The following is a 44,452-nucleotide window of genomic DNA, read 5'->3' on the forward strand; positions in this document are numbered from 1 at the left end:
ACGTCGTGCCCGAAATCGGCAAAGCACGCCCCTGATACGAGCCCGACATAGCCTGACCCTACCATCGCAATTTTCATTTTGGAAAACCCTTCGTGTTCAGCGCTTAGCGGGCGGCCTGTGGCGCTGTCACGTCAGCATCATTCTTGCGCAGCAATTCGTCAAAATACGCGATCGTCTTGGTGAGCCCCGCCCGCAACTGCGTCTTGGGCTCCCATCCCAGCTTCTCGCGAGCCAGCGAAATATCTGGCTGACGCTGGCGCGGATCATCCTGTGGCAGCGGCTTATTGACGAGTTGCGACTTCGAGCCGGTCAATTCCAGCACCTCCTCGGCGAGCTCCTTGATCGTAAACTCATTGGGATTGCCGAGATTGACCGGGCCGGGGAAGTCGCTCCCCGTGTCCATCATGCGCAGGAAACCCTCGACGAGGTCGTCGACGTAGCAGAAGGAACGGCTCTGCTGACCGTCGCCGTAAATCGTAATGGGCTGCCCCTGCAGAGCCTGAATGATAAAATTCGACACCACGCGTCCGTCGTTGGGATGCATGCGCGGACCATAGGTGTTGAAGATCCGCACGACCTTGATGTCGAGATTGTGCTGGCGATGATAGTCAAAGAACAAGGTCTCCGCGCAGCGCTTGCCCTCATCGTAGCAGGCGCGTGGGCCAATCGTGTTGACGTTGCCCCAATAGCTCTCCGGCTGTGGGTGGACCGAGGGATCGCCATAGATCTCCGAGGTTGATGCCTGCATGATCCGCGCCTTCACGCGCTTAGCGAGGCCGAGCATGTTGATCGCCCCGATGACGCTGACCTTTGTCGTCTGAACAGGATCAAACTGGTAGTGGATAGGGCTCGCCGGGCAGGCGAGATTGTAGATCTGGTCCACCTCCACGTAGAGCGGGAAGCAGATATCTTGCCGCATGAACTCGAAGCGCGGATGCCCGGCAAGGTGGTCGAGATTGCTCTTGTCGCCGGTGAACAGATTGTCGACGCACAGCACTTCATCACCGCGATCAAGCAGGCGGTCGATCAGGTGTGAGCCTAGGAAGCCGGCTCCGCCGGTGACAAGGATCCTCTGGCGCCTGAATTCACTGTTGTAAGGCAAGATTTTACCCTTTCGGCTTATGGATGTGGCTTGGGCTTGGCGGCCTGCGCCCGAGATTATTACGAGCATTCTCTGGCCGTGTTGCAATAGGCGAAGCCGGGTTGCCGGCCACGATCGTGTAGTCTGTCACGCACTTCGTGACCGTCGATCTGGCCCCGATCACGGCCGACGCGCCAATGGTAATGCCCGGAGCAATAAACGCCTCGGCGGCGACCCAGGCATTGGCTCCGACATTGATGGGGGCAACCATCAAGGCGAAGTCGTCGGCCAGATGGTCGTGCGTCGCGGTGCACAGATGGCTTCCCTGACTGATGACGGCGTCCTCTCCAATCATGATTGGCGCAACATTATAGAGATTGACGCCTGGCCCGACTGTAGCGGCCGTCCCGATTTGCAAGTTCCAGGGGGCCCAGATCCGAACGGAGGGATAGACAGCCGCCAAGGGTGCGATCTGAGCCCCGAACAGACGAAGGATTAAGCGGCGCCAGGCATGCAGCGGAACCGGAGTTGGCAGGAAGGCAATCAGCCATACCGCTTGCCACAAGCCTCGCTTAAGCTTGTCTGCAAGCGAGGGAGGCGCGCGCCTGACAGGGCGAAGGGACTTGGGTCGAGGATGCTCAGACTTGTGCAAGCACGTCCTCGTAGATCTCAAGTGTTCGCCGGCAACATGTGTCCCAAGAAAAGGCCTCACTCGCGAGCCTCTGGGCGTTGTGTGACATTGTCGTTCGCCTTTCATCGTCCGTTAGGAGCGTTGTTATCGCACCCGCCAATTTCTGGATTAAGTCATCGTCGGTGACGGCGATGCCCGCCTCCGCATTTTCGATCTCGCGCCAGATATTCACACTCTTTGTCAGGATAACCGGAACGCCGGCCTGCAACGCCTCGGCGACAGCAATGCCAAAATTCTCCTGACGGGACGGGAGCAGAAACAGATCCGCAGCCGCAAGCGCACTGAACTTGGCCTCGCCCGACAAGTGGCCGAGAAATCGCACCTTGTCACCAAGTGACAGCCGGTGAGCACGCTGCTTTATCTGTTCGACGAAACTTTCCTCACCGGTCCCGGCGAAAATGAGTGTGGCCTCAGGGAAATCCGACTGGATGGCAGAAATGACATCTGGGAGGATTTCGGGACGCTTTTTCGGGTGGAGCCGTCCCATGAAAAGCAGTAGCGGCCGCCCCCTCAAATCCCGATGCTTGTCAAAGAAACGATCGCGCAGAACTTGCCGGTTGTTAGGCAAGCGGTCGGCACCCAAAGGGACAACGACGGCATTGGAGATCAATCCAAACGTATTCTCCGCTAAGAGCTTCTCTTCATAGGTCGTGAACATGATCCTCGCCGCGGCATTGATCGTTCTGCGTTCCACGCTCTCCAAATACAGGCGTTTCTTGAGCCTGCGCTGGCTGAAAGAGTAAGGGTCGAGCATCCCGTGGGGAGCTAAGATGTACGGTATGCCAGAATTCCTGGCGAGCGCCGCGCTGCGGCTTACTAGCGGGCTCCAGAGCGTGTGGCAGTGTAAGAGATCCGCGTCGTGGACAGCTTCCTTCAGTCTCTGCGCCTCTTGGCCGACAAGAGCCGAGAGCTGCGACGGCATGACCGTGGCGCCGCTCTCGAGGAGGGCCTGCTTCTCACCGCCTGACAGAAGATCGCAACTGGTGACAATGTCTGCTTGCCAGCCCGCCGCTCTCGCACCCTCGACCAACCTTTGAACGACAACGGGAGGGCCGCCCGCAGCCTCTCCAAGGTAGGGCACGACATGGAGGACATGGCGGCTCATTTGCCCGCAGCACTGGCGACAACGCTGCGATACACTGCGCGTGTTTTGCTCGCCATTGCCTCCAAGGAGAAGCCCTCACGAGCGTCATCACGGGCCGTCTCGCCCATCCGTTTGCGAAGCTCGGGGTCTTCCACGAGGCGTTGGAGGCGCTCGGCAAACTGGCCAGCGGTCTTGCACAAAAACCCGCTTCCCCCGTCCCTTATGGCCTCGCCCAAACCGTCTGCCTCCGACGTAACGACAGGGAGCCCCGCATGCATGGCCTCCAATACGGCAAACGGCAAACCCTCGAACAATGACGGGAGAAAGAATATGTCGAAGCCCGCCAACCTCTGGTCGGCGTCCTGCCTCCAGCCGTCGATATGAAGGGGAACCTCCGCCGCTCGCGCCGCGTCTGTAATTGCACTTCGCAGTGTGCCGTCACCGATCCACACGCATTTGACTCTTCCGCCTGAAGAAAGGCCTGCGACGGCTTCGACAAATCCGACGGGGTTCTTCTGCGCCTCGATCCGGCCAACCGAGCCGATCACGATTTCGCTTTCGCCCACGCCCCACTCCTCTCGGACCCTTTGGCGCACCTCTTCGAGTCCAGCCCTCTGGGACACGCTCGTACCATTGTGGACCGCCTGAAAATTGCTGCCCTCGAACGGGAAACGGTCGGCCAACTGATCGCGGGATTGGTCAGACACGGCGATATGAGTTCCTCGCGCCAGCCTGATCACCTGGGCGCACGCACGATCTCTCATGGACCCGCCCCGCGCGCCGAGTTCGGCGGCGGAGCGGCCAACGTGAATTGTTGAGACCCACGGAAGGCCGCTGCGTTTCGACGCCAACAAAAGATCACAGCCGTCTTCGGCCACCTGCTGATTGACATGAACAACGTCAGGCCGAAGGTCTTGCAGTAGCCGGGTCACACGGTTCTGCTGAGGGCGATCCGAGATGGCGCCAAGCAAGCGGGTGGGGCGCTCGTACGTCGAGACGAAGGGAAAGCGCACCACGCTGGCGTCTGAGGCGAGTGCCTTGGCCAGCTCGTCCATCCCTTCGGAGTCAGGGATGAGAGCCTGAACCTCGCAGCCCTGCTCCCTTAGCCCCTTGGCCAAAAGAGACAGGTATATCTCGCCCCCGCCGCGCGATCCCGAACCCGACGATACCAAGGCGACCCTCATGACGCGGGGCTGGCAGCCAACACGCTCTGTGCCGCCTCAAGCCAGCGGCGGGCGCCCTCCTCGAGCCCCCAGGATTTTGCCAGCTCGCGCGAATTCGCCGCCATCTTAAAGCGGACATCGTGATCGCTGCCGATGCGCAAAAGTGCATCGGCCAGGGCGCTGATATCTTCGACAGGCGTGACCATCCCATTATGGCCATCTCGGACAAGGTCACGCCCGGCGCCGACAGTATCGCTGACGATGATCGGCAGCCCAGCGCCCAACGCTTCATTGATGACCACGCCCCAGCCATCGTGACGACTGGGCAGGCAGAATACATCCGCTTGGGAGAATTCGTCGGGCAGTTCGCAAGGCTCCTTGTGGCCTACAAAATCCACGCGATCCTTAACGTGAGGAGAAACTAGGGCGCGGTAACGCTCCCGCTCGGGTCCCGAACCTAGAATTCGGAGCCGAAGCTTGGGATTGCGATCTGCTACAGCATTGAAAGCTGCCAGCAAGACATCAACGCCCTTGCGATCGATTAGCTGCCCGCTGAAGAGAATGACGATATCACCTCTTAGATTGGGCGAGCGCGCTGATCGGGCTCCCTCGAATCGACTGAGATCGCAGAAATACGGAATGTTGAAAACGGGCTTGCCCGGAAACAGCCCTCGGTATGCTTCGGCCGCGACCGTACCGATTGCGGCGATACCGGCGGCCGAGTGGATGGGGTCCTGCAGCCGGCTCCGCAGCCAGGAGCCGATCGCACCCCGACGGGAGAAGCCCGGAACCTCGCCCCAGAACATGAAGGGCCTGCGTGTGGCCGCGAGATACCGCATCGCAAGCTGTGCCGTGAGCGCCGAGTAGTCGCTGACCACGACAAGATCCGCGTGCGATGCCTTGATCTCGGAGATCACTGAGTGGTTCCAGTGCGCCGAAGCCCCCAAGCGGTGCAAGGTACTCCCTGGCATCACGGCCTCCGATGAGGACAGGCTCGGATCGTGCCAATCCCGATCCTTTGACATAGCCGTGAAGTAGCGGACCTCTGCGCGGATATCAGGGTGTTTGTTGACAGCCGCAAGCAACTCCCGCTGGTAGGGCGCGGGCATCACCGTCAAGAAAAGCAGCTTCATCAGAACGAGCTTCCGTTAAGACCCTAAATAGCCCGTGCGCGAAGAAATATCATACATCCAAGATTGCGGCATGGCTGCCCCAGAGTAACTGGCGCAACGAAACCATCTTGTCTTTTGGGCGACTCTGCCGATGGCCTTGTCTGGAGGCCCACATTCAATCGCGAGCCGCCACCGAATGCCTTCGCTTCGAAAGTAAGGGCAACAATACGAGCAGCGCCAGGACCGGGAGCAATGCGGGCGCAACAGAAAGGAAGCTCCGCATACACAGGCCGGCAGGAAACAGCCCAGTGAGATAGATCATGATCTTGAGCTGCTTGTCGGCGCCGGCCCCATACCGGTTCCAAGCGCCGGCCACGCTGCCGAGGAAGAGTGAACCCAAACACACGGCGAGAAGCCCCCCCGCCATCCAGAACTCGCCGACGAAGGTCGCCGAAAGTGTCATGTAGTCCCCAACGCCAAGAGCCTTCTCGATCCCGACCGACAATCCCTCCGGCTTGCTTGGCCATATTGCGCGCGGGATCGGCCGGATGATCATGTTGTAGGGAATTTCGAGGCCGAGGTAGGCCTGGCGACCCGGAAACACCTCGGTGAGCGCAGCGACATTGATCAGGTTCATATCGACAAACACGGGCTGGCCCGTCGTAAAGTCGATGAGGTTCGCCCCGGTGCCTGTGCGTGTCCCGAGCATGGTCGCCATCGCGCCAAACGCGGTTATCGCGCAAGCCCCCCCGATGAGCAGCAGCTTCAGACTTCCCATCCGCTTGGCGTAGAGGAAGTAACCGGCGAGGAAGGTGATAAAGTAGAGCAGGAAGACGTTGCGTGTGCCCGACGCATAGCCGTCAAACAGCACGAAGGCGCCGATCAGGAGGGCCATCACGACCTGGCCGGCTCTGAAGCGGTCACGCTGGGCGAGCATCAGGCCGCACAGGGCGGGAATGGCCGCCTTAAGCAGGCTCAGCTCGGCGAGCAGCGCGCTGGGCCCACCCAGCCGCCCACGTGTCCACGGCTGGGTGAAGCGCGGCCTCAGCATCTGCTCGACCATCTCGATCGGATTGAAGCCAACCGATAGCAGCATGTAGAGATAGCCGAGCGCCGTGCAGAGCAACAGCAGTTGGAAGGTGATCTTGGTCGAGAAGCCGAGATCACGCGGATTGGGCAGGCTGCGCCGGATCGGCACGAGGTGCCGTCCCACCGCAATGCCCGCAAATCCAGCAAAGGCCGCTACGAGAGCCGTCTGCGCGCTCGCGACGGTAATGCTCGTCATGGGTGGCTGCTCGAACAGGAACTCGAAGAAGGTAAGGCCGAAGAGTGCGATCAGCATGAACAAGTCGACCCGGATCAGGTGGACCAGCTTACCCTTGCAGTCGATCAGGAAGGAAAACGCAAGGCTTCCAAGGAGCCCCACCGCCGCGGTCGAGAAGATCGCATTGACGCTGTTCTCGCCGCTCGCCAGCGCGTAGGTCGCAAACATACCAAGCAGCAGGACGATGGTCGCCGGCCCGGTCGCCGGGCGGCGCGCCGGCCGGGCAGGCACCAGCGCCTTGCTGGATAGATAGGGTGCAGCCGTACTCGCCATTACGGGAACAGATCCTCTAGCTGCCGGCCGATCGCGTCAAGCCCGAAGCGCTGCGCTTCGACTGCGGCGCCACTTTGCAGGCGCAGCACACGCACCGGATCCGCCGCCAGTTCGCGAAGCAGCGCCGCCAACTCACGCGGCTCGAGCGAAGCAAGAGTGTGCCCGTCGACGCCCTCGCGGACCACATCGCCGCAGAATGTGCTGGCGATCACCGGCAGGCCGGCGGCAAGAGCCTCCAGCTGGGTCAAGCCGAAGCCATCCGAGTGGGTCGGAAAGAGAAAGATGTCTGCACTCTCATAGAAGGCAAGGGCCTCGCTCCGTGCGACAGGGCCGTGGAAGGTGATGCGCGGATCATTAGTAATGGCCTCGGGCAACTCGACCTGCAGGGGGCCAACGATGGCGAGACTAAGGGGCACGCCCGGAAGCAGGCGCAGGGCCTCGAAGATCACCCCGATGCCCTTGCGCAAAGTCACCTGGCCCAGAAAGAGCAAACGCAGCGGCCGCTCGGGTGTGAAGGCGGCAGGCAAGTGCCTGCGCGGCGCCTCGCTCTTCCCTTCGTGGGCGAGGGGAATGATCGCGATCTTCTCCCATGCAACGCCCCCAGCGATCAGCGCCTCACGAGACCAAGCCGAATTGACGACGATCCTGTCGGCCAGTTCGATCTCGCGGCGCCAGAGGCTCCAGTATTCTTCAGGGATTGGCTCATGTGCATGGTCCTGGCCGGCACGCTTGTAGAGATCGGCGACCAGGCGCGCCTCGAATGGGCCCGGATCGATCTGCCCCAAGACCGTCCGCCAGCCGCGACGCTTAGCCTCTGCGAACACATCTCCCGCCGCGTAACTGTAAGAGAAGACCGTATAAGTGCCGCCGTGGAACGCGCGCAATTTGCACGCCGCTGTCCTCCCAAACCAGGCATTGCGCGCCATGACTTGATCCCAGCCGCTCCGCCCTGTCAGACGATCCTTCATGCTCCGCACGGCCGAGGTGAATGAGGGTGCATGAATTGGCGCGCCGTCTAGCTCCGGATGCCAGCGCTCCCGCATACGCAGGGGCAATAAGGCTGAGCCTAAAGAGTTGGGCGCGGCCCACGCGTCGGTGATCACACCGTTGAGCCTCCCGCGGCGGCGGAGGGCGCGCGCAATGGCGTAATTCTCTCGCGCGCCGATCTGACAGACAATCCAGCCGGAGCCTGGAGCAACATTATCCCCCGCCAATGGCCAACTCGTTCGCTTCGTGCCTGAGACGGCGCACCTTCCTCATGGTCGCGGCGCTCACTGGCTTACGGTAAGCCCGGTACCGCCAGATCTTGCCCGGGATGGCCGCCAAGCCGGCAAGGACGCCTGAGGTCCTGCCGTTTCTGATCGACCAGATAATCCGGTTCGCCACTTGGAGGATACCCAGGGGCCAATAGATAACGGGGTATCGCAGATAAGCGAGAAGGGCGAGATTGGAGATGTGGGCTGACGTAATCGTCGGGGTCGCCTGGTGAGAACGGCTCGTCGCGTGGCGAACGCGAAGGTCATGGTCATGAATGATATCCCAGCCGGCATCGATGATCTGAAGGGCCAAGTCGGCCTCCTCGACTCCGTACGCCGGCTGAATGGGCACATATCCTGCTGTGTTTAATAGGGCGCGCTTGCGGTAGACGCTTCCGCAGCCCACGAAGTCAGCAACCGGATGCACTTGGGGTCGACGCTCGGCTAAGGCCTCCCCGTCATGGATAATGTTCATCGCGATAACGCCAGCTGTGGGATGACGTTTGACCGCCTCGTCGACGGCAGAAAAAAAGTCACTATCGATCGGGAAGGAGTCATCATCCAAGCTGACGATCACCTCGTTGCGAGCCGCATGCAAAAGGCGGTTACGCGACCCACCCGGTCCCAAAATCTCGGAGCTCTCGAGAATGCGGACGTCGCTTGAGAGAGATTTCAATGCATCAACAGATAACTGGTCACCGCCATCCACGTGAACAATCACTTCTGCGGGCGGAGTATCGCAAGCTGCCAATGCTTTGAGCGTATCAAGCAGTTCCGGCACGCGCTTATATGTTGGGATGACGACAGAGATACTCAACGAACTTGACTTGAACTAAGCCTACGCGCCGGCACTCCAGCGAAGCGCTCACCTTCGCCGACATCTCTTGTGACAACGCTTCCCGCTCCAACTACTGCGTCCCGGCCAATTCGGACGCCCCTGAGGATTGTCACATTGGCCCCGACCCAGACATTGTCGCCAATGCTCGTCGGCGCTTCTACAAGTGGCAGCAAGCTTAAAGGTTCTCCAGGTTGGGTACTATGATCGTGGTCGGTGATATAGCAGCTCGGGCCAATCATGACGTCCGCGCCAATCGAGACACAAAGGCTGGCATCAATCATTGTCCATCGATTGATGTATGTTCTCGAACCGATGCAAATTCTGGGCTGGGTCGTACGGCTTCCGGTAGCGAGCAAAACGACGTCGCGATCCAGCGCCACGCCATCACCAAGCTCGATGTCCCAAGGGTTTCGGGGCCATTGAATGCTTTCGATGCGGCAACCTCGGCCAATCTGAGCGCCAGCGAGCCGCATGGCGGTAATGCGCAGTCGTGAGCCAAACGATGCCGGCGCTCGCAAAGCAAAATTTACGAGGCGATCAGCAAAGCTCATCAGTTCGGCATCATTTTTCTTTTAGCGGCGAGCAACGGAGCGGCAGCAAGGTATGCCCCGCGCCCGAAGCGAAGGTTCCATGCGAACGTCTCGCAATAGAGGTGCCATGCATCAGTAATCATCCCCGATCTCATCGCGCCAATGACGGCAGACCGCACGTGCCTAGCAATGATACTTCTGCGAGCGGCTTTCCGTGAAGACCCCCCCGGATATCGTCCTGCCTTTTCCTTACTCACCAGGCGCGCAAGGCCCCTTAGGGTCTTTCCCAGATCGGTCATTTCGCTGCCAACAACCAGCCTGTGGCCAACCGTGACTGGCTCCTGGACTTGAACAAAACCCTTTTGCGTCCCCAATGTCAGAGCAAAATCATGGTCCTCGGCATTCAGGCGATCTTCTTCGAAGCCGCACACCTGTTGAAAGGCAGTTCGCTCCACAATCATCATCCCGGCACCACAGAAATGGCCCTCGGCGTGACTGGAGAGGAAGTCGGGATACGACGCTCCGGACGGATCCTCGCAGCCGATTTCGGTCAATTCGCATGCATCACGAAAATCGACGAAACGCCCAAACACAAGCGCTGGATTTTGATGGCGCTCGATAAGCTTCGCGAACGACGCAAGGGCCCATGGAAACCACAAGTCATCGCTATCGAGAAAGGCCAGATATTCTCCCTTGGCGCCCATAGCGCCGCGGTTGCGAGCAGCACCGGGCCCAGCATTCGCCTGTCTGATGACATGGATGCGATCTTCGAATTTCTGGAGCGCCTCTATGGTCCCATCTGTCGAACCATCATCAACTACGATAACCTCATGAGGCGCATAGGATTGGGCGAAGACCGTCTCGAGGCACTCGAGGAGATAATGCTTCCGATTGTAGGTCGGAATGATGATGGAAAAACTGATCATGAGAGAACACTCCGCAGTGATCGTGTCGCATCCGCAATGTGTTCCGCTGCGGAAAATCCAAGCAGCCTGTAGAGGGCCCGATACCCTGCTGGAGCAGCAGTGCCCTGGGGCATAAAGTCCGCGCCCGAGTTTCCGATCGCGGCGTGCGCTTCAACAGCAATGCCTCTCGCTTCATGCCAAGCGCTTCGTGCGATCTCAAATCGCGCCTGGTTGATCGCCCACTGACGGCTAAGTGTCAGCAGCCCTGCTTCCCGAAGATGGACCTCCAGTCTGCCCTCAATTTTCAAACGCTCTCGCCACACCCTAGCAATGTTTGTTGTCGACAAGGTGCCAGTCTCGAAACGTCGGTAAACAGCGCCGCCGGCATCCGCATAGCGAAAACGCTTCCCTGCCATGAGCAGGCGCAAATAAAGTTCATGCTCCTGACAACAGGGTTGCTCCTCTCTCCAACCGCCGACGTCTATTAGCGCCTCTTTTCGAAACAATGGGGATCCTGTCTGCGGCAATTGCCAGAGTGCAAGCTGGGCCCAGGGGTCGTGCGGCTCTGGAATTTCCAAGAGTTCCGTCGTAACACCCGACTGCCCTTGCCACTCTAAGATTACCGGACCATACAGTACATCAACGTCCGGCTCCGCATTCAGTATGGCAAGCTGCCCCTCGATCTTGTGGGGCAATAGGAAGTCATCCGCGTCGAGATACTGGATCCATTCGGCGGTCGCGAGTTCCAGCAGGCGGTTGCGTGCTTTTGTGGCGCCACGGTTCGGCCTGGACTCGAAATGGATCCTGTCTCCATACGCGCGTAAAACCGAGTTAGTATCGTCGGTGGATCCGTCATCAACGACGATGACTTCCACATCGCCGGCACACTGGATCAAGGCACTCTCCACGGCCACTGCAATCCAGCGCGCAGCATTGAAGGCCGGTATGAGGATGGACGTCTTTGGCACTCTATCTTATCAAGCCACCGAGAATATCGCTACGATAAAGGGGGCGCCCCATCGAACCATCCTCAGACGGTGACCGGCACGGTGAGATTACATCCATGTCGCTCAATCTCACCACCGAACGATGGCACCGTGCCACTTCTCGTAGATCCAGAGCGCGTAGAATACTGAGGCGCCATTCCACTCGCCTTCTTGGAACGCGCACCATGCCCGTGCAATCAAAGCGCCATCGAGGTGACTCCGCCACTGTGCGTTCGGTCCTAGTGCCTCCTCTTCGACGCGGCGCCTCAGAGGGCCGCGGAACCACTCGGTGAGTGGCACGGGAAATCCCTTCTTGGGCCGTAAAGCATGGTCGGGAAGACGTCGGTTCATGCAGTGCCGCAGGACCACCTTCCCCACCCCATCAGCGCCAAGCTTGAGGGGCGACGCGACACGCGCCGCAACCTCGGCCATCCCCCGATCAAGAAACGGTGTCCGGAGTTCGATTGAGGCGGCCATGCTCATTTTGTCGGCCTTCTGCAGGAGCGACTCGGCGAGTTGCCACTCAATATCATGTATCAAGAGCTCGCTGAGGCCATCGCGCTGGTTACGGAAAAGCTGTTCGCCCAGTTCCGCCTGCCGATGACTGAGCCTCTTCCTTTGGTCAGGTGTCAGGCCGCGCGGATTACGCACGTCTCCCGGCAGCCCCTCGATCCTGAGAGATACAGCCTCGGCGGCAGTAGACATGTGTACACGATCGCTAAGTCGGAGGAGCCTGGAGCTCTTTTCGCGAGGATCAAACCTGGGCACAAAACCAGCATAACCTCGCAGTCGCTGGGTGCGTTGCATCGTATCCAGCATGCCTTGGTATCGCGAGGCATACCCTCCGAACAGCTCGTCTGCGCCTTCGCCGCTCAGGAGGACGGTAACATGCTCTCGCGCCATTTCGCAGACAAGCAGCACTGCGGCCGCCGCGGGGTCTCCAATGGGCTCGTCAAGATGCCATGCGACACGCTTGAGATTGTCGGCGAACTCCTCGGCGGAGACTGTGCGCGTGTAGTGCTTGGTCCCTAGTTCTCTTGCAGTCGCTGCTGCCGCCTCCAATTCGGATTCCCCGCAGTCGAAGCCAACTGAGAACGTCGAGAGTGGCGATGATTGGGCAGATCGCGCAAATTCGCCGATCATCCGGCTGTCGAGACCGCCGCTGAGAAGGACGCCGACCGGGACATCGCTTCGGAGATGCAGCCCTATCGACTGCTCGAAGGCGCGCTCGACTTCGCGCGACGCCTCGTCGATTTCGAGTAAATCCGGCTCATCATTGAGTTGATAGCGCCAGTAAGTTTGGGGCGACGCACATCCCGGCCGCGCGAGATCGATCAGGATAGAGGACCCGGCAGTTAGCTTCTTGATTGAGCGGAAATGTGTCGCAGACGTGGGAAGGGAGAACCATGAAATATAGTCGAGAAACTTGTCAGGCGCGAGGTCACGGTCAACCTCGGGCAGGGTGAGGAGGCTCTTAAGCTCAGAGGCAAAGGCAAAAGATCCGCCCTCGCTCCAATAGTAGAGCGGTTTCTGGCCAAAGTGATCGCGGGCCAGAAAAAGCTGCGCGCGCCTGCGGTCGTAGATCGCGAAGGTGAACATGCCTCTTAATTTCTCGAGCATAGCATGCCCGAAGTCCTCGTAGAGATGGACCAGCACCTCGGTGTCGCTGTTCGTCGCAAAATTGTGCCCCTTGGCAATCAATTCCGCCCTCAGCTCAATGTAATTATAGATCTCTCCATTGAAGACCACGGCGACGCTGCGATCCTCGTTCCAGATGGGCTGCCAGCCGCCTTCCAAGTCGAGAATGCTCAGCCGGCGCATCCCGATCCCAACACCGTTTGGCTCGACATGCACGCCCTCCCCGTCCGGCCCGCGGTGGGAGATGGCGGCCAACATGACTTCCAGTCTCGCGGCGTTAACCTCGCTACTCAGCTGCGGAAAGTAGAAGCCGGCGATCCCGCACATGGTCAGTGTCCTGCCAGTGCGGCATCGAGAACACGCTCGTAGACCCTCGCCGCATGCTGGGCGATCGAAGTCCACCCCGTTGTGGATCGCCAATCCGCGGCACTGGCAAAATCCGAGCCCATGCCGAGCGCACGATCCAATTGGTCTGCGAGAGAGGCCTCGTCGAACCTGAATACGCGATCTGAAGGTTCGTCGAGGTCGACAGTCTGGAGGCGCTCCGGAATGAGGATAGGAATGCCCCAAGATCTTGCGAGACAGGCGGCGCCCGACGTCAGGATTGTCCGGTAGTTAAACACGGCCACGTCCGCGGCGCACAGCCACAAAAACAGCTCCTCATCGCTCAGCCAGCCGGGCCGGAAGGTAATGCCCGACCGGCCGGCGATGGCCGCTGTAATTGTAGCCTCGTAGTTTGGGGAAGAGGGCCGGCCAGCGACAACAAGCTCCACGTCAGATCTCGTCGGCCATAGCGATACAATCTCCTCGATGCCCTTGTAGGGTTCGACCATGCCAAAGAATAGGGCGATACGCGGCGCGGTGAGGCCAAGACGGCGGCGGGCTTCGTCGCGCGAAATCGGAGGCGGATAGAGGACCGAAAAGTCGCCGTGCGGGATTACGGCGATCTGCGAGTGGGGGATATCCATGCGTTCGGAAATGAGGCGGGCCGCCGCACTACTATGGGCAATGACAGTGTGCGCCCGCCGGACCGCGGCGCGCATATTGGCGAAGGCGCGACTGATCCCATCCGAATTGTGCGCCTGGAGGTTATGCGCCGTAAGTACCAGTGGTACCCGCCTCGTCGCCAACCACAGATCGAGCGGGAAGCGTTGCTGGCGAAATTCGTCCCAGATATCTCCCACGCGGCGGTGGTAGGCCTCCGGCCAGTGAAGATGCAGCAAGGCAGCTCTCGGTGTGCCGTGGACGCCCCTCGCAAGGGGAAGCGCGCGGTGATAATGTGACTGAAAGTCAATGTCCCAACCGAGATCAGTCAATGCTTCGGCGAGCAGCCTCTGGTAGGGCGACCCTTGGCGGTAGTCAGGTGCAAAAAGAATTGACATCGGTACCTTGCTTGGCCCGCCTCATCCCCGAAAGGCGTTGGCGGCAACATCTGTCACTTGCGAGGCGATATGCGGAAGTACCAATCGTCTATGTCTGCCAGTGGGGCAGCGAACTGAGCCAGCCGGTGAGGTGGCTCGCTGGGACGGACGATACGCAAGATCAGGGCCGACCAGGGATAGCGGACATGGCATTCCCTAGTCCTGCTTAAGAACGGTAGACTTAAACGTCAGCGTCATTTCTGCATCAGCAAGGAGGGCGCCAATTTGCGCATCCCCTCCGTGAACATCTTGTCGCGTACCGCCCCCACATAGTGCCGGAAGGACCGGTCGCCGAGCTCCCCCTCAAGAAAGACGCGGTAGTCCTCGGGCAGAAGCTCAACCCCGAAGCGGCTTGCGCATAGTGCGTAGAGCGTCTGCTCAATCCGCCAGAAGTGCCCCACGGGCAGCCCTGGGATGGAGAGGAACTCCTCGATCCACTCGAGCGGCATGCTGTCGCGGTGGACGATGCCGAAACCAGAATTAACCTCCGGGTGGATTGCGAAGCCTGCTTCGCGGATCACGTCTTCCTCAACCGCGTAGGCGGAGGCGATGTCTGGATTGAAGACATTGGCGCGCCGGCCGGGATCATTTGCATAGGCGAGCCAAGCGGTGGGCTCGCCGAAGAAGAGGAGGTCGCTGTCGAACAGCGCCATACGCTCGGCTTCAAGGTAGTGTAGGAAGTCAAAGACCTTAATCGAGAGGATGTTCGTCTCGCGCAGCTGCCGGCAGCGGGGGTAGGCGGCGAGGCTGTCGAGCACTTCCTCGCGAGCGATAGCTTGGGTTATCACGCGAGCCTCAGGGAAATGCGCCCGCAAACCCGCAATCGCCTCCTCCGACAGGCCCGGATCGCCGTGGATGCACATGGCGAGGCGCCTCGGCGAAACACGGTAGAAGCTCTTGAGCGTCCACATCAGGTTGAGCCAGTCCTTGTCCGAGGTGAGAACATGGATCTCGAGCGCGTCATCATCGGTATTGGTGACGGGTGCGGTACTGAGAATGCGTGGACGGACAACGTCCCGAAAATAGCGGGTGCGCGGCTTGATGGCCGCGATGCGGCCCATGACCCGTGCGGGCAAGCTAGCCATTACTTTGCGTCTCCTTGCTCACGCGTTGGCCGATGGTTTAGGGTTACCAAGTCCGACCAGCCGCCTTATTGCTCCGGCCATCCTGCCGCGGAAGGCCTCATTGCTGAAGAGGATGGGATTTCGCATCGCCATGGCGGCCACCCTCATTCTGCGAGACAAAGACGAGCCTTCCTCAGCCGCAATCTGAGCGCAGCCCTTGGCGAAGACCTCGTCGAAGGTCCAGGCGGCCTTCAATCGTCTCCGTGTATCAGGATCGAGCGGTGCGGCGGGATCATCAATGTAGCGAATGGCGATCCTGCGAAGTTCGTCCGCCGCCTTGTCGCTCGCGTTTGACTTCTGGCCGCCCCAGAGACGAAACGCGGCCAGATCTTGATCAATCCGGCAGACCTTAGCGCCCGCACCGACAATGGCGCGCGTCCAGTAGTCGTAGTCCATCGCGTAATTGAAGGTCTCGTCGAACAGGCCGATGCGATCCATCAAGCGCCGAGTCCAAAACACCTCCGGCTGGACAACATTCTTGCCAGCAAACCAAACCGACCAAAGGTCTAGAATTTTGGAAGGCGTAGCAATGTCGCCGAAGAACCCGCGGTCAAGCGGTGCGCCATTCTCATCGATCGTGGAGCATCGACCATGAAATACGTCGGCATCTGGGTATTTTGCATATGCATTGGCAACGGCTCTTAGTGCGCCCGGATGCAAAAGGTCATCGCTGTTCAGATAGCACAGGATTTCGCCTGAGGCGCGCTCCAGGCCCTTGTTGATGGCGTCCACTTGCCCTCGGTCAGGCTCGCTTACCCAATGCGCCAATCGATCGGCGTTCACAGCAATGATCTCTCGTGAGCCGTCATTGGAACCGCCGTCGATCACAATATACTCGACTGACGGATAGTCCTGCCCAAAAACTGAATCCATCGTCTTATGCAGGAATTGCGCCTGACGAAAGCTGGGCGTAATAACGCTTATCAGAGGATAACAATTATTCATACGAAAATTGAGCCATTTTATATAATATATTTAAAAAATTAATTGATAAAAACAAACGCTAAGCACAGATTTTACTAAATCATGTCTAAGACGGATAAAGTAGATACATTTCGGTGATTTTGGTGGCAATCGATAAATTGCTGTGATCAACTTCCCAAAATTGTGGCACTGCGACCACTCGGTAACCTAGTTCACGAAAATTGAGCAATGTTTCAACTTTGATATCCCACGCTGCAAGATTGTCCGCATTCCATTCCATCAAGATATAAGGGTGCTGCGCTGCAATGAGATTGTGCGCGCCGGCGATCGCCGTGGTCTCGCCCCCCTCGATATCGATCTTGATGATCGAGACAGAGGGCCGTCCAGCCTCCTCCCAGATCACGTCGAGGGTGGTAATAGGCACCTTCACGCCGGATTTCTGGCCACCTCGTCCGGTGTTACGCAGACCGTCAAACACGCCATCCTGCGCAGTGCCCGCGAAAAACTCAACGCTGCCCCCCGGCGTATCGCCCACAGCTTGTTCTACTAACTGCCAACGATCACGATGCTCGGAGAGCGATACGGTCTTCTGGATATAGGGCACGGTTTGTGGCGCGCATTCAATTGAGATGACCCTCGCCGAGCTGTGGCGTTGCAAAAGTGAAGCTGAGTACAGCCCAATATTGGCGCCAACATCAATCGCCGTGGTCCCCGGTGCGTACAGCTTGCAGAAGAGATCCATGAATTCAGGCTCAAAATCACCCCCGTACCGAAGGATATTGACCAAGTGGTGTTGCTCGGGCGCGGCGATCGCCATACCTTTGTAAAGGAACACGCCCTGTTCAAGCCAAAAAGGGTCAGCGGAGCGAGGCCGTCTAAGAGCATGCACCCAGTCGGGAATTATCGGCCGAATGATGTCGCGCAGCCCCATTTTGACCCTTATTGCTTCTCTAGCGCCGCGGCGACTGTTACCGCAAATTCTGGCTCCACCACCCCGCGCACTTCGGGGGGATAGAAAGTCTGAAACCCCTTGCGAGCGGGAACTTCAAGGCGGGCGATAGCTAAATCCTCATATGGCTTACCATCGGCCTTAAGGTAGACGCCGACCATGTAGCTGCCTTCGACAAGCGCCGGACCGGTCTGGTCTATGCGCAGCTGTAGCGAAACTGGCCCCAGATCGTAGGGCATTTCGAAAGAATTCTGCTGGTTGAGAATGTAGAGGCGCTCCTCGTCCTTACCCGTCACGATCAAGCACAACTCCGACAGGCTCACTCTGCGCCTTGCTGTAAGCGAAAGCCTGAAGACGTTGCTGCCATCCTCACGGCCCTCAGCTTTGACCCACGCCTCAATGGCGCCCAACCGGGCCACCGATTGAACATCGGCGGCAGTTTGCTGGTAGCGATCTATAATCTGCTCAATTGGTCCCACCCCGGTCACCTGGCCTTGTTCCAGCAGAACGCCGGTTCGGCATAATTCCCGCAGCGAACGCAAATTGTGGCTGACGAAAAGCACAGTCTTTCCTGAATTGGCGAGTTCTCGCATGAGCGCGTGGCATTTGCGCTGGAACGCCGCGTCGCCGACAGCGAGAACTTCATCGACAATCAAGATCTCTGGATCGAGGTGAGCTGCCACGGAGAATGCAAGCCGTACATACATTCCCGAAGAGTAACGCTTGACGGGCGTGTCGATGAATTTCTCGACGCCAGCAAAATCGATAATGCGATCGATCTTTCTCTGGATTTCCTTTCGCGACATTCCGAGGATCGCGCCATTCAGGAAAATGTTTTCTCGCCCCGTAAGCTCTGGGTGAAAGCCCGTCCCAACCTCAAGCAGGCTGGCAACCCTACCAGTAATTTCAATCCGACCTGCCGTCGGCTCGGTGATGCGCGAAAGTACCTTTAGTAGAGTAGACTTGCCCGCACCGTTGCGACCGATAATCCCGACAGCGTCTCCCCTTTTAATTTCGAGGTCAACGTCCTTTAGAGCCCAAAACTCCTCAATCTCGTCACCCGCCACGAGCTGTCGGAGTTGGGCCATGTTGCGAACTGACGTGAGAGCACTTTTAAAGCCCTTTGTGAGGGCCTCGCGAAATGTCTTTGGACGCCCCCCGTCCAAATTGTGGCCAATAAGGTATTTCTTCCCCAGCCCTTCGATCTTGATGGCATTTTGTTCGCTCATTGCGACCTCAAAGGACGTCCGCGAATGATTTTTCGACGGACCGGAAGACGCTAAGCCCAAGCCAGAGCATTCCAAGGCTTACTCCTAGACCCAAGGCCAAGTATTCCGGAACCAACGCTGCTTCTCCCCGCAGAAGCGACCACCGAAAACCATCGATCACGCTAGCCATCGGGTTCAAATTGTAGAGCAAGCGATACTCTTGAGGCACGACTGAACTCGCGAAGCCAACCGGCGAAACGTACATACCAAACTGGACGATAAATGGTGTGACGAAGCGGAAGTCGCGATATTGCGCGGTCAGGGCCGCCAGTAGCAGTGTTGGCCCAAGAGCCGCAACGAAGGCATATATAATGAAAAGCGGAAGGAAGATGATCCGCCAATCAGGCAGGAAGCCGAGGATGGCCGCCACGACAAAAAATAGCCCAAGCGTAATCATGGCATCGACGAGCGAGACCACCATCGTTGCGACCGGGGAGATTAGGCGCGGAAAATAAATCTTCCGGATCATGTTAGCATTCGAGACGAGCGAATTCGAACCTTCGCCCAGCGCCGTCGAGAACAGGAACCAAGGCAAGGTGCCTGCGAGAACCATGAGCATGTAAGGCGCCTCACCTTCACTCGGCAGGCCTGCAAGGCGGCCGAAGATAACCGTGAAGATCGCCATAGTCAGCAGCGGGCGGATCACCGCCCAGGCAACACCGATAACGGTTTGCTTGTAGCGCACCGCAATGTCGCGCCAAGCCAGCACCGCGAACAGCTCATGGTAGTGCCAAAGATCCGCCCAGTACTGGCGGTTGGCGCGCCCCGCCTCAATCACGAGTTTATGCTGATTACTTTTTGAAGCGCCAGTTTCATCTGCCGTTGCCTTAGAAGATAGGATCATGGTATTCCAGATATATCAATACGATAGGATCACTTCAAGCGTTCGGGCTATAAAGCCAACAGTCAGAGTTCCTGCGTGTTCATGCAACTGCATCAGGCTTTTTCATGTCGCGTTGCAATGATGAGCCCGAAATCTTGTAGATTCTTTCGTTCGATTCGCTCAATCTTGAAGCCACGCTGCTTTATCAGGTCCGTCATGTCCTCGAGGGTGCGTTCAGGGCGGGCCCACAAGTGAAACTCCATGGCTAGGTTATTTACCTTTCCAATCGACGCTGAACTCTCAAGGATGTCCCACTCCCCGCCCTCGCAATCGAGCTTGAGCAGATCGATCACTCCTCCTGCTCGGTCCACGACCGTATCAAAGTCAACCATTGGGATTTCACCCGTTGGATCCTCTGTGACCGTCGAATGAAGAGAGTTCTCACCAAGGTTCAATTTGATGGCTCCCTGCCGTGCTCCAACTGCCTCTTGATGAATTTCAATGTCTAAGGCGGACAGATTTGATCTTAAGTAGCTGCTTATGAGAGGGTTTGGCTCGTAGGCAAAAACCTTTGCGTGAGGAAAGTGATGCCTCGCAACCAGCGAGAACAGGCCAACGTTGGCCCCCACGTCGACAACCGTCTTCAAATTTTTTGGCAGATCCCGCAGACCGTAGCAGTCGTCGAAGAAGATCAGCCCAAGCTCATGCTCCAGCACTGATTTTTCCTCGGCCGGCAGTGTCAAATCGACCCTTGCCTCCCCGACTACAAGGCGATCAAGTGAAAAGTCCCGTGAGGTCAAATAGCGCACGCCGAGTTCTGCCCAGCGACGCCGAAAATCCAGAGAATTTCGGATCCTAGAGATAAGCATACGGGCTGCCCTTCAGTTATCCAAAGGCGTACGACGGCGCACATATATTAAGCATTGGGGACATTTTTCTCGCAGTATGGAAATCGCCCCACTCACTCATCTGCACTTCCACACTCGCTGCCCCCCCGGGGGGGCAGCGAGTGTGGCCCCAAATAGTTCGCATGCATGCTCCATCACAGGTAAACCTTCTTTCGCGATCCAAGAAATCGCGGAAAGGAAATTCGACGCGCGATGATTTGCGCCGGCCGCTCAACGAGCAGAAAGATCACTATCGAGACAATCAGAGATACGGCCAAAGCAATTAAAGACAGGACAAGATACTCGACCTCGCCACTGGTAAAACGCTTACCCAAATTCACGACCCGTCCGCCCACCGGGACGTGGACAAGGTACAGCGAATAGGAGATGAGCCCCAGCCAGCCTAATGCCCGGCCCACTGCCGAGGGCACCGCGGGCACTCGGCCATAATTTGACAACAAAATGGCGACGACAAAGCCAACACATGCCTCAGTTAAAGCGCCCGCTTGAGCCATTAAGGCCAGGCAAGAGGCGAGCACCAAGAGGTTTACGCCAAGCAGGGTCTCCCTGAATGACGTGGCGGTACACCTGCAGACCCATGACAAACAGGAGCACTCTCGCCGGCCAGTCGAGAAAGGCGACAAGGACCATGCAGGCCCCAGCCAGCGCCAAGAAGCCGAGCGCCTGCTCCTTCCTTGCGATCCAGGGGAAGAGCAGGCCAATCGAGATGTAGAAGGCAAATTCATAGGCCAGCGTCCAGTAGACCGGCTGCAGCCACTCATAACCGGTCAGCGGGATTAGGTAGAAGAGGTGCGCTGCGATCCGCCACGGATCGAGCAGCCCCTCGGTCGTCCCGCGGAATTGCGGGAGTTGCGCCGCGACGAGCGTGAGGACCAGAACGAGCAGCAGACTGACCAGATAGGGCGGCTCAAGGCGCGTCATTCGCCGCAAAATGAAGGTCGGATAGTCTCGCAAGCTGTACTCGGGGAAGGAGCGCAGGATCGAGTAGGGAATGACCAGCCCTGAAATGACGAAGAAAGCTTCGACCCCCAGAAAGCCATAGCGGCCAGTGTCTGCAAGCCAGCCCTCGCTGCCGTTGGTCAGGTGAAACCACGCCACGCTCAAGGCTGCAAGCCCGCGCAGATAATCAATCAGGTCGATGCGGGGCAGTTCGGTCATCTGGCAGTGTTCAGAAGAAATGTTGCACGCATTGATTTTCTTAAATTATTCTCGAAACTTGCCGGCCCACGCCCGATAAGCCCGAGTGGGGACCGTGTGCTGACGCAGCGCATAGGCACGCACCGCGTCAAGGAGTACTCTGCGCGCCTCATTCTGCGCGCCGGTCCTGAGCCGGCCCACGAGGCTCCGAGGCGCGCAATTCCGCGCCCAGCTCCTCGATCTCGCGGCGAAGCGCCTCGTATTCGGCGCGCCTGCGCTCCAGGAAGCGCCGCGTGATCGCACCCTTGGCGGCCAGCCCGCCGGGCGTGAGCACATAGGCGTAGCGGCGCTTGTCGACCGCCTCGCGAAACCGGCCGAGCTTGACGAAGCCCTTGTCGATCAAACCGCGAAGCACGTAGTGCGTGGCACCCAGGCTGAGCCCCAACTCGTCAGCCAGCTGTCGCTGGGAGAGGCTCGGATCGCGCTCAAGCAGGCGCATCACCTGAAATTGGGCATCCTCTTGGAGATGCTCACGGCGCGCGCTCACACCCAGTCCAATTCGGTAAGGCTACCGCACGGTGTTAGCCTGCAGGCCCACCGGATAAAAATTTCGGAAACATGTAAGGCAGGCGGATACGGCATTGCGTTCAATCTTGAACAATACGACCAGCCAGCCGCATTGCAACAGCCTTGTGCGCAAAACGGGACGTGCCGGTCAAAAGTTTCACGATGGCGTCGTCTTGGCCGCGCGCAGTCGGCACCAATTTGGCATCTGGGCCACACAGGACCCGCCCGCAGCGTTACACTGAAAAGCGATGCGCGTGCGCCGCGCCGCTTGCATTTGGGCGTGAAACCCAGCGTCATCAGTGCGGTAAGTCTCACCCGGCCCCGTTTGGTGGGGCTTCTTTTGCCTCGCACCGCAAGGTCTGGCTCCCAAACGCAGGCGCCGCCGCCGCGCGCGGGACTGCAAGCGATTGATCGGCGTCGCGCTTACCCCTACTCCCGTGGCGTGTTGCGAGAATTGCCAGCCCTTGACCGCTTGTGTGCCGCAGCCCTGCGCGGCGAAGTGGCCGTATTGCCGGGCCAGGGGCACGCGCTTGAAGATGGCCACGCGGAAAGGGGCGCCATCAACCGGCGGCTGCACTTACACAGCATTGCCGGACTGCTGCACCAGTGCCGCGGCCTTCTCGAGGGATGGCCTCAGGACATTCTTCCCCTCACCCCTGCACCGCCTGACGCCGCACGCGCTGTGCGCCTAACCGGCCACGGCACTCATCCACAGCGCTGTCAATCGCGCGCAGCGCACGCCCGATAAGCGGCGCTGGCGCTCATCGAGCGAAGCGTTGGTGTGGCCGGCTGCCGAAGAACATTAGCTTGGCCAAAGCCAAGACTGGCGAGCGCACGGTGGGTGGAATTGGCTGAAGCGGCCAAGGGCTATATTCTTAGGTTGTGTTTGCGTGAAGCTAGATGGCATGGGAACATCAGTTAATGCGGCACCCAGATGCGTCATCAAGAGCGGACATCAATTGGATTTCTCTGCCTTTCTCAAGCTTGCAGCACCCTATAGACGGCAAATTGCGTGGGTCGCGATGCTATTCCTGGTTGGCTCGATAGCCGGATTGGGGCTGCCTTGGCTGGCAGCCACATTGCTGGGCACGCTCTTCGAGGAGCAATCCCAGTCCGCCACTTTGGTAGTATTCCTGCTGGCCGCGGCTCTTATCGTGCTGACGGCCCTGACTGTTATCGGTGGTAGGGCTTCGAGCGACCTATCCTTCGAAATCCAGAGAGACGTGCGCAAGGACATTTACGACCACGTGCAGCGTCTGCCTGTCGCCTATCATGATCACAGTCGGCAAGGAGACCTGCTTGCGCTGATGACCTGGGAGGCCTCGCAGCTCGCGACCTTCCTGTCTCTCACGCTCACAGCGGTCCCTTCCAGCCTTGTTACGGTTGCCGGTGCGCTTGCAATCCTATTCTACCTTCACCCGCTCGCCGCGATTTTTCTGCCGCTACTGATTCCGGGATATTACCTGATCCTCAAGATCATGGGGCGCCGCCTGCGCAATCTTGCCCAACAGGTGCAGGAGGAAGAGGCAAGGGTTTTCACCGCCGCCGAGCAGGACCTGGAGATGGCGCACAGCATCAAGGCAGCCGCAGTTGAAGAATTGAGGCTTTCCCTGTTTGATGCACAGCTCCTGCGCTCAAGAGCTGTAAATGTCCGAGAGGGAAGAATATTGGCAACGATCGGGCCATTCATTGGTCTGTTGACCTCTCTAGCATTCGTCCTGATTATAGTAATCGTCGGTCAGGACCTTTCCCGCCAAGGGCTGAGCGCCTCCGAACTTCTGAGCGTGCTACTTTACGTCGCGTTGTTAACGCGGCCTGTCGGCTTGCTCGCGGATCTCTTCGGTCGCTTGCAGGGCGCCCGTGGGACTCTGCAGCGCATGCAGGAGGTCCTGAAGGAACCCGTCGAAGTGGGCTACGCCTCGAACGGTAAGATCGACCGGTGTCGCGGCGCGATAGAATTCGTGGGCGTCTCATTCGCATACCCAGGAAAGCCGGAGATCCTGCAAAACGTCAGCTTCAAGATTGAGCCCGGAGAGACGGTCGGGGTGATCGGCAAGAATGGAGCGGGCAAGTCAACCATCGCAAAACTGCTCTTGCGTTTCTACGAACCGCTTGTTGGCCAAATCCTGATCGATGGCGTGCCCACGCGCGAACTGCAAATTCAGGAGTTGAGGAAACGTATAGGCTACGTTTCGCAGCAACCCTATCTCTATAATGCGAGTATTCTGGAGAACATCACTTTCGGCGCCGAGTGCACTGATCAGAAAAGACTCGAAGAAGCGCTCCGCCAATCGCGTGCTTGCGACCTGCAAAGCCAGTTACCGGCTGGATTGGAAACGATTGTCGGTGATCGCGGCGTAAGGATTTCGGGCGGGCAGTGCCAGCGTATCGCGTTGGCACGAGCCCTCTTGCGCAATCCCCCTATTGTTATTCTCGATGAGGCAACATCGATGTTCGACCCAGAAGGCGAAGAGGATTTCGTGCGGGAAAGCAGCATGGCCTTCGCGAACAGAACCGTAATTATCATCAGTCATCGTCCATCAAGCTTGACCTCGGCGGATCGAGTGTTTCAGGCTGTCAGCGGTCGGATCCTCGAAGTTCAGCCAATCGCGGGCTGAATCATCCTTCCGACCACGGTTTCGCTTCGAGCAGTTAAGCTGCAAGGTGCCGGCAAGGGCGAATTGATCAATCTAGGGAGCACTCAATTTTGGAGCACAATAGGGTCGTCATAATTGGTGGCGGAATATCCGGCCTCGCTTGCGCCCATTACCTCGGCGCAGACGTTGCGCTCTTTGAGAAGGATAAAGCGCTCGGAGGGTGCCTAAGAACCGACAAGAAGGATGGCTATCTAATCGATCGTACCGGACACCTTCTGCACTTCCGGCATCCAGTTGTCCAAAAGCTCATGTTTGATGACCTAGGGATCGAGTGGCTCGAATTCGACAGGAAAGCTGAAGTGCAACTCCTGTCGCGCAGGATCCCTTATCCAATACAGTACAACCTACACGCACTGCCCGAAACCGAGCGCAGACGATGTCTCGAGGACTTCCTAGCCAGAGGCGAAGCAGACGTGGATGCAGCCGTCGATTTTGAGCATTGGAGCTCAAATTCTTACGGTAACCGACTGCACGAACTCTTCTTTGAACCGTATAATAGGAAGCTTTGGCAGACAGATCTGGACACAATCACATGCGATTGGGTCCAGAGGTTCGTTCCCCTGCCCGATGAAAAGCTAATCATCGATGGCGCTAGATCGTCGCATGAGCGGCAAGATTTTGGCTATAATGCGCGCTTTTCCTACCCACATGATGGTGGATCAGGAGCCATCATTGAAGCCCTCGCTCGACGTATTGCGTCGCCAATCCACCTCGAAGCCGAGCTCGTTGCGATCGATTTGGAGCAGAAAGTCTGCGAGTTTGCCAATGGCAGAACTGTTTCATACGATTTTCTCGTCAACACCATGCCTGTCACCAGATTGCTTGCCCTCGCCAAAGTTTTTGACAGTGACCTGCTGGCGGCTTCGCGCCAGTTTAGACACAACAGCATTTTCTACTTTGCCTTTGGCTTCCAGACACAGGGCGACATCCCGGACCTGCATTGGCTATACGTCCCCGAAGAGAAATACTGCTTCTACAGGGCTGGGTTGCTCAGCAATTACTCGCCTGCAATCGCTCCAGCAGGCTCGGCTCTTGTCTGCGCGGAGATCGGTTGTCCTGGAGACAGTGCTGCAAGCATGGATCCGCACTTGCTGCGCAACCGGGCACTGGAGGAATTGACTGAGGTGGGAATCGTCCAACCTGACTGGAAGCTCGAGATGGAGCATGCCGGGTCAATTGATTGTGCTTATGTGATCTTCGATCAGCATCGTCAAAAGTACCTGCCATTGATCCTTGACTACCTACGCAAGGCAGACGTGCTCAGCATGGGACGATATGGGGCATGGGATTATGGTTCGATGGGCGATGCAGTTCTCGAAGCCTATGAAACTGCGACTTTGCTGCGAGAAACGTACTGCTGAGCCCAATTCTGAGCACGCCGGCTCATCTGCAAGCGAAACCTGTGAACAGGCTCTTGAACACTAGGCCCGGTGCCTTCCAGATCGCACGGCGCAAGACGCTACCCCGCGCATTGTTGCCTTCGGTATTTGCAGCGGCCTGACGGTGTGATCTCTTCGCCACCAGCTGTAATGTTTTCACAATCGCACTTGGCCATCGCAGCAGGAGCAGGATCAGATAAGCAACGCGGCTTTCTTCCACTTCTGTGTGATGTGTTTCATTTCGCGGGTGGTAGACTTCGGCCAGTGGCTCATTGACCACGGTCAGGCCGTAGTTGAGGGCACTGAACAAAAATAAGGAGTCGTCACCGCACACAGGCCGACCCTGACCCAGTCGTTCATCGAAGAGGCCGACACGTTTGAAGGCGTGGCGTGTTACGGCCATATTTGCGCCCACTCCAATAGCACCAAATGCCAGACGATCGAACCAGTCTCCACTTCTCTTGTTGAATAGTACCTTCTGTTCGTCCGCGATGAATGAACGAAATGTGATCAGCAAGCGCTTCGGATTGCTACCGAGTTCAAACACAGGTCCGACCACTACGTCCACCGAGTTATTATCCAGAGCGAAAATCAGTCTTTCGATCCAATCGGGAGCAACCAAGGCATCATCGTCGGTAAAGGCCATGACCTCACCACTTGCTTTTCGTATGCCAACGTTGCGTGCTCTCGCGGCCCCAGCGATATTTTCGCGCAAGTAGAGTGCGCCGGCCTCTTCAGCGATCTCTTTGATCGCTTCAGCGTTGTCAGACGCGCTGTCGACCACGATCAGTTCATCCGCCGGCCCGAGGCAAGACACTACCGACGCGAGGCAGGCCTTGAGTTCGGCCGGGCGGTTGCGCGTCCCAATAATCACCGAGGCGCGAACGGGACAATTTATTGTCATGATTATAAGGTCTTATCGAGTGGGGAGCGATACAATTGCCTGCGCCATCGCTCCGCGAGGAGTTGCAATTGTTTGGGGCGCAATGACGGCCGAGCAAAGAAGTCTCGTCCCGTGTGCAGTTTAACCTTGTATCGCCAGCCGGTATCTCTCTCATGAATTTCTACACGCCTCAGCAAATAAGGATCGGTGCCCATTCTGTTGCAGCCCTGCATGCAACTGCATGCTCCTAGATAGCCAGCCTCGCGGACATCAGCCATCGTTTGAAGGACGAAGTTACCAAACGGGTAAGCAAAGACTTTACCAGGACGATCAATCAATGCGGCAATTGTCCGCAGGCTATTGTCCAGCTCACGTTCGATCGCAGTTCGATCTCCGGCGATATGCGGTAGTCTTTGGTGCGTGGCACTGTGTGAATGAAACGAGAAAAGATCCTTGTCAGCTTCACGCAGGTCGTCGCTGTCGAGAAGTGGCCAGATAGCCATGTCTTCGCTATCCCACTGGTTCGATCCACCCAGGAAGTCCGTCACCACGAATGTCGAAGATGGGAAACCATGTTTGCGCAGCGTTGGCCAGGCATGTTCGCGATTGCTCGCGAAGCCATCGTCAAAGGTGATGACGAGGTCCTTGCCAGTACGGTTGAACATCGTAGAAGAAACGAAGTCGTCAAGGGCAACAGGGTGCCAGCCATCACGGGCAATATGGTCCATCTGGTTCGAGAAGGTCGCTGGAGAGACCGTATACTTGTCCATGTAAGACCCATCTCGGGGTCCCACACGGTGGTAGAGAAGAATGGGTACTCCTCTGTTCATCCGAACCCCTTCCGGAAAAGGCTTACACAATAGTCGTCCTGGACCTGAAACGAGAGGAGTTGAAGCTCTGCGTGACGTGCGAAGATTTCATGGATGACAATACCCGGCACTTCGCCCGGATAGTCGCGCGACTGATGCTCAAGAAGCAAGTCACCGCTTTCAGCAAGCTCATCGACAATCCTATCTCTCAATGCCTCCTGGTCAACTGTGGGCACATAGACAAGGACGCCGGCACATACGATAGCATCAAAGGGTCCTCGAGGAATACCTTCAGCGACATCCTCTTCCTTGAATTCGATATAAGCAAAGTCCCGGCACTCAACTCTCGCTCTTTCGATCGCGACGCTTGAGATGTCGATCGCAAGCAACCTTTCTGCCCTCTGTGCGAGGTGCGTGGTTACCCAACCTTCTGCACAACCCACTTCCAACATGCTTGCATAGCTTCGGCGGGGGAGCGTTTGCAAAATTATCTCCCTTCGTCGGGAAGCTACCGCAGACGACCTGTAACGCCAAGGATCAATGCTCCGGGCGAAGAAAACATCGAAGTGCTGCTTCGAGTAATAGCGCTTTCCAAGCAGGAAGGACGCCAGGATTTTTGTACCTGTCCAGCACGCTCCCAGCTTCATATAGGCGCCACCGGTCATTCGAGATTCCCTCACTCTTCGCTTTATGGAAGAGAAAATAAGCACTTATGCTGCTCCAGCCGCAAGCCTTGCCCTAAGCCTTTTGAACGATGGATCAACTGACCAGACCCCTTGCCAAAAGGCAACTGCGATTGGGAAATAGCAGATTCTTGCAGGCACAAAGCGATGGGGCAGATGATCAGCAGTGAATGTCAAACTGTCTGAGAGCAATCGAACCAGGAATGGCGCGACCCAGACAGAGCGAACTTTCATCCACCTTCGAATGTTGTCTTTCCCGCTTACAATTTCGACAATTGGCATGTAGAAATTGAGTTCGCTCCGCAGTTCTGGAGTATCCAGGAGCAGACGGCAGGCGGTCATTCCACTTAGCCAGTGCCCTTGCCGGGCCTCTGCAAGTGTTTTGGTGTCGATATGATAGACAAGCGCTTGATCAAGAACTTGAAGGAAATGATTGCGATCCTTCATCTCTATGTCGATCAGGCATTCGTCAAATCCTTCACCGGGAACGGATACGCCTGCCATTTTGCCAGATACTGCTTCCAGAACATCAGCAAACTCAGAAGTTGGCCCAGAAGAATTGCATATATAAATATGTTCGGCAGACAACCTGTTAGGTCCATTTAGAAACCACTCGGCGCAGCGCTGGTACATCTTGCTCTGATAGCGGACATACGGGGTCTGCTTATTCTCTGGATGATATAGTATCGGGCCAACGGCGAAGTCACCGTCGACCCCAGCATGTAGCTCTAGCACATTGGGTGTGAGTTCAATGTCGTCGTCGAGGTGAAGCATTCGTTCGCCTCGCGCGGCTTTGGCGCCCTTCGTGCGGCTGAGGTGAGCACCTGGGTTACTGTCTCGCCTGATGAGCCTAATCGCGAAAGGCAGTTCTTCCATCTCGAGCTTGAGGTCCACTGCCGGCACAGAGCCATCGTCAACAACTACGACTTCGAATTGGCTGGCAGGCAAGGTCTGGTCGGCGAGGTCTCGCAGTAGTTTGCTGATGGCTGTAGGCCGATTACGCGTTGGAACAATTATCGAAAGCCTGAGCTTCGTCATGTTTGTGAAGCAGCCTTATAGGCGAGGGAAGAATCGGTTTTTGCGTCGAGCGCAGCGAGATGGGTAGTTTAATGACCACGTCTCCGCAAGGCGATGTGACGTGATGGGGTGGACGGCCCCCGCACCGGGTTAGGTGTATAATATGCGGCTGTCGGAAGCCACCTCTACCCTTTGTCCACCAAACCTAGGCTCGGGACCCATTAAATCGCTTGTGCTGGCGGGGACGGCTAGATTCAATGGCTGCACCCAGGAGGTGCTGTTGATTTCTGAGCTCTGGATGTTGAGCGAGGCGCAGATGCGCCGTATCGAGCTTTATTTTCCGTTGTCGCATGGGATCCCGCTGGTCGATGACCGGCGGATCGTAAGCGGCATCGTCTTCGTGATCAGGAACGGGCTGCGCTGGCGTGATGCGCAAGCCGGTTACGGTCCGCACAAGAAGATCTACAGTCGGTTGGCTGCGCCGCCCTTCGGGTCATCCGCTGGAGCCGCTTGGGCGTGTTCAACACTACCTTCTGCGAGGTGGCGGCAAGGTGCGGCAAGCCGGACCGGTTGATGATCGATGCCACGCATCTCAAGGCGCACCGGACGGCGGCAAGCCTGCTAAAAAGGGGCTCTAACCCGACGTCTAGGGCGAAACAAAGGCGGGTTGAACTTTAAGCTGCATGCTGTCTGCGATGGCCAGGGCCGGCCGCTGATCATGCTGGTCAGCGAAGGGCAGATGAGCGATCACAAAGTCGCTGCGCTAATGATCGATGCCTTCCCCAAGGCCAAGGCGTTGCTGGCCGACCGGGGCTATGATGCCGACTGGTTCCGCACTGCTCTGGAGCAGCGAGGCATCACCACATTCATCCCATCAAAAACGAACCGCAAAGTGCCCATCCCGCACGATACCGTGCTCTACCGCCAGCGCCACAAGGTCGAGAAAATGTTCGGCAAGCTCAAAGACTGGCGCCGCATCCATACCCGCTACGACCGCTGCGCCCAAACGTTCATGTCCGCCATCTGCATCAACGCAACCGTCATCTTCTGACTCGATCAATGCGTCCTGAGCCTAGTCCCACGCCCAATAAGCCCTGTGCGCGCTCAAGTAGCGGAAGCTGAAGCACTAAGCGCAAAGCTGAGGGGGCGTTCAAGTAGCGTAGCGGTAGACCCACGCGCGATAACCCCCACTGGCGCTCAAGCAGCGAAGCGGTAGCGCGATAAGCTCTATTGCGGAATGATCTGATTAGCTGGCAGACGCGCCGCATCGAGCCTCACTTGGTCCCATCCGAGACAGGGTCCGATACGAGCTCAAGGCTTAGCGCATCGATCTCCTCTTTGAGGGCCTCGTATTCGGCGCGCTTCCGCACCAGAAATTCAGCCATCATGACGGCCTGCTGGGATATGCCCTTTGGGGTGAGCACATAGGCGTGATCCCTTTCCTGCGAGACGCTCCGAACCGTCCGAGGCGCACCATTCCTGCCTCTGTGGGGGCCCTCAGCAGATAGTGGGTCGCTCCAAGGCTTTTCCCGAGCTCGCGCGCCAACTCTCGCCGCGAAATTTGTGGGTTTGCATCGATCAGCCCCAAGGCCCTTAGCCTCGCATCATCGCGCGCATGCTTTGTCCGCACACTCACGGATAAAGCTTCAGGTTACGGCTACCGCACCGCGCGAGCATCGCCTTCACGCGCTGAAGCCGGGCTCCAGATCTCACTGTTCGATCGAGCGCGTTCAACCTTGAACGATAGCCAAAGCCGGATTGCACGCAAGAACGTTTGCGATGGATGGCCCCTCAAGCGGGCGGCAACGACCTGTGCGGAAACTGCAAAAAGTTGCAGAATTCGCTGCGTCGCACAATTTGCGCGCTTCGTCGGGAAAGGCCTAATCAGACTTGCATGGGTTGTAAAGAATCTACTACTCTCTGCCACATATGCGCCTAAGTGTGTATACATGGGGGCAATTCTAATGGTCGAGTGGAGATTGGTCCAAGTCAGGCCAAATGCCGACTCCATTGCAATAAGGAATGTCGAGCGGCAGGGGTTCAGCGTGTTTCGGCCGCTTGAGATCGTTACGTCGATCCGTGGCGGGCGCTTTGTGTCGCGGCTGCGGTCTTTTTTCCCTGGGTACATGTTCGCCGGCTATGCCGGGCCAGCGGCCCCCTGGTCGGTAATCAATTCGACCTACGGCGTGGCCCGCCTCGTGAAATTCGGCGATAGACCCACAACGGTGCCGAACCGCTTGGTGGCTGAACTCCAGGCGGCATGTGACGACCAGGGCGTCATCTCCTTGGCTTCCAGGATAATGGCAGGGGCGAGTGTTGAAGTCGCATCGGGATCGCTCGCAGGCTTCATCGGTGAGGTCGAGCGTCTGACCCCCGATCAACGGGCACTCGTTCTGATAGAATTTCTCGGCAAACAGACACGCGTCAGTCTTCCGGTCGCACAACTCAAAGTCGCTTCCCAGCATTCTGACGTCGCGAGACACCACCGTGAATGACATCCCGTCAGGCTCCCTGGCCGACTCCAAAGGTATGCCAAAAGTCGGTGAAGGCTTAGAAGCGCGCCTCTTGAATGAGCCCAGCATGGCCACTGAAGGAGCAGGCGGCGTGGTCGCCAATCACGCCGGCGAGCAGGGCGCAACGAGGGCAGGGGATGCTGCTCATACAAGTGAGCAGCCGACTCGCCTTGCTGGCGAAGAATTCCTAACGGTCGTGCCACACCGGCGGGCCGCGCTTGTTCACAGCTTCGAGCTGCCGCTGATTCTCATTGGAACATTCGCTCCGAGCCTGGTGTTAGCGTCGATCAAAGGCCACAATCCTGTGGTTGGCGCCGTGCCCGCGACGGCAGCTGCTATTTGCCTTGCAGTGGTCATCGCCTGGTATGTCCTTTCGCGCCTCAAGACCCACGCCAATGCCCGGTATCTCTCCTACGTCATCCCGGTCAATTTCGTAGCGTTTTCTGGTGTGTTAACCGTCATGGCCTTGCTGCGGCTCCCCTTCTCGGGGTCGTTTTTTCTCGCTGGCGCGTCGAGCGCTCTACTGATGAGTTTCCTGACCGCGGTGTATGGCCGACGTCTCGTAAAGCCCCACCTTGTTGTTCCGGGTGGCCGTGCGGCCGAGCTCAACCTGACCGGACATTTTGTGCCAGCGCCCTCGCTCGGCGATCTTGAGGAACTCATCGCCGGCAAATGGCGCAAATGGGCGATCGTCGCGGATCTTCACTATCCCCACTCGGAGCGATGTGAGCGGATTTTTGCAAAAGCCGCCCTGGCTGGAATCCCGGTCTACCATTTCCGCCAGATTGCCGAGATGCAATCCGGCCAGGTCAGGATTAATCACCTCAGCGAAAACGATCTTGGATCACTCATTCCGAACGTATCATACGCCTCTGCGAAGCGTGTGATCGATTTTCTCGGAGCCCTGATCCTTATCCCGCTGTGCCTGCCGTTCTTTGCGGTCCTTGCGATCCTGATCAAACTCGATTCTCCTGGCAATGCCATCTTCATCCAACAGCGTATGGGCTTTCGCGGTGAGGTTTTCCGAATGTTCAAGTTTCGGACGATGCGCGAGCGCCGCGTGGCCGACCATGGCCTGGCGCAACGCGAAGATGCCATGACGACGAGCGATGATGACCGTATCACCCGCATCGGTCACTTTCTGCGCAAGACCCGGATGGACGAGCTGCCCCAGATACTGAACGTGCTCTTGGGCGAGATGAGCTTCATCGGCCCGCGCCCGGAAGCTTGCTCCTTGTCCGAATGGTACGAGGCTGAGCTGCCCTTCTACTCCTATCGCCACATCGTTCGGCCGGGTATAACCGGCTGGGCCCAAGTGAACCAGGGCCACGTGACCGGTGTCTCAGACGTGCTGGCTAAGCTGCGGTTCGATTTTTACTACATCAAGAACATCTCGCTCTGGCTTGACGTGCTGATCACCCTCAAGACCTTGCGTGTGATCGCAACCGGACTGGGTGCCAAGTAGCAAAGTGGTGCCGCATCATGTGTCTGGACGCGCATCCTTGACGGCCCAGCGCAAGAGCCGTGACGTCGGGGTCTTGGGCGCTTGGATGAATGGCTTATTCCATCAGCGGCCTCTGGATCATTAATGTAATCCTGGAGCGACCGCAGGCGCTGGGGCGTTCTCGTTCGCAAAGTTGCTCAGACCGGAAGCAGGTGCATGCGCATTATTCTCATCAACCGCTTCTTCTTCCCGGACGAGTCTGCAACTTCGTTGATGCTCACCGATCTCGTCGAGGGGCTCGCGCCGCTTGGCGTTGCCATGCATGCAATTACCGCGTCTGCATCCTACACCGGAACAGAAGGCAGCGCACAGGCACTTTCAGTGCCAGACCTCACCGTAACACGGCTGCCAACGCTACCCCTCTCGCACCAGTCCCTTGCCGGGCGCGTGCTCAATTTCCTTGTCTTCTATCTTGCGCTCCTTGTGGCGGGGGTCTGGCACGTCCGTCGCGGGGATCTGATCATTTGCCTCACCGATCCGCCGTTTGTCGGCGTTTTTGCCACAATTATTGCCAAGCTGCGGCAGGCCAAGGTGATCCATTGGGTGCAGGACATTTATCCGGAAACCGCGACCCGGCTGGGATATGGCTCTTCCTCGAGTCCGAGCATACGGATGCTTGCAGCAGCCCGCGATTGGGCATGGCGGAATGCGGCAGCAAATGTGGTCATCGGAGATCGCATGCGAGACATGCTCTGCTCGCGCGGAGTAGAACCCCAGCAAATCCGCGTCATTCCAAACTGGGCCGACGATGAAGGCCTCGCGCCAATCTCACCTGAAGCCAACCCCTTGCGCTGCGAATGGGGGTTCAGCGATGCGACACTGGTCGTCGGCTACTCCGGCAATCTGGGACGCGCCCATGATGTGGACACCATGCTTGGCGCAGCTGCGCTCTTGGCCAAGGGCCCTTCGCCAGACATCCGCTTTCTCTTCATCGGCGGCGGTGCCAAGCATGCACAGTTGCAGGCCGCGATGTCCGATCCACACCTTGGCCCAATGCTCGAACGTCGCGGTTATCGTCCGCGCATCGAGCTCTCGCAGAGCCTGAATGTACCCGACGTGCATTGGCTGTCGCTCGAGCCCGGACTCGAAGGGTTGATTGTGCCCAGCAAATTCTATGGCGCCGCTGCTGTAGGCAGACCGATTATCTTCATCGGCGACCCGGACGGAGAGGTGGCCCGTCTCATCGCCATAGCATCTTGCGGGGCAAGCTTTGCCAAGGGCGACTGCGCTGGCGTTGCATCCTTTTTATCGCAACTGGCAAGCGACAGCGCCTTGCGCGATCGGCTGGGCGCGAATGCCCATGTTTTCAGTCGCAGCGCCCTGGCGCGCGAGCAGAGGCTGAGCGACTGGCGTGCTCTTATCAGTGGACTGCAAGCCTCCATGACGGCCGGGCCCTGGAAGGCCGGGCAGGCGGCCTGACATCCCATATAGGGCATCCCATGACATGCCTAGAGATGAGCAACCGCTTCACGCCTCGCGGCGGGCGGCACCACTTTTTTGAAAGAAGATCGTTGGCTACGCCGCCCTTCGGGTCAGCGCCACGTTGTCCAGCATCGTGTCGGCCAGCAGCCGCTTGAGCTTCGCGTTCTCGCTCTCGGGCTCTCGCAGCCGCCGGGCCTCGGATAGGGGGCTGATTGCGCGCCTGGCGGGGCCACTGCAAGCATCGCCGCATCGGGGACAGACTTCGCGCTTGTGCGGCCTATCGAGGCCAAGCGCAGCGGCGTCGGCATTGGTCTTCGCCTCAACCCGCCGCGAAACGCGCACAGCTAGTCGCCTTTCCTGCATCACTCGCTTTTTCCGTGCCAAGCCGCAGCCAACCAAGGCTATCACGAGCACCGAGGAAATTGATGAAACCGCGGCCGAGTGGGCGCTGCCAAGACGCCCAGCCTCTTGGCAGCGGATGGCTTGCCCTGGCCCCGCATTGGAAGGAGGGTGTCGGGCGCGTAACCACTTGCTAGCCATCGGGCTTATTGACGACTAAGCTTGCACCTCGAATCAAATCTTGCAGCCGTTTGCTGATGATCGCACACGCGTCAGACGAAGAAGGGTTTGAATACGATGTCTCGTCAAATGCTTGAGCTGCCCAAACTGGCTAGGCCTCAGGGTGGACCATCGCCGGGCCTGATCGCTTGGGTCCTGCTTGCGCTCGGCGCCCTGCTTGTGTCTGGCTGCGCATCGCGGGGCGGCACGATTGCCTATGATGTCGCCGATTTTGGCGCGCCCGATCCGATATCGCAGACGGCGCTGCAGGGTGACTATACCATCGCCCCGCTCGACAAGCTCAAGATCGAGGTGTTTCAGGTGAAGGACCTCTCGGGCACCTACGAGGTCGATCTCACGGGCCGGATCACGATGCCCTTTATCGGCAGCGTGCGGGCGGTCGATCTCACCGCGGATGACCTGGCCAGCGAGCTCGAGAGCCGCTTTGCGCAGGGCTATCTCAAGAACCCCGAGATAGGCGTGGGCGTGGCCGAATCCCGCGGCAGCGTGCTCACGGTCGAGGGCTCGGTAAAGACACCCGGTGTGTATCCGGTCATTGGCCGAACGACGCTCCTGCAGGCGATTGCCCGTTCCGGCGGTATAGACGAGTATGGCAACCCCAAGCGCGTGGCGATCTTCCGGCAGATCGATGGCCAGCGCATGGCGGCTGCATTCGATATCACCACGATCCGCACTGGAGAGGCGCCCGACCCGGATGTGTTCCGCGGCGACATTATTGTGGTCGACGGCAATAATGTCCGCCGTGCCTGGCGTGACACGATCCAGGCGTTCCCTATCTTTCAAATCTTCAGCCCTCTCTGAGCATAGGTCATGAACGAAATCAGCTTTGACCCCGATGAAGGCCCGCACGTACTTGCCGAGCAGCGTGCCAGGCAGGGCTCCCTGGCAGTGCAAGCCCCCCTGCCGCTGGTCGAGGATGATTTCGAGGATGACGGGCTGGATCTTCGCGCGATCATGCGCGTGCTGTTGGCTCGCTGGTACTGGATCCTCGCGGCCGGCCTGCTTGGCTTGCTGGCCGCGCTGGCCTATTCGCTTACCGTTACGCCGCTTTACCGTACGTCGGTGACGCTTGAACTCAACCCGCCGACAGTGCCGATCATAGCGGCAGGGGAGGCCGGTCAGACCGCGAGCTTGATGGGCAATGACTATGAGTTCTTGCCCACGCAATACGGCCTGATGAAGAGCCGCGACCTCGCCAAGCGGGTGGTGGAGGACTTGAACCTGGCCAGCACGCCAGCCTCGGGAGAACGGGCGGGCGAACTTGCCAAGCGTATCGAGGGCCTGGCGGCGCAATTGTCGGGCGGGCTGGAAGTGGGGCCGGTGCCCGACAGCCGCCTCGTGACCTTGTCCTACACTGCCGACAATCCGCAGGAGGCGGCCAGGATCGCCAATGGCTTTGCCGATGCCTATGTCCAGAGTAGCATTGACCGCCGCTATGAATCGACTGCCAAGACGCGCGATTTCCTGAGCGAGCAACTCAAGACTACGCGCGAGAAACTAAACCAGTCCGAGCAGGCGCTCGTGGGATATGCCAGGGCGAACAATATCATCATGCCCGGAGGTGAGAGCGAGGACGGGACGGCTGCCGCAAGTCTGACCTCAACGTCGCTCACGACCCTGAATTCTGCCCTTGCCGAGGCGCAGCAGCGCCGGATCGCGGCCGAACAGCGCTATCGTCAGGCGGGCGCCTTGACCGAGAACCAGTCGGCGACGGCCTCGCTGCGCGCAGAGAAGGCCACTCTTGAGGCGGAGTATCGCGAAAAATCGACGTATCTTGGCGACGAATACCCCGACATGGTGCGCCTGCGCGAGAAGATCAGGGCCCTCAATGACGCCATCGGCCGCGAATCCCGGACGGCTTCGGGGGGGCTGGCGGCTGAATTCCGCGCCGCACAGGCGGAGGAGAGTGCCCTGCGCGCCCGGGTCCAGCAGTTGAGTGGCAGCGTGCTGGCAGAGCAGGACCTCTCGTCCGAGTACAGAGTGCTGCAACGCGAAGTCGACACGCAGCAGTCGCTCTACCAGGCGCTGCTTGAACAATATAACCAGATCGGCGTCGGCGACGGTGTGGGGGCACCGGCCGGGGTGATTGTCGACCGCGCCCAAGTTCCTGGCGGTCCATACACCCCCAATGTCCCCCGCAATCTCATCCTCGGCCTGCTTCTCGGCCTCGCACTCGGCGTGGGGGCCGCCATGCTCTACGAGTTCTTGACCGACCTCATCAAGACAGCTGAAGATGTGCGCGAGAAGCTGCTTCAGCCGCCGCTGGGTACTATTCCCAAGCTCAAGCGGGGCGAGAGCCTCACCGATGAGCTGGCGGATCCCAAGTCGCCGATGTCTGAGGCCTATGGCTCCCTGCTCACGACACTGCAATTCAGCACCAGTCAGGGCATGCCTGCGATACTCACTGTCACGAGCGCCACTGCTTCCGAAGGTAAGTCCACAACCAGCCTGGTGCTCGCCAAACGGCTGACCGCCATTGGCAAGCGTGTCTTGCTGATCGATGCCGACATGCGCCGACCCTCATTTATTTTTGACAATGACACCAATGCGGGCCTGTCGCAATTGCTCACCAAGCATGGGGCACTCAAGGACAATCTGATCCGCACCAATTCCGGTGAACTCTATTTGCTCCCGAGCGGGCCTGTGCCGCCCAATCCGAGCCTCCTGCTCAATTCCAAAGAAATGCGGACCCTTATCGCAAGGCTGCGGAACCTCTTTGATCACATCATCATCGATAGCCCACCGACCCTCGGCTTTGCCGACAGCATCGTTCTGGGGTCGCTGAGCGATGGGGTATTGCTGGCGGTGGAAAGCGGGCGCTCGCGGCGGCGGGTCGTGCTCGAGGCAATTGCGCAATTGCACGCCGCGGGTGGCCGCATTGTCGGTGTCGCGCTGACCAAGTGTCCGAAAAGCGCCGTGGCCTACGGCTATGATTATGGCTATTATGACAGCAAGCTCGAACTCAACGACGAGGCCAGGGGCCACGAGCTGTCACCGCAATTGTTTGGAGGCCCTGGGCCCGAACAGGACTAGTAGCCGATGGGGGTTGAGGGTGTGATTTGGGCGCAGCGCATGGCGGCCGTCTTGCTCGGCATTGCCCTGAGCGCGCTCGCGTTCCTGGCGACGGCTTGGAACCTTGGGCTGCCGCCACTCGATCCGCAGCTTGCCGGATCGCTCGCTGATGACCCCGCCCGCGTATTCGGTCGGTTTCGTTCTGAGCTGACACCCACTCCCTCAGGTATCTCCGACGCATACCGAAAGGAGGTCCTCGACGCCGCTCGGCGTGACCCGCTCGGCGATGAGGCGCTCCTTGTGGCGGCCCTCAGCTCTGGCAGCGAGGGGCGCTACAGCGAAGCCACGCGCCTGCTCGAGCTCGCGCGCAAGCGTGACCCTCGCAATGAAATCACGCGGATCATGCTATTGGAGGTCTATCTGCGCCAGGCGCGCGCGAGGGAGGTGGTGACGGAGACGGCGGTCCTCGAGCGCCTCTCGCCTGGTGCGACCCAAACGCTGCTTCCGCTGATTGTCGGTTTCGCCCAGAACGCTTCGACCCGCGCCGCCGCGACCAGGGCGATCGAGGGATCTACGCTTGACTATCCCGTCATGCGCGCCCTCGCCGAACTGCAGGTCGATCCCGCGCTGATCATGTCCTTGCGCGCAAGCATGACGGCCGAGCAATTGCGCGACGATAGTGCGATGCAGCAGGTCAATGGCCTCATCGACCCCTATCTGCGTGCGGGCAAATGGTCCGAGGCGGGCCAATTGTGGGGATACTTCTACAAGCGCCAGCCGGGCGAGCTTGGGCGCGTCACCGATCCGAAATTCTCGGGCAGCCCCGGGCCTCCCTTTGGCTGGCAATTTACCCGAACAGACGGCGGCTTGGCCGAGGAGAGCGACGAGGGCCTGCAGATTGTCCATTTTGGGCGAAAAGGCTGGGTCGTCGCGCGCCAGGCACTGATGCTCAAGCCGGGGACCTACCGCCTCAGTTACAAACTTGGACGCGAGGCACCCAACCTGCCGGACCTCGCCTGGCGTGTCGATTGTGCCACCAGCGGGACAACCTTGCTCGACCTGCCCTTCAAGCGCGAGAACTTTCTCGGGATCTCTGTCACGGACCGCTTCACTGTGCCGTCAGATGCCTGTGAAGCGCAATGGGTGGCGCTTGCAGCCCGGGTGGGAGATACGACCGAGACCGGTTCGGTCGTGATCCGCTCGGTCGACATTTCACGGCAGGGTGACAACTAGTGCCTATTCGCGATTGGTGGATCCCGCTCTATCTCTTTGCCTGCCTGGTGCTGGGAGGGGCAAGCAATGGCGGCTTCCTTGCCAATGGCGTCTTACAGTCTCTTGGCGCGATCCTGATCGGCTGGGCGCTGTGGGCACCGTCTGCGTCGCCTCGGGATGCGAGTGCACGCGCGCTTGCCTGGCTGTTGATTGCGGCTGTACTCTTGATCCTGCTCCAGTTCGTGCCGCTTCCCGAGGCTCTTTGGGCTCTCCCCGCGGGGCGGACAGAGCTGGCAGCTGAAGGCGCCGCGATCGGGGTCGATTATTCGCCGCTCCTCTGGGGCCTTTTGCCCTACGAGGCCGTCAAGTCGGCCGTCTGGCTTGTGCCGGCGCTGGCGCTGGCGCTGGCTATGCTGCGGCGGCCCGACTGGCGGCCACAGCACCTGGCATGGGCGATCGTCGCAGCAATGGTGATGTCGGTCATTCTTGGCGCAATTCAGCTCGGCCAGGGCGAAGGCTCGCCGGTCTATTTCTATGCCATCACCAATGTCGGGTCGACGGTCGGATTTTTTGCCAACAGCAATCACTTGGCGACGCTGCTGCTGGTCAGTCTGCCGTCTATCTCGGCACTCATCGCCTATCAGCTCAAGGTAGGCAGCGAGGAGTTCAAACTTCCCTTTTTGGCTATGGGGATTGGGCTGATCGTACTCGCGCTCACGGGCATTGTGGTCAATGGGTCACTCGCGGGTTGGTCGCTCGCCGGCCCCGTTCTCGCGGCAAGCGCCATGATTCTCGTTCCGAGATCGTCGCTTCGCAAGGCCAGCCTGATCCTGCTGCCGCTCATTCTCGCCGGCGGAATGAGCTGGATGTTGCTGACCGACGAGGGGGCCCAGCTCTTGAAGCTTGAGGAAGTCCAGTCCGCGAATGGCAGCCGCCAGCAGATATGGGTGACAACAATCCAAGCGGTCGGTGATCACCTCCCGCTCGGCTCGGGGCTCGGCACGTTCACAGAAGTCTATCCGCGCTACGAAGATCCGGCGATGATTCAGAGTGCCTATATCAACCATGCTCACAATGATTATCTTGAGCTGCTGCTCGAGCTAGGCATTGCAGGGATGCCGCTCTTCGTGGCCTTCCTCGCCTGGTGGACGCGCAATTTTGTCCGGATCTGGTTGAATGAGGCCGCCAGTCCCTTTGCCGTTGCCGGAGCAATCTCCAGTGGCACGATCCTCATCCATTCCGTCGTCGATTATCCGTTGCGGACGGCCGCCGTCAGCAGCATTTTTGCCTTAAGTTTGTGCTTGATGGTCTTGCCGCCTGCGCGGCTATTGCTGTCACGGGACACGGCCAAAGGCCGCTCTGAGCGCCCAACGGAGCCAGCCTAACAAGCTTTCGCGTATCCAGCACCTGCTCGCGTCAACGCACACGTGCGCCCACGGACGAAAATTACCGCCGGGGCGCAGCGCGTCTGTTAGCGCTCCTCCATGCAGCTTGATCGGAAGGGTCAAGGCTGGTCAGCCCAAATCGTCGACGCAAGCCTAGTAAAGCTCGTGCGAAGTTGGCAGTCGCTTGGGCCAGACAAAGCTCAGATAACGCTAGAGGCAATGCACCGGCTCTCGCCAGTTATCCAGGCTTGAGGTTGTCCAACAGCAACTCGGTGTTGCGCGATAATGTGCCGCCACAGGCCTCGATAGCTGGCGATCAAAAATCGACGCTGGACATCAGAGTGGGGGCAGTGCTGATCGAACGGACGCTAAACAGACAGCCCCGCCAAATAGCGGAACGGCTGACGTCAAAGGCGCCGCTGGCAATCAGCGAGGCCTATGCTCAGGGGCTGACTGGACGGCTCTGACCGTTGGCGACAGCCACCACGATGGCCGCAGCCCCAACGAGACCGGCGCCAAGACCCAAGGCCGGGAAGCCGGGGGCCTTTCCTGCCATCGCCACGGAAGTCGCATCAGAACAGATCTTGCTCTGACGCAAAGCAGCAATCTGATCCTCGACCGATGCAGCCTGATCCCTTGGGCCCGTGGTCACCGCGCAGATGCAGCGACCATTCCCGAATTCCTGTCGCACAACCTCGAAAGCCGAAGCCTCGGCGCTTCTGTCGACGGTCACGAGGCACTGTCTCGGAGGCGACGCCGGAGACCCTTGCGCAATCGCAACACCGCCTGTCGAAGCGGCAGCGAGCGTCGCGACCGAGACCAAGGCCATCCAAATGCGATGATGAGAGATCTTGTTCACGAACCTAGCTCCTAATTTCAAGATGACCTCCTAGCATCAAAACCTTTCCAAATAAAGACTTTTCGAGAGAGCACCGCCGCGGATGTGTCAGCCGCAAAGGCGCTGCGCCTCATACCATGCGTAGGTTTTATTGATGCCTTCGCGAAGATCAATCGAGGCTCGCCAGCCGAGCCTTGAAAGCTTGGAAGTATCGAGGAGCTTTTGCGGCGTACCGTCAGGCTTTGATAGGTCGTGGACAATTTCACCCTCAAAGCCCGTGATTGCGGCGACGAGCCGCGCGAGCTCGAGGATTGAGATATCGCTCCCGCAGCCGACGTTGACATGCTCATCGCCAGAGTAGTGCTTCATGAGAAACACACACGCATCGGCAAGATCATCCACGTGCAGGAATTCGCGGCGGGGTGATCCGCTTCCCCAGATCTCGAGAGCGCGGGCCTTCGCACATTTCGCCTCGTGCGCCTTGCGGATCAATGCAGGCAGGACGTGGCTTGTCTGCAAGCTGAAATTGTCACCCGGGCCATAGAGATTGGTCGGCATTGCAGAGATAAAGTCGCGCCCATGCTGGCGACGATAGGCTTGCGCGAGCTTGATCCCGGCAATCTTGGCGATCGCATACCACTCGTTGGTGGGCTCAAGGCTGCCAGTCAGCAGGGCATCCTCGGGCATCGGCTGCGGGGCAAACTTGGGATAAATGCAGGAGGATCCCAGAAACAGAAGTTTCTCGACATCGAAACGATGCGCCGCCTCGATGACATTCGCCTCGATCATGAGGTTGTCGTAGAGAAAATCCGCAGGAAACGTGTCATTGGCCAGAATGCCGCCAACCTTCGCGGCAGCAATGAAAACGGCCAGCGGCCGGTTGCGCTCGAACCAGGCACGCGTGGCGGCTTGGTCAATAAGGTCGAGCTCACTTCGCGGCGCAGTCAGGAGCTCGCAGCCCTCGCGCTCAAGCCGCCGCACGATGGCCGAGCCGGCCATCCCTCGATGGCCGGCAACAAAGACCCGCTTGCCGGCCAGTGAGTAGAGCGGCGACGCAGCCATCGCCTACTGGTCTCCGCTAATCGGCGCAGAGCGCATGACCTCAAGGTCGGCCGCTACCATCTCGCGTGCGAGTTCACGCACGCTGGTCTCATGCCGCCAGCCGAGCTTCTGGTGGGCCTTGGACGGATCACCGAGGAGAAGATCGACCTCCGTTGGCCGGAAGTAGGCGGGGTCGACCTCGACCAGACAACGCCCGTCAGACCGCGCATAGCCTTTCTCTTCGATCCCCTCGCCCCGGAACTCGATCGAGATCCCGGCATCATCGAACGCCCAGAGAACAAAGTCGCGCACCGAGGTAGTCTCGCCCGTGGCGAGCACATAATCATCGGGCTCATCCTGTTGCAGCATCAGCCACATGCCCTGAGCATATTCTTTGGCGTGTCCCCAGTCGCGCTTAGCGTCGAGGTTGCCAAGGTAGAGCTTGTCCTGCCGGCCCAGCGATATGGCTGCCGCAGCGCGCGTGATCTTGCGGGTCACAAACGTCTCACCACGAAGCGGACTCTCGTGATTGAAGAGGATGCCGTTTGAGGCATGCATGCCATAGGCCTCGCGGTAATTGACCGTGATCCAGTAGGCGTAGAGCTTGGCCGCCGCGTAGGGGCTGCGTGGATAGAAGGGGGTCGTCTCGCGCTGCGGGACTTCTTGCACAAGGCCATAGAGCTCGGAGGTCGAGGCCTGGTAAAACCGCGTGGTCTTCTCAAGGCCAAGGATCCGTATGGCTTCGAGCAGTCGAAGGGTTCCAATCGCATCGGCATTGGCAGTGTATTCGGGGGTCTCGAAACTCACCGCGACATGGCTCTGGGCGGCGAGGTTGTAGATCTCGTCAGGACGCACCTCTTGGACGATCCGGATCAGATTGGTGGAATCCGTGAGGTCGCCGTAGTGCAGCACGAAGCGCTGATGCTGCTCGTGCGGGTCCTGGTAGATGTCCTCGATACGCCCCGTGTTGAACGACGAAGAGCGCCGCTTGACCCCGTGCACCTCGTAGCCCTTGTCTAGCAACAGGCGCGCCAGATAGGCCCCATCCTGGCCCGTCACACCGGTGATCAACGCAATCTTTTTCATGCTCATGTGATGCCTTATCCTAACCTCTTGCAGTCCGACCGCCAAGCCGTTGGGGGCCAGAGAGAGGGCGCGGCGGGCCCATCGAATGCCCGCCACGCGGCTAACCCGAGCCGGCCCGCCTCGGGGGTTGGGCCTCCCCGCGGGCGGGCTACTGCGCGCATAGCCATCTTGACCTGCTGGCCCTAAGACAAACCTTCATCATCACGCCAAGGTTCCGCCATTGGCAAGAGGCTTAGCCATTAAGGTTGCACTGCAATATGTCCAGAGCATTTGGGCGCCTTTTAGATGAAATGGCGCGTGACGGCGACAGGCGCGGAAGCTAGGCCACACGCGTCAGAGGACGAATGTCAGCTTAAGGGTGCACCAATCCCTTCTGCCACCAGCTGCTCGGCCACCAGGCGGACATTGCCGAGCTCCAGATAGCGGGCAT

The 44,452-nt window shown here is 58.8% G+C and carries 40 protein-coding genes and 1 pseudogene; 11 read left to right on the top strand and 30 right to left on the bottom strand.

From position 1 onward, the window contains the following. The 10 genes from GRI59_RS16065 to GRI59_RS15970 form a co-directional block, all read right to left on the bottom strand. Window positions 1-77, bottom strand: a 77-nt coding sequence (locus GRI59_RS16065) for a hypothetical protein (RefSeq protein ID WP_160762129.1), incomplete at its 3' end; no start/stop codon positions are given. A gap of 26 nt (window positions 78-103) precedes the next feature. Beyond that, window positions 104-1,102 carry a UDP-glucuronic acid decarboxylase family protein gene (locus GRI59_RS15130; protein ID WP_237440886.1) on the bottom strand — a complete coding sequence of 333 codons (999 nt, stop codon included), beginning with the start codon at window positions 1,100-1,102 and terminating at the stop codon, window positions 104-106. Between the two features lie 4 nt (window positions 1,103-1,106). Continuing rightward, on the bottom strand, window positions 1,107-1,436 hold the full coding sequence (locus tag GRI59_RS15700) for an LbetaH domain-containing protein (RefSeq protein ID WP_202391052.1): 330 nt from the start codon (window positions 1,434-1,436) through the stop codon (window positions 1,107-1,109). 283 nt (window positions 1,437-1,719) lie between these two features. After that, complete coding sequence (locus GRI59_RS15140) at window positions 1,720-2,877, bottom strand: glycosyltransferase (protein WP_160762095.1); 1,158 nt, start codon at window positions 2,875-2,877, stop codon at window positions 1,720-1,722. Beyond that, window positions 2,874-4,040 (bottom strand): glycosyltransferase family 4 protein, encoded by a 1,167-nt coding sequence (locus GRI59_RS15145; protein WP_183363780.1) that lies wholly within the window; start codon window positions 4,038-4,040, stop codon window positions 2,874-2,876. Before GRI59_RS15145 ends, GRI59_RS15140 begins: the two co-directional genes overlap by 4 nt. Beyond that, window positions 4,037-5,152: a glycosyltransferase family 4 protein gene (locus GRI59_RS15150; protein WP_160762097.1), complete on the bottom strand. Its 1,116-nt coding sequence runs from the start codon at window positions 5,150-5,152 to the stop codon at window positions 4,037-4,039. The genes GRI59_RS15145 and GRI59_RS15150 overlap by 4 nt, the downstream gene beginning before the upstream one ends. A 154-nt stretch (window positions 5,153-5,306) precedes the next feature. Continuing rightward, entirely contained in the window at window positions 5,307-6,686 is a 1,380-nt protein-coding gene (locus GRI59_RS15155) for an oligosaccharide repeat unit polymerase (protein WP_183363779.1), read from the bottom strand. Between the two features lie 41 nt (window positions 6,687-6,727). After that, entirely contained in the window at window positions 6,728-7,831 is a 1,104-nt protein-coding gene (locus GRI59_RS15160; protein ID WP_160762099.1) for a glycosyltransferase, read from the bottom strand. Window positions 7,832-7,928: 97 nt separating this feature from the next. Next, on the bottom strand, window positions 7,929-8,801 hold the full coding sequence (locus GRI59_RS15165) for a glycosyltransferase family 2 protein (RefSeq protein WP_272917038.1): 873 nt from the start codon (window positions 8,799-8,801) through the stop codon (window positions 7,929-7,931). Further along, a complete protein-coding gene (locus GRI59_RS15970) occupies window positions 8,798-9,103 on the bottom strand; it encodes an acyltransferase (RefSeq protein ID WP_337190289.1) in 306 nt (101 codons plus the stop codon). The genes GRI59_RS15165 and GRI59_RS15970 overlap by 4 nt, the downstream gene beginning before the upstream one ends. Here GRI59_RS15970 and GRI59_RS15880 point away from each other — a divergent pair. Then, on the top strand, window positions 9,023-9,316 hold the full coding sequence (locus GRI59_RS15880; protein ID WP_237440892.1) for a hypothetical protein: 294 nt from the start codon (window positions 9,023-9,025) through the stop codon (window positions 9,314-9,316). The genes GRI59_RS15970 and GRI59_RS15880 overlap by 81 nt on opposite strands. Window positions 9,317-9,372: 56 nt before the next feature. Here the strand turns inward: GRI59_RS15880 and GRI59_RS15175 are convergent, their stop codons facing one another. The 13 genes from GRI59_RS15175 to GRI59_RS15235 all read right to left on the bottom strand — a co-directional run bounded on the left by GRI59_RS15175 (window position 9,373) and on the right by GRI59_RS15235 (window position 21,982). Continuing rightward, window positions 9,373-10,278, bottom strand: coding sequence for a glycosyltransferase family 2 protein (locus GRI59_RS15175; protein WP_160762101.1), 906 nt, complete (start codon window positions 10,276-10,278; stop codon window positions 9,373-9,375). Beyond that, the gene (locus tag GRI59_RS15180) at window positions 10,275-11,225 is read right to left on the bottom strand and encodes a glycosyltransferase (protein WP_160762102.1); all 951 of its coding nucleotides are present in this window, start codon (window positions 11,223-11,225) and stop codon (window positions 10,275-10,277) included. The genes GRI59_RS15175 and GRI59_RS15180 overlap by 4 nt, the downstream gene beginning before the upstream one ends. Before the next feature lie 108 nt (window positions 11,226-11,333). Further along, entirely contained in the window at window positions 11,334-13,208 is a 1,875-nt protein-coding gene (gene asnB / locus GRI59_RS15185; protein WP_160762103.1) for an asparagine synthase (glutamine-hydrolyzing), read from the bottom strand. A 2-nt stretch (window positions 13,209-13,210) separates the two neighbouring features. Continuing rightward, window positions 13,211-14,263, bottom strand: coding sequence for a glycosyltransferase (locus GRI59_RS15190; RefSeq protein ID WP_160762104.1), 1,053 nt, complete (start codon window positions 14,261-14,263; stop codon window positions 13,211-13,213). Window positions 14,264-14,496: 233 nt separating this feature from the next. Next, complete coding sequence (locus GRI59_RS15195) at window positions 14,497-15,387, bottom strand: hypothetical protein (protein WP_160762105.1); 891 nt, start codon at window positions 15,385-15,387, stop codon at window positions 14,497-14,499. Window positions 15,388-15,405: 18 nt separating this feature from the next. Then, a complete protein-coding gene (locus GRI59_RS15200) occupies window positions 15,406-16,371 on the bottom strand; it encodes a glycosyltransferase family 2 protein (RefSeq protein ID WP_160762106.1) in 966 nt (321 codons plus the stop codon). 85 nt (window positions 16,372-16,456) lie between these two features. Then, window positions 16,457-17,167 (bottom strand): FkbM family methyltransferase, encoded by a 711-nt coding sequence (locus GRI59_RS15205; RefSeq protein ID WP_160762107.1) that lies wholly within the window; start codon window positions 17,165-17,167, stop codon window positions 16,457-16,459. Window positions 17,168-17,289: 122 nt separating this feature from the next. Further along, entirely contained in the window at window positions 17,290-18,528 is a 1,239-nt protein-coding gene (locus GRI59_RS15210) for an ABC transporter ATP-binding protein (protein WP_160762108.1), read from the bottom strand. Between the two features lie 7 nt (window positions 18,529-18,535). Further along, window positions 18,536-19,411, bottom strand: a complete 876-nt coding sequence (locus tag GRI59_RS15215; RefSeq protein WP_160762109.1) for an ABC transporter permease — start codon at window positions 19,409-19,411, stop codon at window positions 18,536-18,538. Window positions 19,412-19,503: 92 nt separating this feature from the next. Then, the gene (locus tag GRI59_RS15220) at window positions 19,504-20,133 is read right to left on the bottom strand and encodes an FkbM family methyltransferase (protein WP_160762110.1); all 630 of its coding nucleotides are present in this window, start codon (window positions 20,131-20,133) and stop codon (window positions 19,504-19,506) included. A 299-nt stretch (window positions 20,134-20,432) separates the two neighbouring features. After that, complete coding sequence (locus GRI59_RS15225) at window positions 20,433-20,792, bottom strand: acyltransferase family protein (RefSeq protein ID WP_160762111.1); 360 nt, start codon at window positions 20,790-20,792, stop codon at window positions 20,433-20,435. Beyond that, window positions 20,767-21,456 (bottom strand): acyltransferase family protein, encoded by a 690-nt coding sequence (locus GRI59_RS15230; RefSeq protein WP_160762112.1) that lies wholly within the window; start codon window positions 21,454-21,456, stop codon window positions 20,767-20,769. The genes GRI59_RS15225 and GRI59_RS15230 overlap by 26 nt, the downstream gene beginning before the upstream one ends. 148 nt (window positions 21,457-21,604) lie before the next feature. Beyond that, a complete protein-coding gene (locus GRI59_RS15235; protein WP_160762113.1) occupies window positions 21,605-21,982 on the bottom strand; it encodes a MarR family EPS-associated transcriptional regulator in 378 nt (125 codons plus the stop codon). Window positions 21,983-23,024: 1,042 nt separating this feature from the next. Between GRI59_RS15235 and GRI59_RS15240 the strand changes: the two genes are divergently transcribed. Together GRI59_RS15240 and GRI59_RS15245 are read left to right on the top strand one after the other, a co-directional pair. Further along, complete coding sequence (locus GRI59_RS15240; RefSeq protein WP_160762114.1) at window positions 23,025-24,620, top strand: ABC transporter ATP-binding protein; 1,596 nt, start codon at window positions 23,025-23,027, stop codon at window positions 24,618-24,620. An 89-nt stretch (window positions 24,621-24,709) separates the two neighbouring features. Further along, on the top strand, window positions 24,710-26,020 hold the full coding sequence (locus GRI59_RS15245) for a protoporphyrinogen/coproporphyrinogen oxidase (RefSeq protein WP_160762115.1): 1,311 nt from the start codon (window positions 24,710-24,712) through the stop codon (window positions 26,018-26,020). 22 nt (window positions 26,021-26,042) lie between these two features. Here GRI59_RS15245 and GRI59_RS15250 read toward each other — a convergent pair whose 3' ends face one another. From GRI59_RS15250 to GRI59_RS15265, 4 genes are read right to left on the bottom strand one after another with little or no spacing between them, the layout of a single operon-like run. Then, window positions 26,043-26,942: a glycosyltransferase family 2 protein gene (locus GRI59_RS15250; RefSeq protein ID WP_160762116.1), complete on the bottom strand. Its 900-nt coding sequence runs from the start codon at window positions 26,940-26,942 to the stop codon at window positions 26,043-26,045. 2 nt (window positions 26,943-26,944) lie between these two features. Further along, the gene (locus GRI59_RS15255) at window positions 26,945-27,691 is read right to left on the bottom strand and encodes a polysaccharide deacetylase family protein (RefSeq protein WP_160762117.1); all 747 of its coding nucleotides are present in this window, start codon (window positions 27,689-27,691) and stop codon (window positions 26,945-26,947) included. Between the two features lie 56 nt (window positions 27,692-27,747). Beyond that, window positions 27,748-28,395: a class I SAM-dependent DNA methyltransferase gene (locus GRI59_RS15260; protein WP_160762118.1), complete on the bottom strand. Its 648-nt coding sequence runs from the start codon at window positions 28,393-28,395 to the stop codon at window positions 27,748-27,750. Between the two features lie 45 nt (window positions 28,396-28,440). Then, window positions 28,441-29,451: a glycosyltransferase family 2 protein gene (locus GRI59_RS15265; protein WP_160762119.1), complete on the bottom strand. Its 1,011-nt coding sequence runs from the start codon at window positions 29,449-29,451 to the stop codon at window positions 28,441-28,443. Window positions 29,452-29,713: 262 nt separating this feature from the next. Here GRI59_RS15265 and GRI59_RS15270 point away from each other — a divergent pair. Then, window positions 29,714-30,481: pseudogene (locus GRI59_RS15270) on the top strand (IS5 family transposase). Window positions 30,482-30,814: 333 nt separating this feature from the next. Here the strand turns inward: GRI59_RS15270 and GRI59_RS16070 are convergent. Then, a complete protein-coding gene (locus GRI59_RS16070) occupies window positions 30,815-31,066 on the bottom strand; it encodes a winged helix-turn-helix transcriptional regulator (RefSeq protein WP_419866809.1) in 252 nt (83 codons plus the stop codon). 328 nt (window positions 31,067-31,394) lie between these two features. On the opposite strand from GRI59_RS16070, the gene nusG reads away from it, so the two are divergent. From nusG to GRI59_RS16015, 7 genes are all read left to right on the top strand, one after another. Then, window positions 31,395-31,925 carry a transcription termination/antitermination protein NusG gene (nusG, locus tag GRI59_RS15280; RefSeq protein ID WP_160762121.1) on the top strand — a complete coding sequence of 177 codons (531 nt, stop codon included), beginning with the start codon at window positions 31,395-31,397 and terminating at the stop codon, window positions 31,923-31,925. 85 nt (window positions 31,926-32,010) lie between these two features. Next, window positions 32,011-33,408: a sugar transferase gene (locus GRI59_RS15285; protein ID WP_160762122.1), complete on the top strand. Its 1,398-nt coding sequence runs from the start codon at window positions 32,011-32,013 to the stop codon at window positions 33,406-33,408. Window positions 33,409-33,603: 195 nt separating this feature from the next. Continuing rightward, window positions 33,604-34,866 carry a glycosyltransferase family 4 protein gene (locus GRI59_RS15290; RefSeq protein ID WP_160762123.1) on the top strand — a complete coding sequence of 421 codons (1,263 nt, stop codon included), beginning with the start codon at window positions 33,604-33,606 and terminating at the stop codon, window positions 34,864-34,866. A gap of 651 nt (window positions 34,867-35,517) precedes the next feature. Next, on the top strand, window positions 35,518-36,249 hold the full coding sequence (locus tag GRI59_RS15295; protein ID WP_160762124.1) for a polysaccharide biosynthesis/export family protein: 732 nt from the start codon (window positions 35,518-35,520) through the stop codon (window positions 36,247-36,249). Window positions 36,250-36,258: 9 nt separating this feature from the next. Further along, complete coding sequence (locus GRI59_RS15300; RefSeq protein ID WP_160762125.1) at window positions 36,259-38,481, top strand: GumC family protein; 2,223 nt, start codon at window positions 36,259-36,261, stop codon at window positions 38,479-38,481. A gap of 39 nt (window positions 38,482-38,520) precedes the next feature. Beyond that, window positions 38,521-39,693: a hypothetical protein gene (locus GRI59_RS15305; protein WP_160762126.1), complete on the top strand. Its 1,173-nt coding sequence runs from the start codon at window positions 38,521-38,523 to the stop codon at window positions 39,691-39,693. Beyond that, window positions 39,693-41,057, top strand: coding sequence for an O-antigen ligase family protein (locus GRI59_RS16015; protein ID WP_160762127.1), 1,365 nt, complete (start codon window positions 39,693-39,695; stop codon window positions 41,055-41,057). The genes GRI59_RS15305 and GRI59_RS16015 overlap by 1 nt, the downstream gene beginning before the upstream one ends. Before the next feature lie 946 nt (window positions 41,058-42,003). On the opposite strand, the gene fcl is transcribed toward GRI59_RS16015, so the two are convergent. After that, a complete protein-coding gene (fcl, locus tag GRI59_RS15315; RefSeq protein WP_160762128.1) occupies window positions 42,004-42,957 on the bottom strand; it encodes a GDP-L-fucose synthase in 954 nt (317 codons plus the stop codon). A 3-nt stretch (window positions 42,958-42,960) separates the two neighbouring features. Continuing rightward, window positions 42,961-44,028: a GDP-mannose 4,6-dehydratase gene (gene gmd, locus GRI59_RS15320; protein ID WP_237440887.1), complete on the bottom strand. Its 1,068-nt coding sequence runs from the start codon at window positions 44,026-44,028 to the stop codon at window positions 42,961-42,963. Between the last annotated feature and the right edge of the window lie 424 nt (window positions 44,029-44,452).

The organism is Erythrobacter ramosus, assembly GCF_009828055.1.
GTDB classification, from domain to species: Bacteria; Pseudomonadota; Alphaproteobacteria; order Sphingomonadales; family Sphingomonadaceae; genus Erythrobacter; species Erythrobacter ramosus.

Bases quoted from the DNA above. Each gene is read 5' to 3' on its own strand.
- GRI59_RS15140 (WP_160762095.1), bottom strand. From the start codon at position 2,877: ATGAGCCGCCATGTCCTCCATGTCGTGCCCTACCTTGGAGAGGCTGCG.
- GRI59_RS15210 (WP_160762108.1), bottom strand. From the start codon at position 18,528: ATGAGCGAACAAAATGCCATCAAGATCGAAGGGCTGGGGAAGAAATAC.
- GRI59_RS15190 (WP_160762104.1), bottom strand. From the start codon at position 14,263: ATGTCAATTCTTTTTGCACCTGACTACCGCCAAGGGTCGCCCTACCAG.
- GRI59_RS15145 (WP_183363780.1), bottom strand. From the start codon at position 4,040: ATGAGGGTCGCCTTGGTATCGTCGGGTTCGGGATCGCGCGGCGGGGGC.
- GRI59_RS15880 (WP_237440892.1), top strand. From the start codon at position 9,023: ATGATCGTGGTCGGTGATATAGCAGCTCGGGCCAATCATGACGTCCGC.
- GRI59_RS15215 (WP_160762109.1), bottom strand. From the start codon at position 19,411: ATGATCCTATCTTCTAAGGCAACGGCAGATGAAACTGGCGCTTCAAAA.
- fcl (WP_160762128.1), bottom strand. From the start codon at position 42,957: ATGGCTGCGTCGCCGCTCTACTCACTGGCCGGCAAGCGGGTCTTTGTT.
- GRI59_RS15175 (WP_160762101.1), bottom strand. From the start codon at position 10,278: ATGATCAGTTTTTCCATCATCATTCCGACCTACAATCGGAAGCATTAT.
- GRI59_RS15290 (WP_160762123.1), top strand. From the start codon at position 33,604: ATGCGCATTATTCTCATCAACCGCTTCTTCTTCCCGGACGAGTCTGCA.
- GRI59_RS15255 (WP_160762117.1), bottom strand. From the start codon at position 27,691: ATGGACAAGTATACGGTCTCTCCAGCGACCTTCTCGAACCAGATGGAC.
- GRI59_RS15300 (WP_160762125.1), top strand. From the start codon at position 36,259: ATGAACGAAATCAGCTTTGACCCCGATGAAGGCCCGCACGTACTTGCC.
- GRI59_RS15230 (WP_160762112.1), bottom strand. From the start codon at position 21,456: ATGACCGAACTGCCCCGCATCGACCTGATTGATTATCTGCGCGGGCTT.
- asnB (WP_160762103.1), bottom strand. From the start codon at position 13,208: ATGTGCGGGATCGCCGGCTTCTACTTTCCGCAGCTGAGTAGCGAGGTT.
- GRI59_RS15265 (WP_160762119.1), bottom strand. From the start codon at position 29,451: ATGACGAAGCTCAGGCTTTCGATAATTGTTCCAACGCGTAATCGGCCT.
- GRI59_RS15295 (WP_160762124.1), top strand. From the start codon at position 35,518: ATGCTTGAGCTGCCCAAACTGGCTAGGCCTCAGGGTGGACCATCGCCG.
- GRI59_RS15225 (WP_160762111.1), bottom strand. From the start codon at position 20,792: ATGGCTCAAGCGGGCGCTTTAACTGAGGCATGTGTTGGCTTTGTCGTC.
- GRI59_RS15250 (WP_160762116.1), bottom strand. From the start codon at position 26,942: ATGACAATAAATTGTCCCGTTCGCGCCTCGGTGATTATTGGGACGCGC.
- GRI59_RS15240 (WP_160762114.1), top strand. From the start codon at position 23,025: ATGCTATTCCTGGTTGGCTCGATAGCCGGATTGGGGCTGCCTTGGCTG.
- GRI59_RS15200 (WP_160762106.1), bottom strand. From the start codon at position 16,371: ATGAATAATTGTTATCCTCTGATAAGCGTTATTACGCCCAGCTTTCGT.
- gmd (WP_237440887.1), bottom strand. From the start codon at position 44,028: ATGAGCATGAAAAAGATTGCGTTGATCACCGGTGTGACGGGCCAGGAT.
- GRI59_RS15970 (WP_337190289.1), bottom strand. From the start codon at position 9,103: ATGATTGATGCCAGCCTTTGTGTCTCGATTGGCGCGGACGTCATGATT.
- GRI59_RS15205 (WP_160762107.1), bottom strand. From the start codon at position 17,167: ATGGCGATCGCCGCGCCCGAGCAACACCACTTGGTCAATATCCTTCGG.
- GRI59_RS15305 (WP_160762126.1), top strand. From the start codon at position 38,521: ATGGCGGCCGTCTTGCTCGGCATTGCCCTGAGCGCGCTCGCGTTCCTG.
- GRI59_RS15260 (WP_160762118.1), bottom strand. From the start codon at position 28,395: ATGACCGGTGGCGCCTATATGAAGCTGGGAGCGTGCTGGACAGGTACA.
- GRI59_RS15150 (WP_160762097.1), bottom strand. From the start codon at position 5,152: ATGAAGCTGCTTTTCTTGACGGTGATGCCCGCGCCCTACCAGCGGGAG.
- GRI59_RS15700 (WP_202391052.1), bottom strand. From the start codon at position 1,436: ATGATTGGAGAGGACGCCGTCATCAGTCAGGGAAGCCATCTGTGCACC.
- GRI59_RS15285 (WP_160762122.1), top strand. From the start codon at position 32,011: ATGGCCACTGAAGGAGCAGGCGGCGTGGTCGCCAATCACGCCGGCGAG.
- nusG (WP_160762121.1), top strand. From the start codon at position 31,395: ATGGTCGAGTGGAGATTGGTCCAAGTCAGGCCAAATGCCGACTCCATT.
- GRI59_RS15195 (WP_160762105.1), bottom strand. From the start codon at position 15,387: ATGGCTAGCTTGCCCGCACGGGTCATGGGCCGCATCGCGGCCATCAAG.